At 59.5% G+C, this 45278-nt stretch carries 33 protein-coding genes and 12 pseudogenes; 18 read left to right on the top strand and 27 right to left on the bottom strand.

Going from position 1 to position 45278, the window contains the following annotated elements:
* Positions 1-49: 49 nt before the first annotated feature.
* The 8 genes and pseudogenes from AB3X99_RS39545 to AB3X99_RS39510 all read right to left on the bottom strand — a co-directional run bounded on the left by AB3X99_RS39545 (position 50) and on the right by AB3X99_RS39510 (position 5845).
* The gene (locus AB3X99_RS39545) at positions 50-634 is read right to left on the bottom strand and encodes a tyrosine-type recombinase/integrase (protein ID WP_368661894.1); all 585 of its coding nucleotides are present in this window, start codon (positions 632-634) and stop codon (positions 50-52) included.
* An 80-nt stretch (positions 635-714) separates the two neighbouring features.
* Positions 715-1380, bottom strand: coding sequence for a tyrosine-type recombinase/integrase (locus AB3X99_RS39540; RefSeq protein ID WP_368661898.1), 666 nt, complete (start codon positions 1378-1380; stop codon positions 715-717).
* A 390-nt stretch (positions 1381-1770) separates the two neighbouring features.
* On the bottom strand, positions 1771-2124 hold the full coding sequence (locus AB3X99_RS39535) for an ATP-binding protein (protein ID WP_305120855.1): 354 nt from the start codon (positions 2122-2124) through the stop codon (positions 1771-1773).
* A gap of 16 nt (positions 2125-2140) precedes the next feature.
* On the bottom strand, positions 2141-2302 hold the full coding sequence (locus AB3X99_RS39530; RefSeq protein WP_368661897.1) for a hypothetical protein: 162 nt from the start codon (positions 2300-2302) through the stop codon (positions 2141-2143).
* Positions 2303-2482: 180 nt separating this feature from the next.
* Positions 2483-2752 (bottom strand): annotated as a pseudogene (locus AB3X99_RS39525) (IS21 family transposase); the annotation flags it as partial.
* 130 nt (positions 2753-2882) lie between these two features.
* On the bottom strand, positions 2883-3977 hold the full coding sequence (locus tag AB3X99_RS39520) for a cysteine protease StiP domain-containing protein (RefSeq protein ID WP_368661893.1): 1095 nt from the start codon (positions 3975-3977) through the stop codon (positions 2883-2885).
* The gene (locus AB3X99_RS39515; protein ID WP_368661892.1) at positions 3970-4728 is read right to left on the bottom strand and encodes a trehalose phosphatase; all 759 of its coding nucleotides are present in this window, start codon (positions 4726-4728) and stop codon (positions 3970-3972) included. The genes AB3X99_RS39520 and AB3X99_RS39515 overlap by 8 nt, the downstream gene beginning before the upstream one ends.
* Positions 4718-5845: a phosphoribosyltransferase domain-containing protein gene (locus tag AB3X99_RS39510; protein ID WP_069269012.1), complete on the bottom strand. Its 1128-nt coding sequence runs from the start codon at positions 5843-5845 to the stop codon at positions 4718-4720. Before AB3X99_RS39510 ends, AB3X99_RS39515 begins: the two co-directional genes overlap by 11 nt.
* 121 nt (positions 5846-5966) lie before the next feature.
* Here AB3X99_RS39510 and AB3X99_RS39505 point away from each other — a divergent pair, with 121 nt between their 5' ends.
* Complete coding sequence (locus AB3X99_RS39505) at positions 5967-6218, top strand: hypothetical protein (RefSeq protein WP_368661899.1); 252 nt, start codon at positions 5967-5969, stop codon at positions 6216-6218.
* Here AB3X99_RS39505 and AB3X99_RS39500 read toward each other — a convergent pair.
* The 3 genes and pseudogenes from AB3X99_RS39500 to AB3X99_RS39490 form a co-directional block, all read right to left on the bottom strand.
* Positions 6176-6375, bottom strand: a pseudogene (locus AB3X99_RS39500) (DDE-type integrase/transposase/recombinase); the annotation flags it as partial. The gene AB3X99_RS39505 and the pseudogene AB3X99_RS39500 sit on opposite strands and share 43 nt — an antisense overlap.
* Positions 6376-6780: 405 nt before the next feature.
* The gene (locus AB3X99_RS39495) at positions 6781-7716 is read right to left on the bottom strand and encodes a hypothetical protein (RefSeq protein WP_368661891.1); all 936 of its coding nucleotides are present in this window, start codon (positions 7714-7716) and stop codon (positions 6781-6783) included.
* A 397-nt stretch (positions 7717-8113) separates the two neighbouring features.
* Positions 8114-8395, bottom strand: a complete 282-nt coding sequence (locus AB3X99_RS39490; RefSeq protein ID WP_342922286.1) for a hypothetical protein — start codon at positions 8393-8395, stop codon at positions 8114-8116.
* A gap of 266 nt (positions 8396-8661) precedes the next feature.
* On the opposite strand from AB3X99_RS39490, the pseudogene AB3X99_RS39485 reads away from it, so the two are divergent.
* Positions 8662-9113 (top strand): annotated as a pseudogene (locus tag AB3X99_RS39485) (IS110 family transposase); the annotation flags it as partial.
* 671 nt (positions 9114-9784) lie between these two features.
* On the opposite strand, the gene AB3X99_RS39480 reads toward AB3X99_RS39485, so the two are convergent.
* Positions 9785-10156 carry a hypothetical protein gene (locus tag AB3X99_RS39480; protein ID WP_368661890.1) on the bottom strand — a complete coding sequence of 124 codons (372 nt, stop codon included), beginning with the start codon at positions 10154-10156 and terminating at the stop codon, positions 9785-9787.
* Positions 10157-10412: 256 nt separating this feature from the next.
* Here AB3X99_RS39480 and AB3X99_RS39475 point away from each other — a divergent pair.
* Positions 10413-10636 (top strand): annotated as a pseudogene (locus AB3X99_RS39475) (IS3 family transposase); the annotation flags it as partial.
* Between the two features lie 93 nt (positions 10637-10729).
* Here AB3X99_RS39475 and kynU read toward each other — a convergent pair.
* From kynU to AB3X99_RS39455, 4 genes are all read right to left on the bottom strand, one after another.
* On the bottom strand, positions 10730-11980 hold the full coding sequence (kynU, locus tag AB3X99_RS39470; RefSeq protein WP_368661889.1) for a kynureninase: 1251 nt from the start codon (positions 11978-11980) through the stop codon (positions 10730-10732).
* 128 nt (positions 11981-12108) lie between these two features.
* Positions 12109-13668 carry a methyl-accepting chemotaxis protein gene (locus AB3X99_RS39465; RefSeq protein ID WP_368661888.1) on the bottom strand — a complete coding sequence of 520 codons (1560 nt, stop codon included), beginning with the start codon at positions 13666-13668 and terminating at the stop codon, positions 12109-12111.
* 95 nt (positions 13669-13763) lie between these two features.
* Complete coding sequence (locus AB3X99_RS39460; protein ID WP_368661887.1) at positions 13764-14918, bottom strand: porin; 1155 nt, start codon at positions 14916-14918, stop codon at positions 13764-13766.
* A gap of 144 nt (positions 14919-15062) precedes the next feature.
* Positions 15063-16085 carry a LysR family transcriptional regulator gene (locus AB3X99_RS39455; RefSeq protein ID WP_368661886.1) on the bottom strand — a complete coding sequence of 341 codons (1023 nt, stop codon included), beginning with the start codon at positions 16083-16085 and terminating at the stop codon, positions 15063-15065.
* A 20-nt stretch (positions 16086-16105) separates the two neighbouring features.
* On the opposite strand from AB3X99_RS39455, the gene AB3X99_RS39450 reads away from it, so the two are divergent.
* The 10 genes and pseudogenes from AB3X99_RS39450 (at position 16106) to AB3X99_RS39405 (ending at position 24816) form a co-directional block, all read left to right on the top strand.
* Positions 16106-17518, top strand: coding sequence for a M20 family metallopeptidase (locus AB3X99_RS39450; protein ID WP_368661885.1), 1413 nt, complete (start codon positions 16106-16108; stop codon positions 17516-17518).
* 48 nt (positions 17519-17566) lie between these two features.
* The gene (locus AB3X99_RS39445; RefSeq protein ID WP_342922293.1) at positions 17567-18853 is read left to right on the top strand and encodes an MFS transporter; all 1287 of its coding nucleotides are present in this window, start codon (positions 17567-17569) and stop codon (positions 18851-18853) included.
* A gap of 19 nt (positions 18854-18872) precedes the next feature.
* A complete protein-coding gene (locus AB3X99_RS39440; protein WP_368661884.1) occupies positions 18873-20018 on the top strand; it encodes an aminotransferase class V-fold PLP-dependent enzyme in 1146 nt (381 codons plus the stop codon).
* 140 nt (positions 20019-20158) lie between these two features.
* Positions 20159-21271: a cupin domain-containing protein gene (locus tag AB3X99_RS39435; protein ID WP_368661883.1), complete on the top strand. Its 1113-nt coding sequence runs from the start codon at positions 20159-20161 to the stop codon at positions 21269-21271.
* Between the two features lie 376 nt (positions 21272-21647).
* Positions 21648-22160 (top strand): annotated as a pseudogene (locus AB3X99_RS39430) (anthranilate 1,2-dioxygenase large subunit); the annotation flags it as partial.
* A 7-nt stretch (positions 22161-22167) separates the two neighbouring features.
* Positions 22168-22663, top strand: a pseudogene (gene antB / locus AB3X99_RS39425) (anthranilate 1,2-dioxygenase small subunit); the annotation flags it as partial.
* A gap of 18 nt (positions 22664-22681) precedes the next feature.
* Positions 22682-23269 (top strand): 2Fe-2S iron-sulfur cluster-binding protein, encoded by a 588-nt coding sequence (locus AB3X99_RS39420; RefSeq protein WP_368661896.1) that lies wholly within the window; start codon positions 22682-22684, stop codon positions 23267-23269.
* On the top strand, positions 23223-23372 hold the full coding sequence (locus AB3X99_RS39415; RefSeq protein WP_368661882.1) for a hypothetical protein: 150 nt from the start codon (positions 23223-23225) through the stop codon (positions 23370-23372). The genes AB3X99_RS39420 and AB3X99_RS39415 overlap by 47 nt, the downstream gene beginning before the upstream one ends.
* 30 nt (positions 23373-23402) lie before the next feature.
* The gene (locus AB3X99_RS39410; protein ID WP_368661881.1) at positions 23403-23696 is read left to right on the top strand and encodes a hypothetical protein; all 294 of its coding nucleotides are present in this window, start codon (positions 23403-23405) and stop codon (positions 23694-23696) included.
* A 121-nt stretch (positions 23697-23817) separates the two neighbouring features.
* Complete coding sequence (locus tag AB3X99_RS39405; protein WP_342950019.1) at positions 23818-24816, top strand: AraC family transcriptional regulator; 999 nt, start codon at positions 23818-23820, stop codon at positions 24814-24816.
* A gap of 481 nt (positions 24817-25297) precedes the next feature.
* Here AB3X99_RS39405 and AB3X99_RS39400 read toward each other — a convergent pair.
* The 4 genes and pseudogenes from AB3X99_RS39400 to AB3X99_RS39385 form a co-directional block, all read right to left on the bottom strand.
* Positions 25298-26320 (bottom strand): annotated as a pseudogene (locus AB3X99_RS39400) (IS110 family transposase).
* A gap of 290 nt (positions 26321-26610) precedes the next feature.
* On the bottom strand, positions 26611-27774 hold the full coding sequence (locus AB3X99_RS39395; RefSeq protein ID WP_368661880.1) for a M20 aminoacylase family protein: 1164 nt from the start codon (positions 27772-27774) through the stop codon (positions 26611-26613).
* A gap of 34 nt (positions 27775-27808) precedes the next feature.
* Positions 27809-29038, bottom strand: a complete 1230-nt coding sequence (locus tag AB3X99_RS39390; RefSeq protein ID WP_368661879.1) for a diaminopropionate ammonia-lyase — start codon at positions 29036-29038, stop codon at positions 27809-27811.
* Between the two features lie 197 nt (positions 29039-29235).
* Complete coding sequence (locus AB3X99_RS39385; RefSeq protein WP_342950017.1) at positions 29236-30372, bottom strand: branched-chain amino acid ABC transporter substrate-binding protein; 1137 nt, start codon at positions 30370-30372, stop codon at positions 29236-29238.
* Between the two features lie 159 nt (positions 30373-30531).
* Between AB3X99_RS39385 and AB3X99_RS39380 the strand changes: the two genes are divergently transcribed.
* Entirely contained in the window at positions 30532-31020 is a 489-nt protein-coding gene (locus tag AB3X99_RS39380) for an Lrp/AsnC family transcriptional regulator (RefSeq protein ID WP_368661878.1), read from the top strand.
* A 642-nt stretch (positions 31021-31662) separates the two neighbouring features.
* Here the strand turns inward: AB3X99_RS39380 and AB3X99_RS39375 are convergent.
* The 3 genes and pseudogenes from AB3X99_RS39375 to AB3X99_RS39365 form a co-directional block, all read right to left on the bottom strand.
* Positions 31663-32182 (bottom strand): annotated as a pseudogene (locus tag AB3X99_RS39375) (IS6 family transposase); the annotation flags it as partial.
* A gap of 764 nt (positions 32183-32946) precedes the next feature.
* On the bottom strand, positions 32947-38388 hold the full coding sequence (locus AB3X99_RS39370) for an AAA family ATPase (RefSeq protein ID WP_368661895.1): 5442 nt from the start codon (positions 38386-38388) through the stop codon (positions 32947-32949).
* Between the two features lie 725 nt (positions 38389-39113).
* Positions 39114-40203, bottom strand: a pseudogene (locus AB3X99_RS39365) (IS5 family transposase).
* Between the two features lie 192 nt (positions 40204-40395).
* On the opposite strand from AB3X99_RS39365, the pseudogene AB3X99_RS39360 reads away from it, so the two are divergent.
* Positions 40396-40554: pseudogene (locus AB3X99_RS39360) on the top strand (IS630 family transposase); the annotation flags it as partial.
* 10 nt (positions 40555-40564) lie between these two features.
* Here the strand turns inward: AB3X99_RS39360 and AB3X99_RS39355 are convergent.
* Positions 40565-41275: pseudogene (locus tag AB3X99_RS39355) on the bottom strand (nucleoside transporter C-terminal domain-containing protein); the annotation flags it as partial.
* 12 nt (positions 41276-41287) lie between these two features.
* Positions 41288-41739: pseudogene (locus tag AB3X99_RS39350) on the bottom strand (IS6 family transposase); the annotation flags it as partial.
* A 351-nt stretch (positions 41740-42090) separates the two neighbouring features.
* Here AB3X99_RS39350 and AB3X99_RS39345 point away from each other — a divergent pair.
* The 3 genes from AB3X99_RS39345 (at position 42091) to AB3X99_RS39335 (ending at position 44125) form a co-directional block, all read left to right on the top strand.
* Complete coding sequence (locus AB3X99_RS39345; RefSeq protein WP_368661877.1) at positions 42091-42519, top strand: hypothetical protein; 429 nt, start codon at positions 42091-42093, stop codon at positions 42517-42519.
* A gap of 132 nt (positions 42520-42651) precedes the next feature.
* Positions 42652-42990, top strand: coding sequence for an integration host factor subunit alpha (locus tag AB3X99_RS39340; protein WP_069269036.1), 339 nt, complete (start codon positions 42652-42654; stop codon positions 42988-42990).
* 856 nt (positions 42991-43846) lie between these two features.
* Positions 43847-44125: a hypothetical protein gene (locus tag AB3X99_RS39335; protein ID WP_368661876.1), complete on the top strand. Its 279-nt coding sequence runs from the start codon at positions 43847-43849 to the stop codon at positions 44123-44125.
* A 287-nt stretch (positions 44126-44412) separates the two neighbouring features.
* Here AB3X99_RS39335 and AB3X99_RS39330 read toward each other — a convergent pair whose 3' ends face one another.
* Entirely contained in the window at positions 44413-44751 is a 339-nt protein-coding gene (locus AB3X99_RS39330; protein WP_083245687.1) for a type II toxin-antitoxin system RelE/ParE family toxin, read from the bottom strand.
* Positions 44751-45035 carry a type II toxin-antitoxin system Phd/YefM family antitoxin gene (locus AB3X99_RS39325; protein ID WP_342925222.1) on the bottom strand — a complete coding sequence of 95 codons (285 nt, stop codon included), beginning with the start codon at positions 45033-45035 and terminating at the stop codon, positions 44751-44753. The genes AB3X99_RS39330 and AB3X99_RS39325 overlap by 1 nt, the downstream gene beginning before the upstream one ends.
* Positions 45036-45278 lie beyond the last annotated feature (243 nt).

Raw genomic sequence — 45278 nt, 5'->3', positions numbered from 1 at the left:
TTGGCATGGACTTCCCCTCCTGTTGGCGTTGATGTAGTTCGACACTCCATCATGGCACTTCGATGCCGACTCGCGGCTTCCGCCGCAGCCTCGGGACGGGGAAGTCCCTTTCATTCGGATAGGTCCGACGCGGACCTTGTTTCCCTTGCCTTCGTCTTACCTGGCACGGCCGCTGCATGCGCAGGTCGCATAAACGAAGGTCGAGTACCTCCTGCACCCTTGCGCCGGTATTGAACATCAGTGAAAACAACGCGTAGTCACGCCGACCGGCGGCGGTCGTTCGATCGACCGCATTCAGCAGCGCCTCAACCTCGTCCTGCTCGAGATATTCGATCGGCGCTGACCGCGCCCCGCGTTTGAATGGAATGCTGAGGATTGCCTGCGCCACCGCCAGATGTTCAAGACGTTCAGTTGCCAAGAACCGCGCGAATGTATGAATCGCGGCAAGCCGGGCATTACGCGTGGCAATGCCGTTGTGCCGGTCTCGCTCGAGAGGTGTCAGGAACTGTCCGACCGATTCGGCGGTGATCGCCGCAAGATCCAGACGTTCAATGCCGCAGTGTCGCTTCGCACTAAGAAATCGCATCAGAAGCACCAGCGTGTCGCGATAGCTATGGATCGTGTGCCGGCTCATCCCTCGCAACGTAGGTAGATAATCCTGGAAGAATCGGACAAGACTCCGTCCGAGCTCACCGGAGCAAGGACGCCGTTTCATCATTGCTCTCCCTGAACAAGATAGCCAAATCGTTTCGCGAACCTATCGCTCGCCAGCTCTCGGAGTTCCGGAATCCAGTGCAAATGGTAGGCAGTCGATACGATTGATACATGACCCATGTAGAGTGCGAGCTTTGGCAGGTTGGACTGGACGTCCGCCCCGTGACGATACCATCGCATCAGGGCTTCAATTGCAAGGGAATGCATAAAGTCGCGAATACGGGGAACCCGCCCGTCGGCATCCCGGAAGCCTGCTTCTTGCAGTAATCCCGTGATACCTTCATGCAATCCCGTTCCAGGGTAGCCCCGCAGACCATGGTGCATATTGCACAGTAACGGTGACGACGGCGTAGTGTCGAGAGGGGTAGCGAGGCGGCGCGTGAGGTAGCGGCGCAGTTCTAGCCGGGCACCGCACGAAAGCGGAACCCATCTCGATTTGTGAAACTTTGATTCGCGTATGTGCAGGACTCCAGCGTGCGCGTCTACATCGGCCAACGTTAGCCGTAGCAACTCCCTTCGCCTCAGCCCGGCGGTGCACAGCAGCACAAGCGCCAGGCGGAGGACATACGGCCTTAGTGGCGATGTCGCCGTGGCCTGACGCGTGTCTGCAAGTTCGAGTACGCTGAAGAGTCTGGCGGCGAAGATGCTTGCTGGTCTGGTCGACAAAGCGCTCAAGGCGGCGCTTCGAACAGGCGCTCGACAGGACGCCGGTAACCGTCCTCAGGTGGTGCTCGACTGTATCAGGAGCGAGTCCGCGCAGATCAATGAGATGGGATCGGTATTGCGAAATGAGCGAGTCGAACTGGCTCGGTTTAGCCACCGGAACGAAGAGACCTCGATCGCATAAAAAGCGTTCTGCCGCTCGCTGCGTGGCGAGGTATAAGGTGTCGTGCGACCACGGTGCGAACCAGCGGGACAGCGCAGTCGAAGTAATCGGTAGGCTGGTGCCAGCCGCTACATGGTTATAGACAAGAACCTCACGGAAACGGCGTACGTGGTGCCGTGCGCAAATGCGCGTATAGCCGGGCTCGACGACCCACGCCGAAAATTTGCGGACTAGCGGTCCTTGCGGGCCGGCAGCATAAAGCGGCCAATCGCGGGGAAAGAGAAATTCCAGCATGTGAATCTCCCATTCAAGTGAACGGAGGAATCACAATAGCTCGTTCCAGTTATGTGTAGTTCCGCCGCCTCAAAATCCCATCGGCCGAGGGTCCAGGCAGTTGACTCTACATAACGAGGTCCTGCACATAGGTCGAGGATGATCAAATCGGAGCGATCGAGCTTGGCCAGCGCGGAAGGTAACTGCAGGCTTTGGCGCGCGGCCTGCAGCTTCTGAACGAGCTCGCTGGTACGCGTGAACATCACGCGGTAGCCGACGTCGATCAATGCGTGACCGATAGCCGATCCCACGTGGCTTTTTCCGATCCTAGGGGGGGCGAACAAGAGAACCGTGGCGCCTTTCCAGCCATGACTCTCCGGTGGCCAGCGCTGTAACATGCACTTTTGAGAACATCGGCACGGCGCCGAAGTCGAAGGCGGCGAGCGTCTTGGTCGGGTCCAGATGCGACTCGGTACGGTGCCGCTCGATGCGTCGCTTAGCGCGTTCGGCCAGCTCGTGCTCTAGCAGTGCGCCGAGCAGGCGTGCGGCCGGCTAGGCTTCCTTATCCGAGCGCTCAGCAAACTCGGGCCACAACCTGCCGATCGTTGGCAAACGCACCTCGTTGAGCATCAGGGCCAGGCGGCCACCATCATGCGCGGGCGCGTTCACGCTGGCCACCTTTTCGAGCAGTTCGTGATAGACGGCAACGGGCGGCATCTGAACCTCGACATCGGGACATTGCGCCTCACGGGGTGCGTATCGGTCACGCAGCGCCTTGAGATCGGGAAGCTCGCCGGTTTCCAGCATCGCATCAAGCTGCCCGGCCAGTACGGCCTGCGCGCCATGCAGGCCCGCGAGCTCAAGCAGGCCGACCATCGTCTTACATGCGTCGCGTTGTGACAGGCGGGCATCGAGTTGCTCCCAGTTTCTGCGGTAAGCCGCGCGTCTTCCAGGCACACCACAGGTGAGCGCAATTCTGAGATCTTGGTGCCGAAATCCACGTCCAGGATGTCACCGCGGGTCGGCATGTACAGAGTCGCCCAGACGGCGAACGGAGAAATGGTGCCCATCAGATCGGACACCGTATGATTGTCGCGGCACGATACGGACCCAGGTCCGCGCCAGCTTCCTCTACGGCCACGCCCGCGCGGTCAGTGAGATGAATTAACAACTGCACGTCGCTGTCGTTGCGATCACGTACCAGAACGTGATCAGGCACACGACGCAGAACCGCTCGGGTTGCCTCAGCGATACCCGGCTTCACGCGATTCAAGTTGGAGATGTCAAAGCGAGTTGCCAGCGAGGACACCGCGTCATCAGCGGACGCTTGGAGTTCCAATCGCTGTTCGTTGGTCCATGGAGTTGCGGGATGAACCTCGCCCAGCGCCCCGCGTTCGGCCTCGATCTTATTGATGAACTCTCGGGTTACATCATGCTTAGGCAGGTGGTCGTATGTCACGCAACCATGAAGCCCGCCTTGAGTCGGCCAGATGGTGCGGGATACTAGGCCGGACACGGTCGCGCCGAGGATGCCAGACGGAATTACCCAGTCCTCTGCAGAGCCAGCTAGCCAAGCGCGGCCGCAGGGGTCTGCCAGAACAACGAGGCGAGGATCTTCTGGGAAGCGCTTGTCGTCGTCCAAGGTGCGCTTGAGCTCACCGGAGATTGCGCCTTTTCCGGTCCAACCATCCACGAAGACGATCTTTTCGGGACCGTGCAGCTGGATGACGGCTTCCAGAGCCACCGTGTCGATACCGCGATCGCGAATGATGCTGACGCCGTAGTGGTGAGCATCGCGGCCCATTTCGACGAGTGCCCGGCGCAGCAGGACGCCGAGGGGTACGCCTGCGCGAACAAATGAAACCAGGGCGATGCTCGGCCCGGTGTAAGCGGCACTCAATGCCAAGGCCAGGGACTGAACATTGGAAGCCATACGAGCGCCGTTCTGCGCCAGGACATGGGTGTGGAAACGCTTGTGCACGTCGGTAGGAGCCTGCTCCAAGCTTATCATCTCGGAGTAATGTTTCTGATTCGTCTGGATCAGAAGTTCCTTTTCGTCAACGTTAGTGACGCTCAGCGGCACGCGCTGCAAAAGGAAATGCACATCTTCAGGGGCGTAGCTGCCGCTGCCGACGGTGCTCAGTGTGGCGAGAAGATTAGTCATTGATGAGCCCCTTCACTACGGTCGCCAGTTGACTGTGCGCCGGCGTCGACCACATATGACAGTGGTCCATGAACCCCAGGTCGGAGATGCTGTCACCGAAGCCTAGGACTGGCCGCTCGCCGTGGATCTCACGGTCGCGACGCAACCATTCTTGAACGGCGAAGCGCTTTTCCAAACCCTCAGGCAGGAAGGCGAGGTTGTTGCCGTTAACATGGGTGTGCATGCATTCCAACATGCGTCGAGATTGAACTTCGGTCAGCAACTCGGTGAGCACCGAGTCGTTGGACTCGTTGTGCTTGGTCACGACGTAGTGGCGCAGACCTTTCTCTCCAACTACCCAACTGCGCACGGAGTAGCCCAGTTCTTTGCCGATTTGCAGGGTGGCTTCGCTCAGTGGCGACAGCCGGTCTTGAAAGGTCCGGAGCGACGCGGCCATCTGTCCGTGCCAGGTCTGGTCAGGCGATCCGTCAGGGCGGAGTATCACTCCACCGTGGGAGCAAATTGCGCCTTCGGTGAAAGGAAGCTTGACGCGGTTGTAGGCCTCCACGCTGCGTGCGGTAACCGGAACGACATCGGCTGAGGCCAGCAGCCAGTTGATGAAGAAGTTCTGGACCGGGTTCATGTACCCGTTGGGCTGCCCATGCACGTCCAGAGTGGCGATGATTCGTGGTGTGGCCTCCTCCATCTTGCCTGCGGTCTGGATCAGGGTGTCGTCGAGATCGACGAATATCAGCGGACGGTTACTGCTCATCGAAAATTATCTCCGCATTCAGGACATCAACCAGTTCTGCAGGGAGCGCTTGCGCCGGGGTTTCCGTGCAGATAAGAACTCGGTCGAACTGACCGGGCTTCACGTTGTAGAGGAAGTTCGGAATACCGAGGCCATAGTTGTCAGGAAACGACAGCACGTGCTCGATCGCGTGGCCCAGGGCCACAGGGGATCTCGTGGTGGAGCTGAAGTAGACGTCTGCCCCGGCTCGCTCCGCACGCTCCGCCAGCAGGAAGGGACGCCAGACGAACTCACCGGTACCAACTATGACTACGTTCTCGCCGGGCCGGATTTGAATGTCCGGTGCGAGCGTGTCCTCCACGCGGCGAACGCCCAAGCGCCCCCAGTCATTGCGGGGTGAGAGAGGCCATTCGCCTATAGAAACGGCACCGACGCCTGGCATATCCGGCAGGGGCGCGGACTGATCTTCGTGGAACTGATACGACCCGCTCAACAAGGATACGGCGGTGGTCGACTCTCCGATGGCCTTACTCACAGCACCCGCAGACCAGTCCGTCAGGACGCACGTGACCACTCGCTCGATCTTCTTCAGGCCGGCTTCGATTAGTGCGCGGTGCAGGTTGAGAAAGGTCTTGCCGGTAGAAGCCTCATCGTCCACCAGGACTAAGGATCGGGCCTGAAGCATCAAATCACGAACCTCGGGATCGACCGGCAGGTGGATTAAGTGGGTGCTGGCATGACTGTGCTCTTCCTCGAATCGAGCAAAGAGGTCGGTACCCAAAGGATGACGGGTACTGGTGAGGTACACGCTATCGGAACGCGTTGCACTATAAGCACGGTACACGCCGGCACCGAGGCCAACTGCGGTTTCGGCCACGCCGATTACCAGCACTGGGCCGGGCAGGTTCGCTGGGATCTCGCTGACGAGGCTCTCGAAACTGGCAGCCATGATCGATGGGCGCGCCGGTATGTAGCGTCCCAGAACTTTGGATACAAAGAGAAATGCCCGCTTTGGATTCCGGCGCTCCGCGAAACCGAACAGGTTAGCCGCAGGCAAGGTGGCGGCGTCGACTTTGACCTCGAGCAGTCCCCGCTTCAGTTTAGCGCGTAGGAACGTGGGTACTACATTGCTATCCATGAACTGCTTCCTAGTTTGATGCGAGGTCGTCGAGGACCTAACTGGCTGTTGAAAATTGCCCCGTTGTGACAACCGCGGCACTGTTTAAAATGATGGTATGCAATTCGTCGCTGAGTTGTAGATGGAGCGTCCGGATTGCACCACAGGCGAGTGCGCCAGCCAGCGCATTTTCGCGCGGTGGCGGCGCCTGGGCGACTCATTGCGCTGTCCTTGCGGCACCGCCGTCACTATTCCGGCCACTTGGCTCATGTTGCTAGCAGCATTGTCAGTTGAAGGATTTTTTCGCGATAATGGCAACGGTCATAGCAAAGCGCAATATCACGGGATTGCTTATTTCGCCAGCGAATACAGTTGCTCAACGGCAGATGATTGAGTGCCGCGAATGCATTTCATCTGCCAATGCATGACTTCAATGCCAACCATAAGATGCGTGCACAGCGAAAATCTTTGAATCCCAGCATAGGACGAGTGCGGCGCTTCATGGCACGGTAGTCCTGCTCTACAACATTGTTCAGGCATTTGTTCTGGCGGTCTGCTCGAGGTGGCGCAGACTCAGCCGATAGGCAACGTACCAGCGCAGGCATAGAAGGATTACGTCAAGTGGATAATGCAGGCGCTTGAGCACCTTCGCCACTGCGGGATTCAGGTTCTGCCTCATTGGTCAGATCGTCCGTCTTTGGGACTCGTATCCTCACCTCCGTGTGAGATGGACTTCCGGAAATGACTGATGCAATTTTCGCGCCGGACGGACGGTCATATTGACACAACACAATTCCGAACTGCCTGTTGCAAATGTCCAACATTTGTCGCGGATCGGACAATTTCGGAGATATTGCAACGCAATTCAACGGGATAAGGTAAGGTGACCAATGAACGCTTGATTGCATGGGTGCATTGTTGCTTAGTTTCGGTTCAGCACGGGGCTGCTCTCCTCATCATCCGCCAGGAAATCGCCGAATAGGCCGGGACCTGCGAGGTAAGCAACTCGCGAAGACCCTTCTCGACAGCTGATGGAGTCGATTGGTATTTGCTATCCAAATTATGGCGGTACCATAATGGACAAGACAACGAGCCATTCCTGACTGGCGTTGCGCACGCAACAGCCATGGTTCTGCGAAATCCCCTTGGACCTTGTTCGGCACCAACGTTTCTCTGGGGCGGCTAACCGCCAGGGCAGGCGTGAGTTCCATCACTGCGTCCTTGAACCCGATGGGTGTCTGGTGCGGTTCGCAACCAGCTTGAGAAAACGGGTGCGATATCCGGCCCTGCAGGCAAGGCGATAGCATAACGGAACCAAATTCGCAGGATTGCAATGACGATGAAAAACCGATCGTCATTGCTCGCAGCGGCAGGAAATCGTTCAGGTTGTATGGAATTGAGCGTTTTTTTCTACCTTTGTTTCTTACTCTTTGGGGCGGTGCGGCGGTCGGGTGTCGGTACCCCTCGAGGTACCGAAGCAGACGATCGACAGCTTCCTGCTCGCCCTCGATTGCAGCGCGTTCGTCATCAGTGAGAGGAGTTTCCTGCAACATCCGGATCATGCCCGTCTTCGAAGAGAGCAAGTCGGCTTGGGACGATTTCTTCGGAACGTAGAAGTCGCAACGCACACACGCCATGCGGTGTGGACATTGATCGAAGAACTCATATGAGTACAGCCCGTGACCAAGGTCATAGTACTTCCACGGCTGGTCCGTGTGCCGATCGTCGATCGCCTGCCGGTCAATGAGCACCTCCATCATTCGAAGGTTGCGCTGGAAGTACTGTGCTTCAGAATGAGCTCTGGCCAGCTTTGTGGGCGTGATTGCGACGTAATGCTGGGTCGTTGCTGGCGACCGATGACCAAGCCACGCTTGCAGTTCGAACAGGGACATTGGTTCCCGCGCGTTAAAGAGCTGGCTCGCGATGGTCGAGCGTGCCCCTGTGGCTGCTGATCTGTCCGCGAGCATCCACGCAAGGAATGCCTGCCCTCCGGCAAAGCAAGGGGATGAGATGTCGGTTCAGGTACTGGCGTGGTATCGCCCTTGCACGATACGAGAAGAGGAAGTCAACCTGCTCTCCGGTTTTGACGTCGAGCGCAGCCGGTTGTACGGGACGTACTCGCTCCCACGCCAATATTGCTTCTCCGACGACCGAGTCAATCGGTTTGGTAAATGCAGTTCCGGTCTTGTGAACCGGAACGTCGAGCATCCGGCATTGGTGTACCTGGTTGCCCTATCGATGTTTCTTCACGTACACAGCCAACTCTTAGCCGTACGATCTCCTCACTACTTAGTGCGGCGAAGAGAGTGCGCCATTCGAATGCAAAGGGTATAAGCAAGCCCAAAGCGACAGAAATAGACAGCTTTCCGCTGAAGTCGCGAGGTTCCTGACAAATGGAGCGATGTCGGCCGTGCGCTTTCTGTTGAGATAGAAGTCGAGCATCTGCTCGACCTGGAGATGAAGACGCAGGATGCACCCAATATCATCTTCCGTTTCTGCCGCAAGAATCAGGGGATCTGCGTCGAGAAGAGTGCCTAAATCTAGATTGACGGTTGTTGGTGTGTTGTTCATTGTTGTTCTCAAAGAGGGGGCGGAAGCCCCGGCGACACTTCCGTAGCGGGCGCAGTCGCCGTGTCAGGCCCGGCGAGTGTCAGTTATCGGCATCGTCGTCCGAATGCATGGCAACATCATCTTCTTCCGGCTCGGGCTGGGCCGGTTCTCCGGCGTGTCGTCGAGCAGGTACATGACCCGAATTAGCAAGGACTTTCCCGATCTCGTGGCATAGCGATATGCCAGGATGGTTGGTGCTGGACAACCCATCTGAGAAGGGGAAAGTCATGGACAAGATTACTCGTATCGGCGTGGATCTGGCCAAGAACCTGATCCAGGTGCACGGCGTGGACAGCATGGAACGCGTGGTGGTCAGGAAAGCCATCTCACGGCAGAAGTTTCTCGAATGGTTTGCCAACCTTGCGCCATGTCTGGTCCCAATGGAAGCGTGCAGCGCAGCCCACTACTGGGGGCGCAAGCTGCGCGACTTGGTCACGAGGTTCGCCTGATTGCGCCGCAATTCGCTGCGCCATACTGCAAGGGCGGCAAGCACGTGAAGAACGACAGGCTGGATGCCGAGGCCATCTGTGAGGCCGCGGGGCGACCGCATATGCGCTTCGTGGCCGTCAAAACGGCAGACCAGCAAAACGTGCTGTTGCTGCACCGGATGCGAAACGGTTTCGTCGAGGAGCGTACCGCGCTCGTCAACCGGTTGCGCGGTGAACTCGTCGAGTTCGGCGTGTTCCTGCCGCAAGGCATCAATGCATTTCGTGCCCGCTTCGTCGAGGCACTGGAGGACGGGGCCGCTGAACTGAACGATGTCGCGCGCACTGCGCTGGCACGAGGCCGGGAGCACCTGCAGGCCCTCGACCAGCAAATCGCCTGGTGCGACGCGCAGGTCGCCACGCACGTGAAGCAAGACAGCAGCGCGCAGCGCGCCATGGCGATCATCCGCTGCCAGGCCCGTCCAAGCGGGATCTGCGTGTCCGCCGGCAGATCGACCGCCTTGTTCGGGTAGCGCTCGCGCAGCAAGGCGAGCGCATCCATGACGGGATGGGCGGTCTGCGCCTGGAAAGGCAGGTCCAGCAGCTGTGCAAGCAGTGCATGCGCCACGTGCCGCTTCGAGACGAGCTGTGCCCGCATCAGGCGGGTCCGACTGGGCGCATCCTGTTTGAGGACTGTGTCCGCCAATTCGCACAATTGCCTGGCAAGCACATCGCGTGTCAGGTCCCTGTTGCCTGCGAGCGCCTTGACTGCCGTGGCAAATTCGCGCAGCTGCGCCTTCAGATCCGGGCGCGAGGCGGCGCCCCGATCGTTGGCTATCCTGATCGCCTTGCGGACCCAGTCGCCGAGCATCGACAGGAGCTGGTCGGTTGCCGAGCACAACGCGTAGCGCATGAAGCAGGCGGCCTAGAGCCGCCGTATGGCCGGCTGGATGCGGTGGCTCACCGAGGGTTTGCGGTCCGCGCAGCGCCGCGCATAATGCCGGACGATAGCTTCGTTGCATGTGTCGGGGCACTGCACCCGTACACCGAGCTCGACCAGATAGTCGAGCTTGAGCAAGAGTTCGCTCATCTGTCGCGTCGAATTGCGCAGCGGCACCGGCCACAGCCATTTCTGCAGGCTCGATGCCTCGCCATGGGGCTTCGGCAGCAGCTTGCCCCAACGATCCAGTGTGGCTTCGACGTCCTGGATGGCCTGCACGATCAGTTCCCGCAAGGTGCGATCGCGCGGCAACAGGATGGACCGCATCCCGAGATAGGTCTGCCGCCAGTGTTCCATCGCCGTCCGCTCCGCAGCCGAAAGGGGAACCGCTCAGCGTATGCCAACAATATCGCCTTGGCAGTTGGGGGCGAGGCACTGCGGGCCTCCGGGGAAGACAAACAGCAAGCTCTTGATTTCACGGAGACTTAATAAAGGGCTAGACCGCAAAGCCTTGTCAGGTCTGGAGCCCGCTAACCCGGTAAACGGCATCAAAATCACGGGGCCCCCAGTATGCAAGCGAGAACGACCGTGCGTGGTTGAAAAAAGACTTCACGTGGTATGCAGCATGAGCAAGGGAAATTGTTGGGACAATAAATGGAGCGTGTGTGGTAGCGCTAGTACGCCAATCACGATGAGGCTCGGCGCGATATCAACCAGTACATCATCGCTTTCTACAATCCAGTGCGCTTGCACTCCACGCTGGGTTATCTGTCGCCCGCCGCCTGCGAGGCGAAACCGACAGCGAAAGAAGCTATCTGCCTGTCCGAAATTTATTGACCCATGCATCAAGACAGCGGACGTGCCGCCACTCACACCGCGACTTAACAATGCAACTCTTACGGGGCATCATCTCGACGACGTAGCCGTCCCTCAGGTCACGGCGCCGCGCGTGGCGAATTCAGGCGCACGCCAGGTTTCTTCGGTAAGCACTTGGCGCAGATGCTCAACGGCATCCCACACATCCACGTGGCGCGTATACAGCGGTGTAAAACCGAAGCGCAACACATGCGGCTCCCGATAGTCGCCGATCACGCCGCGCGCGATCAACGCCTGCATCACCTCGTAGCCGTGCGGATGCTCGAAGCTCGCGTGCGACCCGCGTTGCGCATGCGCGCGAGGCGTGACGAGCGTGAGCGGAAATTCCTTGCAACGCGTCTCGATCAGTTCGATGAAAAGGTCGGTCAGCGCAAGCGACTTTTGGCGGATCGCCAGCATGTCGGTTTGCAGGAATACATCGAGTCCACATTCGACCAGCGCCATCGAAACCATCGGCTGCGTGCCGCACAAAAAGCGGCCGATGCCGTCGTCGGCGATATATGTCGGGTTCATCACAAACGGCGCACGATGCCCCCACCAGCCTGACAGCGGCTGCTCGAACTCACTCTGATGACGATGCGGCACCCACGCGAACGCAGGCGAACCGGGACCGCCGTTCAGATACTTGTATGTGCAGCCGACCGCGCAATCCGCGCCGACACCATTCAGATCGACGGGCACGGCGCCCGCCGAGTGCGCGAGATCCCACAGCACTAGCGCGCCCCTGTCGTGAACCAGCTTCGTCAGTGCGGCCATGTCGTGCATGTAGCCAGTGCGGTAGTTGACGTGAGTGATCATCGCGACGGCGACGTCGTCGGTGATCGCCGCGGACAGCTCGGACGGATCGTCGACGAGGCGAAGTTCATAGCCGCGATCCAACTGCTTGATCAGCCCTTGCGCGATATACAGATCAGTCGGGAAATTCGAGCGTTCCGACACGATCACGCGGCGCTTCGGGTCGCGCTTGTCCTGCATCCGCAGAACTGCCGACAACGTCTTGAATAAGTTGATCGAAATCGTATCGGTGACGACGACTTCGTTGTGCGCTGCACCGATTAGTGTCGCAAGCTTGTCGCCCAGTCGCCGCGGCAGCGAAAACCAGCCAGCCGCGTTCCAGCTGCGGATTAGCCCTTCGCCCCATTCGGCGCCGATGACGGTCTGCGCCCGCTGTGCAGCCGCGACGGGCGGCACGCCGAGCGAGTTGCCGTCCAGATAGATGACGTTCGGAGAGAGCGCGAACTGGTCGCGCAAGAGTGCGAGGGGGTCGGCCGCATCGAGTGCGAGTGCTTCTTCACGTTGATTCATGATAGTCCGCTCTTGTCATTCGAAAGAGGGCGCGTTCGTGCGGAACGCGGTGATGCGGTTGCATTGGTTTCAATGCCTGCGTACCGCAGGTTTGTTGCACAAATGACGCCGGAAAAACACCATCCCCGTTACCTCGCAATCTTGAATACCGACACGGCGTCCTGCAGCCTGGTGGCCTGCTCATCGAGGGAAAATGCCGCCGCAGTGGACTGCTCCACCAGCGCAGCATTTTGCTGGGTAACCTCGTCCATCTGCAGGACCGCCTGATTCACCTGCTCGATGCCTCGGCTTTGCTGCTCCGACGCGATAGCGATTTCACCGACGATGCCTGAGACCTGCTTGATCGCCTGCTTAACATCATCCATCGTCACACCGACCGCGCTTGCCTGCTTCGCCGCGTGGTCAATCGCTTGGACCGATGAATCGATCAACTCCTTTATTTCCTTCGCGGCTGCAGCCGAACGCTGTGCAAGGCCGCGCACTGCACTCGCAACGACGGCGAAGCCCCGACCTTGATCACCGGCGCGCGCCGCCTCCACTGCAGCATTCAGCGCAAGAATATTGGTCTGGAAGGCAATCCCTTCTATAACAGCCGTAATTTCCGAAATCTGCATCGAGCTGCTGTTCATCTTTCCAATCGCACGGACCATATCCTGCACAGCATCGTTGCTCTCGTCGGCTATGACGGCTGCCTTCATTGCGAGATGATTGGCTTGCGACGCGTTGTCAGCATTCTGTCTGACTGTCTCCGTCAGCTGCGTCATGCTGGCAGCCGTTTCTTCGAGCGACGCCGCTTGAGCCTCGGTACGTGCAGATAGATCAGCATTACCACTAGCAATCTCTCGCGACGTTACCGTTACTGCATCGGTGGTCGCGTGGATGCCAGTGATGAATTTCGCTAGCTGGCTGTTCATCTTCCGCAATGATTGCATCAAACGTCCGACCTCATCCCGGCCGTAACTTTCGATACGTGAGGTCAGGTCTCCGCACGCGACGGTCTCCGCCACGGAGACTGACTTACGCAGGGGAAGGACAATGGTCCTCGTGATCAAGAATGCGGTGAGAGAGCCCGTCGCAAGCGCTAGTCCAATCAACCCAATTGTGACTTCTACGGCCAGCCGGTAGTCCTCTGCTGCAGTGGTTCGAGCAATTTGGCTTCCGTTGCTGGTGAGTTGGACTTCCGCCTCGATCAATTTGGCGACAGCGGTGAACGCATCGGCAGCCCCCCCCGTCGCGAGCGAGCGGGCCGAGGCAAAACTTCCCTCACCCTGTTCGGAAAGCGAAAGCAGTCTGTTATCCATTTCCAGATAGGATTTCCACGCCTTCCGGGTTTGCTGGTTGAGCTGATCCTCTTTCGCTGACGAGATGAGTCGCCCATATGCTTCGATTTTCGCGTCGAGTGTGCGAAGCGCAAAGTCCCTCATGATGCGCTGGGATGCTTTTTGCACGGGATCCGTTTCAAGCACACTTCGTAGCGTTGACTTGCGAACGTTGTTTGCCCATGTACGAATGTCCCCAAGCACAGCGACTTTCGGCAGCCAGCTATCGGCAAACTGAACTGCCCCGTTGTGCACCCGAGCTGTCTGGAACAGGGCGACGGAGCCTGTCACGCAAAGAAGGATTAGCACGAGCGCAAAGCCAGCGCCAAGTCGGACGCCAATTCGGACGTTAGCAAGAAGGTTTCGCATAACGGGATCTGTCTGAGCGAAAATGCAAAAGCGCTGGAGTCCACGACCGATGGTGCCATTCCCGGTCGATTCCTCCAGCTTCTGCGGAAGACATCCTAGAACTTGTGCCGGATTCCCGTTACCGCCACGAACTGATTACCCGTTGAGGAGGCTGAGAAACCCGTGATGTTCGCGACCGCCGATTTGTCAGTAGAGTCCGTTCCCGTCGCATGCTGGTAAATCGCGGAAATATAGACGTCGGTCCGCTTCGACAGGAAATAATCGACACCTGCGTCGACCTGGTGATAGGCCGCGTGATTGACGCCGTAGCCCTTCGTATAGTCGTAGGAGATACCCAGATTCAGCGCGGGGGTCACGAGATACTTGAAGCTGACCTCAGCATTGTGGAACGCGGCGTTGCCATGATAGTGTAGCGAATTCAGGGCACTTAGTGCGCCAAGACCCCGGAACTGGGTGTTGGTGTACATGGCACCAAGCGTGGCCTGTCCTAGCTGATATGCTGCGCCCGCTGCAATGATCTGCTGCGTGCGCGCTGACGCATAGCCCGAATAGACGGTACTGGCAGTCATGTTCGACGCTGTCGTGCTGGACGTCGAATTGTTGCCGAAGAACGAGAAGTTCGGGTCTCGCACATTCAGGTATGCTGCGCCGAAGGAAAGCGGACCGTTGTCGTAACCTGCGCCGAGGGACCAGATCTGGTTGGTGCCAAGGTGGCCGGCAACGCCACCCAAGCTGTACAGTCCGCCGAATTTCAGGCCTGCGTAGTCGACGCTCCTGAACTTGATTGCGTTGTTCACCCGATTGGTGTTCTGGAGGTTGTCAAGATCACCGGGGTGCGCGCCATAGCCCGTTGCCCACTGTGCAGCGGATTCAAAGCGCGCCGTGTAATCCACTACCGCATCGTACTGGCGGCCCAGTGTGACGGAGCCGAAGCGATCCGATGCCAGTCCGACGTAGGCCTGGCGACCGAACAGGTCTCCGCCTTGCAGCAGTTTTCCGTTGGTCACGCTAAAGCCGTTCTCGACGGTGAACAGCGTCTTGAGTCCATTGCCGAGGTCTTCGACGCCACGCAGCCCCCATCGGCTGCCTTGCATGTTGCCGCTCGCCAGCGTGTAGAGCTTTTGACCGCCGGAATTATTATTGAAAGCGAAGCCCGCATCGACAATGCCATACAGCGATACGCTGCTTTGTGCGTAGGCGTGACCAAATAAGGACATTATTGCCGCGCCGGCAAGCAGACTCTTTCTCACAGTGATCTCCAGGTGAATTTGAACAGACGGAATAGACGCTTCGCGTGTGACCCGCGATGTCAGCGTTGGCGCACTCTACCGCCTCTGTTCTCCTGGCGTATTCGAAATCAAACAAACTCGCTTTGCGCCTTTCGCAAAGCTTTGCTATGCCGTGGGGGGATGCCGATCGTTTGTCCGCTGCAGGTCTGCGACCAGATGATCGAGACAGAGGGTGGCGAGCCCGGTCAATGGGCGCGTCGATGACGTTTTGACCTGCAGGCGACGCTGTTGCAGCAGTGCATTGGCGAACGGGATTGCGACCAGACCGTCGGAATCCATGCGGTTCGCGACCGAGACAAAGCCAGTCAGCATGATGGCGTTCGGAATCACCTGGGTAAACCGGTACAGTGACGCGACGTAGCGGCTCGTGATCGGTGTCACGACCTCAAATCCTTCAACGTTGCAGGCGATGTCAAACAACTGGCGAACCGTCGTACCGGTGTCCTGCAACAAAACCGGGTAGAGGTGGAGGTCTGGCAATGTAAGCGATTTTTGACCCGCAAGCGGGTGGTCTCTCGACATCAGCGCCATGACGGGCGCGGGAAGCGTAAGACGAGCAACCACATCCGGTTCGGGCTTCAGGCTGAACGAAAGCGCGATCGACGCATCCCCATCGACCAGCATGCGGCTTGCGTTATCAGACGATGTGACCTCGATCACGACCACGGCCTCTGGGTACAGCTTGTAGAACGCTGCGAGCGAGTTCGGCAGGAAATCGAGGGCAAAGCCTTCGGTGCATGCAATCTTGATCTTGCGCTGTCGCCGCCTCTGGTCGCCTTGAATCGCGCTCATCACGGCCTCGGCATCCGTAAGGCTATTTTGCGCATAGCGCAACAGCATTCGGCCAGCGTCAGACAGCACCATGCCACGCGCGTGTCGTTCGAAAAGCGGCGCGCCGACGTCGCCTTCGAGCTTCGCGATATGGCGGCTCAACGCTGATACAGTTGCGCCGAGCTTTTCGGTGGCAGCCGTCAGCGATCCACTCTGTGCCACGACTGAGAAGTAATACAGCGACGAATCCAGCAGGTTGCGCATTTCGGACCTGGCATACAGGGTTGCGATTTCCGCAAATATACGTTGATTGATTGCGAATACAAAAGATTGTTTACCCGGGTACTCTGGGGACATCGATTCTTTGATTCCAGAACATGAGCCGCTCAGAAGCCATCTCGCACGTCTCCCGTCACTTCGAAAGCGGAGCGTTCCAAGCGGTATTGCGCCGTCGCGTCGGCCTTCGCACGGAGAGCCAGAACCCGGATGCACAGGCTGCGCTGACTGGCTATTTGTCCGACGAGATCGCTCCCGCGCTAGGCGCTATGGGATTCACGTGCGACATCGTGGAAAACCCTGAAGCAGGCATGCCGCCGATGCTGATCGGCGAGCGCGTGGAAGCGGTCGGACTGCCCACGGTGCTGATCTACGGTCACGGCGACGTAGTCAACGGCGACGCAGCCAACTGGACAGACGCGCGTTCCCCGTGGGAGCTGTGCACAGACGGGGACAGCTGGTACGGCCGCGGCACGGCAGACAACAAGGGGCAACATTCGATCAATCTGGCGGCTCTTGCGTCGGTACTTGCCACGCGCGGCAGGCTTGGCTTCAACGCGAAGGTGATCATCGAAATGGGGGAAGAAGTCGGGTCGCCGGGACTCGACGCGGTATGCGCGCGGTATGCGGACCGGCTGGCTGCCGATCTGCTCATCGCCTCCGACGGACCGCGACAACGCGCTGCTGCACCGACGATGTTTCTTGGGTCGCGAGGCGCATTGCATTTCCGGCTGCGCGTGTCGAATGCATTTGGCGCGCGTCACTCGGGCAACTGGGGCGGCGTGCTGGCTAATCCCGCGACCGTGCTGGCGAATGCGCTTGCGAGCCTTGTTGATGGCAGTGGCCGGATTCGCGTCAACGGCCTGTTGCCGCCGCCGATTCCGCCGCGCGTGCGCGAGCTCGTCGCGAGTCTCGAAGTGGGTGCCGACGAAGGCGATCCGCCGTTGTCACAGGGGTGGGGCGAACCCGGTCTTAGTGATGCGGAGCGGGTGTACGCATGGAACACGCTGGAAGTGCTGGCGATGCAGGCAGGCAACGTCGGCCGGCCAGTCAGCGCGATTCCGGGCAGCGCGGAAGCGGTGTGCCAGTTGCGCTTCGTGGTCGGCACGGATTGGTTGAACGCGCGCGAATTGCTGATCGCGCATTTGCGCCGCGAAGGTTTCGAGAACGTCGACGTGACGATCGAAGCGTCGGGCAGCGCGACGCGGCTCGATCCTGATCATCCGTGGTCGAAGTGGGCGGAAGCCTCGATTGCAGCAACCTCTGGCAAGCCGGTGACCATCCTGCCGAATCTCGGCGGCACGATCCCTAACGAGTGCTTCGCGACGACGCTGGGTCTCGCGACTGTCTGGATCCCGCACTCTTATCCGAACTGCCGCCAGCACGCTCCCGATGAACATCTGCTGGGGAGTGTTGCGCACGAGTCGCTGCAAATCATGGCCGGCCTGTTCTGGGATATGGGGGAATCGGGGCACACGGTTCGCGAGACGCTCCGGGCTTCGACGAAGCGCTAATGGCAGTAGTCCCACTCTCAAGCAGTCTTTCTTCCGGGTCTCAAGATCATGCAATCTGTTGCTACTGAAGGACGTGCTGTGCGCCAGGACAACCGGCCACTGAAGCGCCTTATCGTCGCGAGCAGCGTCGGCAACGCGCTCGAATGGTTTGACTTCGCAGCGTATGGCTTCTTCGCCGTCACGCTGTCGAAGCTCTTTTTCCCCGCGCATGACGAAACGGTGTCGCTGCTGCTGACCTTCGGCACGTTCGGGCTTTCGTATATTTTCCGTCCGCTCGGCGCGCTGGTTCTCGGACGCTATGCGGACCGGCACGGCCGCAAGGCGGGACTGCTCGCATCGCTTTGGCTCACCACGCTCGGCACGCTGATCTGTGCGCTGATTCCGACCTACGCAAGCATCGGCCTGGGCGCGCCCATTGGCCTCATGCTGGCGCGCGTGCTGATCTCCTTTTCGACAGGCGGCGAGTTCGGCAGCGGCACCGCGCTGATGATCGAACAGAAGTCCACACGAAAGTCTTTCCTTGGAAGTTGGCAGTTTTCGAGCCAGGGTATGGCCACAGTGCTTGCTTCGTTCGCGGGCCTCGCACTCAGCAGCCAGCTTTCGACGGATCAGATCGAAGCGTGGGGATGGCGCGTTCCATTTGCTTTCGGCCTTTTGGTAGCGCCCGTCGGTCTCTATATTCGCCGTCACATTGACGACACGCTGCAGCCTTCAGCGGCGAAACATGCAGCGCCCATTCGAGATCTGCTCGTGAGTCACAAGGGGCGCGTCCTGCTTGCGGCAGGCATCATGGCGGTGTCCACGGCGGCCAGTTATCTGATGATTCTCTTTATGCCGACGTATGCCGTGAAGCAGTTGCATCTGCCAGCGTCGACGGGTTTTGCGGCGACGGTGCTGACGGGCGCGATCCTGATGGTGTTAACGCCGTTCATGGGGCATCTCGCCGACAAATATGGACGCAGCCGGATGATGACGGTCTCCGCGCTTCTCACGCTGCTGACCATCTATCCCTGCTTCCGATGGCTACTGGCGGCGCCCTCTCTGTCAGTGCTGATGTCGATAATGATGCTGGCGGGCGTGTTGAAGGCAATCTACTTCGGTCCGCTCGCAGCGGTGCTGTCGTCGCTCTTTCCCGCCTCGCTGCGCAGCACGGGACTCGGCTTCAGCTATAACATCGGCGTCATGGTGTTTGGAGGATTCACGCCGTGGCTCGTGACGGCCATGATCGGCTGGACGCATGATCCCGTATCGCCGAGCATCTATCTGATGGGCTGCGCCGTGCTCAGCCTCGTATGCATCGGCATCTATCATCGGTTCATCGTCAAACACATCTAGTTCGAAGCGAAGCGCTGACATGACTTTATTTTCTACCGCGCAGGACAGTGACTTCAGTGGCTGGATGATGTACCACTCGGTTGGTGTATTCCCCGGCCAACGGGAGGCCGTGACGGCGGCGCTCGCACGCTTCACATCCGACTGGTATGCACCCGACGAACGACGCTGGAGCGTCGGGCTCGGTGCGCGTGACGCGCTGCTGTCGAACTGGGCGACGCTGATCGGCGCAGACGCCGCGCACGTATTCGGCGCGCAAAATGTCACCGACGTCTTCGCACGTTTCATCGACGGTCTCGACGATGCGGCCTTGCGCGCACGCACGGTGCTGATTGCCGCCGACTGTTTTCCGAGCCTGCACTTCCTGTTGAACGGTGTTGCGGCACGGCGCGGCTTCACGTTGAAAACGGTGCCGGTGCGCGCCGGTGAAGCCTACGTTCGCGACGAGGACTTCGTCGCGGCGTGGGATGCGCATGTTGGGCTTGCGCTGATCACGTGGGTATCGTCGCTGACGTCCAAACGCGTCGATCTGGCCGCGCTCGCTGCGCACGCGCGAACCACGGGCAGCCTTGTCGCGGTCGACATCACGCAGGGCGCGGGCATCCTGCCGTTCAATCTGCGTGAGATACCGTTCGATTTCGTCTGCGGCTCCACGCTCAAATGGCTGTGCGGCGCGCCGGGATCGGGTCTTGGGTATGTCGCGCCGCATCTGCTGACGTCCGCCGTCACACCTTGCGTGCGCGGCTGGTTCAGTCAGGCCGACCCGTTCAACTGGAACCTCGATGCGTTTTCGTATGCGCCCGACGCACGCCGGTTCGACACGGGCACACCGTCGCTGCTGCCGTTCGTCGCATCGAAGCCGGGCTTCGACTGGCTGCTTGCGCAGCCGCCGGGCAAGCTGCGCGCGCAGAACCTGTCGTTGTGCCATCAACTTGTCGAAATCACCGACGGTCTCGGCTACGCGCTGTTGTCGCCACGCGACGATGCATCTCGCGGTGGCAGTGTCATGGTGCGGACGCCCGCACATCTGGATCCTCAGGAGGTCGTGGCGAAGCTCGCTTCGCAGCATATCCTGGTCGACTCGCGCGGCCGCACGTTGCGTCTGTCGCCCGGTGCGTGCACGACGGTGGCGGGCATCGAACGTCTCGCTGCGCGGCTGCCGCGATGAAAGCGAAAGCGCCGCATGTAGTGCGGTCAAATGCGCCGCGCGCAGAAGGCGTGTCGTGCGTCCTGACGGGGCCGCCCCGGATGCCAGTTGCTGCACCGCTGCATTTGTGAAACCCCGCTCTTCAGCTCAGGATCATGATCATGACCAGTCCATCGTTTCTTCCCGCTCCGCTGACCGGTATTCGCGGCTTTCTCGTCCCGATGTCGTGTACCGATCTGGCCGCGACGACGCAGTTCTTTATCGAACATCTCGGCTTCCGCATCGATGCCATTTTTCCCGCTGACAGTCCTCGCACGGCGATCCTGTCGGGCTGCAATATCAGGTTGCGCCTCAGTGTAGACCTCGTCGGCGGGGTGACGAAGCTCGACGTGCTGTGCGACGACGAGTTTCAACTCGGCGACGATACGCGAACACTGACCGCGCCGAACGGCGTCGAGGTCAGGCTCGTCCCGGCCGAGCCTCGCATGAAGCAGCCTGTCAACAGACAGGAACTCGTGTTGTCTCGTGCGCAGGATGGGGCACCGTGGACCGTCGGTCGTGCGGGCCTGCGTTACCGCGACCTGCTGCCAAACCGGCACGGAGGTGCGTTTATCGCATCACATATTCGGATCCTCGGTGGCGGCCCCGTTCCCGATTACGTGCACTTCCACAAGATCCGTTTTCAGACGATTTTCTGCCGCAAGGGCTGGGTTCGGGTCGTCTACGAGGGGCAAGGCGATCCGTTCATTCTGGAAGCGGGCGATTGCGTGCTTCAGCCGCCGGAGATCCGGCACCGCGTGCTGGAAAGTTCGGCCGGGGCAGAGGTGATCGAAATCGGTAGTCCGGCCGAACATATCACGATGGCCGACCACGATATGGCGCTTCCTTCGGCTGTCTATGATCCCGCCCACGATTTCAACGGTCAGCGCTTTGTTCGGCATGTCGCAAAGAACGGCACGTGGAGTCCGTGGAAATCGCCGGGTTTCGTCGTAACGGACACGGGTATCGGTGCGGCAACGAACGGCCTCGCGGGCGTGCGCGTGGTGCGCCCGCAAGGCGAGGGCAAGGTCGTTTCGCGCATGCACGATACGGAGTTCTGCTTTTTCTTCGTGCTCGCAGGAACTCTCGATGTCGTGCAAGGCGACGACCAATGGCATCTTCGAGCAGACGACAGCATTGCGATCCCCGGCATGCTTCCCTATGCGTTTAAGCACTGCAGCGCCGATTTGGAACTGCTCGAAGTGACCTTGCCAGCCGACTTCTCACTCGCGTGAGCAGTCGCTCGTGTTCGAGCACGAGATCGTCGCCGTAGTTTGAGCGCGTGATTCCCGTTGCGCTCGATGTGACCGGGGGGGAGGGTGTGGCTACGCTGCGCGTTCCGCCTCGGGTCTCGCGTTGCCTGTCAACAATGTGCGCGCATGAACCGCCTGCGGTCGTTTATCGCGGTGCAGAATACTGACGATGTGCGGGCCGAAATGGAAGTCAATTACTTCGGCGTTGCGACACCAAACGCTTTCACTGCGCCGCACGCGTTCATGCCTGACATGCTCGCCGCGACGGTGTCCCCTTCGCGCACCTTGGCGTTATTGCGGAGCGTGCTCGATACGAGCGGCCGACCGTCTCTGGCATCCGGACGGCGAGGAAGATGCCACCGTCATGCCGCGCCTCGTCGAGGTATACGGCCAGCAGAAAGCCGAGTGGATGATGCATCGGCTGCGCAACCTGAACGTCTATCCGAGCCTCGTTTTCATGGATCAGATCAGCTCTCAGTTGCGCATCGTGCGTCCAGTCGCCTGGAACAAGACGGAAGTCATCAGCCAGTGCATTGGCATAAAAGGCGAATCGGATCAGGATCGCGAAAACCGCATTCGTCAGTTCGAAGATTTTTTCAATGTCTCGGGAATGGGCGCGCCGGACGATCTCGTGGAATTCCGTGAGCAGCAGCGGGGCTTCCAGGCGCGCCTCGAGCGCCGGAGCGACATCTCGCGCGGCTACCACAAGTGGGTGTCAGGTGAAACGGCGAATACGCGCTTGCTCGGCATTGCGCCTGTGCTCTGCGGCACGGAGCTGACGCAGGAGGGGCTTTACGTCAATCAGCATGGCGCCTGGCAGGCGTTTCTCATGAGGGGCCTCGCACAACAATCGAACGTCGGGAAGGAAGCCATGAATCATGGCCGTCACGCAAACGCTACAGCAATCGGTCGAGCAATTTCTGTATCGCGAGGCCGAGCTTTGCGATGCGCAGAGTTGGGACGAGTACCTCGAGCTCTTCGACGAAAACAGCACATTTCACGTGCCTCAATGGGACTCCGAGCACGTGTACACGACCGACCCGAGGCGCAGCATGTCGCTGATCTACTACGCGAACCGAACGGGGCTCGAGGACCGTGTGTTTCGGCTGCGCACTGGCAAGTCTGCGGCCTCCACGCCGCTGCCACGTACACCTGCATCAGATCACCAACGTGCGTATCGCCGAATGTGAGCACGGGGAACTGGAAGTGAAGGCCAACTGGGCGACCTTTTACGCGCGGCACGGCGTGGCTGAACACTTCTTCGGGCGCGCTACCTACCAGCTGCAGCCTGCGGGCGGTAGCTGGAAGATCGCACGCAAGCACGTGCTGCTGCTGAACGACACGATCAACGCCGTGCTCGACTTCTATCATCTGCAGGCGGGAGTGCGCACAATGATCCATAAGGTCGCGTTCAGTTTTGCCGACGGCAAAACGGTGTTCTTCGACGTCCGTTCAGGCGAAATCCTCCTCGACGCCGCCCTCCGCAGCGGCGTGAACATTCCACTCGACTGCCGCGAAGGTGTGTGCGGGACCTGCCAGGGACGCTGCGAGTCGGGCAGCTACACGCAGGATTATGTCGGTGAAGAAGCACTGTCTCCGGACGATCTTGCCGTGCGTAAGATCTTGTCCTGTCAGACGCGCGTGCAGTCCGACGCCTCGTTCTACTTCGACTTCGATTCGAGCCTATGCGGCGCGGGGGGGAAGCGGGTGCTCACGGGCCAGGTTTCCGGCATCAGGCAGGTATCCGAAACGACGGCGATCCTGGATCTGGACGCAGGCGCTCACGCTGGACGCCTTGATTTTCTGCCGGGGCAGTACGCCCGCCTGAAGGTGCCGGGCACGGACGTGTGGCGTTCATATTCGTTCGCCAGCCGGCCCGCCCGCCGACGACAACCAGTTGCAGTTCCTCATTCGTCTGCTGCCCGACGGAGCGATGAGCAACTACATGCGCGAACGCTGCAGGCCAGGGCAGACGATTGATCTCGAGGCACCGCTCGGCACGTTCTATCTTCGGCAGGTGGGGGCGGCCGCTCGTGATGGTGGCGGGCGGAACTGGCCTGTCCGCATTTCTCGGGATGCTTGATGATCTCGCTCACAAGGGGGCGACCAGAAGGTGCATCTCTACTATGGTGTGACGAACGCGCGCGACCTGTGCGAACTCGATCGTTTGGGCTCTTACGCACAACGCATCGCAAACTTCGCGTGCGACATCGTGGTGACGAAACCTTCTGACGGGTGGCAGGGAAGGACTGGCCTCATTCCGGAGCATTTCGACCGCGGGATGATCGAATCAAACCCCTTCGACATGTACGTGTGCGGTCCGCCTCCGATGGTGGACGCTATCAGGGCATGGCTTGCGCGCGAAGGCGTAGGCGACCACCGACTCTACTACCAAATTCGCGGATAGCAACGGCGCGCAGCAGGTCCCTTGAGGTGGCGGCGCAGCACCCATTCAGGGTCTTTTTGTATTCTTTTCCGCGCCCGGGGGGGGTTACTATCGAGTGACCATCAGCCCTCAGTGACACGCCATGTACGCGCCTGCTCTCAACGACAGCCAAGGTATTGACGCGCTGCGTCACGACCTCGAAGGCGCGCAGGAATGGATGGCGTCGATCTGCGGACCGCATCGGTTGCAGGTACGGAGCCCGAAGAAACTGCAGTTCCACCATTCGGGCACGGTGTTGCGGTCGATGGCGAGCTCGTTGGGGTACGTGGAATACGGCACCGATGTCACCGTTTCCATACATAACGAGGCGCCGCTCAACTGCTATAGCCTGAGTCTGCCGCTTACCGGGCAGCAGGAACTGGCCGCGCATGGTCGTTTGTGGCTATCGGACCGGGACAACGGCCTCGTGTTGTCGCCGCATGAGAGGCAGGACCTTACGATCATGGGAAACTGCCGGAAGATCATCGTTGCGATCCCGAGCCAGGCCCTGCGTCAGGTGCTTGAAGATCTTCTGCGACGGCCGGTTGGTGTCCCGTTGACGTTCGAGCCGCAGATGAATGCCGCCGACGGCGATCAGGCAGCCTGGTGGCGCATGGTCAAGTTTCTGCTGAACGAGATGGGCCACGCCGCGCCGTTGCTCAATCATGAGCAGATGGTCGGAAATCTCGAGGAAGCGTTGATCAAGGGGCTGTTGCTCTGTCAGTCGCACAACTACTCGCAGGCGCTCGCGGGGGCCATGGGCCCCTCATGTCCGCACTATCTATTGCGAGCGAAGCAGTTCATCCACGACAACGCCCGTGAGGACATTGCGCTCGAAGACATCGAGCGCGCGGCCGGTGTGTCGCGCTACAAGCTGTTTGGTGGCTTTCGGCAACACTTCGGGCATGCGCCCATGGCATATCTGAAGTGGCATCGGCTCGAAGCAGTGCGGCGTGAGATTCTTTCCGACTGCTCCGAGCGTAACGTTTCTTCCATTGCGATGAGCTGGGGGTTTTCGCATCTCGGACGCTTTTCCAACGACTACAAGGCGCGTTTCGGCGAAACACCGTCGCAAACACTCAAGCGGGTGACAAGACGCTAAGTGAATATTAATTGCGTGTAGATTGCCAACTGTGATGACTGAGAGACAGTAGAGACGTCGCTCCGAGGTATACAGCGCCGTGGACCGCTCTGGCGTCATCCAGTACTGCTGGCTCGAGGAATTCGAAAATCATCATTGCGATTAATGAGGACGAGGACAAGGACGAGGAAGCGTCAATTTTTTGGTAGCAGTCGTCGGCCTTTTCGTGCATGTGTGGACCCGCCGCCTTTTGCAAGCTTCTTTTTCGTGATGCCGAAACGGTCTGCATGCATGTATCCGGCTTGCCAGATGGGCGGTTGCCGAAGCACGCCCGCAGCCTTGATGAGATCCGCGCAGCCCGTCCTTAGCAACATCGCGGCTTGCCACGAGTGGCAGCCGGCACGAAAAACAGGCTTCAGGATGCTGGTTCAACCTATTTCGTCATCGCTTTGAGAAGCTTCGCAAACCTGGGTGGGGGCTCCTTACCGGCGGCTTTGGGAGGTTATGTTGCCGCGCTTCTCGTCATATAGGTCACTTCGCTACTGAGCAGCGCCTGGATGATCCGCGCATTCCTGTTGGCCAGGGCGACCTCTGCGCAGTTATGGCCCGCGTCGAGCCATCAGCTCTTGAAGCCAGATGCTCTGAGGATCAATTTTTTTGGGGTGCATAGCGCGGAACTGGCCGAGCACCATGAATGAGCAAGGTCCGCAGGTATGTGTCGCCGCGTCGGCTGTTGCCGTGCAGGCGAGGCTTGCCGCCAGACGAATACTGTCGAGGCATGAGGCCGAGCCAGGCGGGCAGATGCCGGCCGTCGCGAAACTGCCTGGCATCCCCGACCGCGGCGACAACGGCCGTCGCGGTAGCGGGCCAATACCAGGGATCTTGGCGATCTTCCTGCAGAGCGCGGATTTCTTCATGAACGTCTGGGTGGATGCCTCGATGAGATGAACACGTTCCTGGCGCGCATGTGCTGCAGAAGTTCGGTGAGCAGCGTCTGGCAAAAGGAAGTCAGTTCGTCTGCGCTCGTACGTAGGAGTTCCGGTATCGCGCGCCTGAAGGCTTCCGGTGAGCGCGAAATGGCCAGCCCGCGCTCGCCGAGCAGGCCACGTATCTGGTTGATCAGCGCAGTACGGTGACGCAGCAGGATTGCGCGCATGCGGTGCGCCGCCTGGATGTCCTGTTGCTCAACCGATTTGATCGTCACGAAGCGCATGGTGGGCCGGCTGGCAGCCTCGACGATCGCCTCCGCATCGTTGCGGTCGCTCTTGTTCGTCTTGACGAACGGTGCGACATATTGCGGGCTGATCAGCCTGACTTCGATACCGATCGACTGGAAACACCTCCCCCAGTGGTGGGCCGTGCTGCATGCTTCCATGACGACCAACTTCGGGTTCAAGGCGCGTACGGCTTCGAAGAACGAGCTGCGCGAGACCTTCGACCGATGCACAACACGACGGCGACGATCAGCGCCATGGAGCTGGAAGATCTGTTTCGCTAGATCAATGCCGAGAACGTCGATTTCCATGGTGAACCTCCGCACGTCTGGGTGAGTGCGTTAGTGTCTCCCGGTGGGAGGCGCCGGGTCCATCGCGGTAAAATTTGGCGGTTCCTCCTAGGCGCCTTTAGCGGCACAACTCAGCCGGCGATCCAGACGATTATCGGCGGCCCTGGCGGCGACCTGCGGTGACCGCCTGCGAATGGCGCTATTCCCCTCGAAGCGAGAGGCGCTTGACGACTGCGGATTCGGCCCTTCGAGACACGTCCCAACGTGTGGCCGCTAACATGTGTTTAGCGGCCACCGCGCGTGGCGAGCTGTCAGCGTGCCGGCAATTGCCGTCGCGCAATCTCAGCAAAGTATCGCGATCCGACTGACAGTATGTCGTCGTTGAAATCGTAGGTAGCGTTGTGCAGAGGAACGCCGCCGTTTTGGGGCTCCGTTCCGTTGCCGATGAAGATGAAATTTCCCGGTACAACCTGCAGAAACGCACCGAAGTCCTCCGAGATCATCATAGGCTGAACGTTGGCGTCCACATTCTCCGCGCCCACGACATGCGAAGCGGCTGAAACCGCTACATCAACAAGCTCTGGTGTATTCACGGTCGGGACGAACTCATGCGTGTACTGGAAGTCGCACTCGGCTCTGTGTGTACGGCAGATGCCCTCACTGACTTCCCTCATCCGGATCATCAGCAGCTTCTGCACTTCTGGGGCGTAGCTGCGCGTGTCGCCTTTGATGATGACATTCGAAGGAATGACGTTTCTAAGACCGTCCGTAACTATCTCAGTACACGAGATGACTGCGGACAGGCTTGGGTCCAAATTGCGCGAAATAATCGTCTGGAGACCGAGCACAATTTGCGAGGCAATGACAATGGGGTCGACGCCCATATGAGGCCGTGCTGCGTGCGTGCCTCTTGCCTTGATGTGAATGACGAAGTTGTCTTCGCTGGCCATAATGCCGTTCGGACGTGTTGCGAAGCTGCCTGCGGGCATCCCGGGCATGTTGTGCGCGCCGAAAATGGCGTCGACAGGAAACCGTTCGAACAACCCTTCTTGCATCATCGCTTTCGCGCCACGTCCGTGTTCTTCGGCGGGCTGGAAAATGAAGCGAACCATGCCGTCAAAGTCTTTTCGCTCCGCGAGAAGTTGCGCTGCGCCGAGAATCATCGCCATGTGTCCGTCGTGACCGCATGCGTGCATTTTCCCCGGAATACACGATGCGTAAGGTCTGCCGGGCGCATTCTCGGTGATGTTTAGCGCATCCATTTCGGCGCGAAGGCCGATAACCCGTTTCCCGTTGCCAATCTTCAAGTTGGCGACCATCCCGGTTCCGCCAATGTTGCGATGAACCTCGAGGCCGAGTGTCTTCAGAACACTGGCAACGTAGTCCGATGTCTGTACTTCTTCGAAGCCTGTTTCGGGATTCTTGTGGAACTGATGTCGCCAGTTCTTCAGGCGCTCTTGTAGGGACATTTCCATGGTGCGGTCCTCGATTTGAGGCGGTGATTGGATGTCAGTGCTCGAGCGATTTTTGCCACTCGCTCTGGCGCGCAAGAACGGCTTCCGCCGACTCGCCAACGAGGTCTCGATACACTGCGGGCGCCGTGGCACCCTCGGTATTGATGGCCAGCACGTGTGAGTCGGGTCCAAGTCCTACCTGCTGGGCAAGGGACGGGTTTTGCATGAGCACGCTTAGGCCCGCGAATCCCGCGGCACCGGACTCTCCAACCACTAAAGGAGCGTCACGGTCGCTGCCAGCGGCAAGTGAACGCATTGCTGCCACCGCGTCATCGTCACTGATGGTCATGAAATGGTCGACGCACCGATCGAGAATTTTCCAGGCCAAGGGGGATGTCTCTCCGCAGGCGAGGCCGGCCATGACCGAATCAACGGAGCCAGTCGCTTTCGTGGCGTAGCCTGCGATGGCGCTTTGATAAAGACAGTCTGCCTGCTGAGGCTCGACGACAACGAATCGGGGACGCCGCGCTTCGGCGTGCTCCCAGAGATAACTCGCGACGCCTGCTGCGAGACCACCGACGCCTCCTTGCAGGAATACGTGGGTGATTGGTTGCGAAAGGGTGGAACTGCCGAGCTGCCGTATTGTTTCAGCGGCAATCACGCCATATCCCTGCATCACATCCCGAGGAATCGCTTCGTAGCCTTCGTAGGACGTGTCTGAGACAACGTGCCAACCATTTTGGGCCGCCAGTGCTGCCGCATGCTCAACCGATTCATCGTAGCTACCCGCGATGCGAATAATCTTCGCGCCGTACAAAGCGATGGCCTGCTCCCGTTCTACGCTGACGTTGGCGTGAAGGACGATGACACACCGACAACCGATGTCGCGTGCGGCGGCTGCCAATGACTTTCCGTGATTACCATCGGTGGCGCTGATAACAGTCAGGTTCGAAAACATCCCGGCATATTGCCCGCGAAGAAGGCCGGCCGGATTCAGGCTATGAGTGTGCCAGTGCCGAAGAATCAACCGCACGAGTGCGATGGGCGCGCCTAACGCTTTGAAGCTGCCAAGCGGCGAGCGGAAGCCTTCGTCCTTCAGGCTGATACGTGCGACGCCCAATGCTGCCGCGGCGTCCGGGAGGTCCCAGAGCGGCGTCGCTGAACGAGAGATCTGGTCCCAATCGGCTAGCCAGGCGCCGCTTTCGTCTGCTGCCCGAATGTTCAGAATGCTTTTGAGTTCATCTGGGTACGGCCCTTTGGACGCGCGGGAATTTGCAGTCAACATTGAGAAGAGCTCCAGGGAGGCATCCGATGTGCCGTATTTCTATTGCCAAAGTCCAAGTGCTGGCTCGGAGGAACAGCAGGAATAATATTGCAATGCTTTGTTTATTTGGGATCTAAAATTCGGCACAAATCGAGAAAATTTCTCGCATGGGGTGCTGCAGGCATTATGGCACCGCCGCACCCAACTGCGCGTTCGGGTTAGCGGACTACCGACTTGTCGTTCCAGACGTTGTTGTCAAACTGCCGTACCGTGATTGCACCGTTGCGGATGTCACCTGCTTCATCGAACTGAATGGGGCCCGTCACCCCGTCAACCTTCACCGACCGCAATTGCGCCAGGTAAACTTTCGGGTCGGTAGAGTTGGCTGCTTGCATAGCGGCTGCCATGGTCATGACTGCGTCGTATGCATAGGGAGCGTAAAGCTGAACCGGCGTCTTGAACCTTTGTTCGAACCGTTTGAAGAATGCCGGGCCTTGTGGCATCTGAGAAGGCGGTACGCCGGCGAGTGTGCAATACATATCGTTGGTCATTGATGAGCCGCCGAGGGCAATGAACTGCGGCGTGCACGCTTCGTCGCCGGCAATGAACTTGACCTTCATTCCGAGTCGACGCATTTGTTGTATAAAGGCGGCCGCCTGCGTGTCGCCACCCGTGAAAGCAACGGCATCAGGTCTGCGATTTTTGATCGTCGTGAGAACCGCCATCCAGTTGGTTGTCTTGTCGGTCCCGAATTCGCGGTCGACGACGGTACCGCCGGCGGACTGCACCGCCTTCTCAATCTGGTCAGCGAGGCCCTGGCCGTACGCTGTACGGTCGTCCACGATTGCAACCCTGGGAGCTTTCAGGTCTCGTACCAGATAAGTTCCGATGACCGAGCCTTGGCGGACATCGTTTGCGACCATTCGAAACACCGACTTGAGTCCTTGCTGGGTCAGCAATGGATTAGTAGCCGATTCGGTAATCATCGGAATTCCAGCGCCTGCGTAAATCCTCGAAGCGGGAATCGATGTGCCGGAGTTGGCATGCCCCACGACGCCGGCAACACGGTCGTCTACTAGCTTCTGCGCGACCGTCACTGCGGTCTTCGGGTCGGCGGCGTCATCTTGCGAATCTAGCTCGAAGGTGATCGAGTGGCCGGCGATTTTCAGCTTCCTGGTATTCAAGTCCTCGATTGCAAGCCGCACTCCGTTCTCGTCATCCTTTCCGATGTGTGCGAGCTCGCCAGTCAGAGGCGAAACTTGGCCAATTTTGACGGTAACGTCCGCGTCGGCCGCCGATGCAGATGCGCCAATTGAGACCGCCATCAACGTGTTGAAAAGTTGTCTGGTTTTCATGATCTTCGGTGGGAATACGAAACGGGGTGGGAGGGTGCCGAAGTCCCCAGCCGTCAGCTGCTCTAGCAGCGGTGACCGAAAGCACTTGACATGAACAGTTTATTGCGAGTAAACCGTTAGTATTTATTCTTTTGCGCCCACGTTTCGAGAAAAATTCTCATGTCGAATCTTCGAGATGTCGAGCTAGACGCTTTCGATTTGCGGATCCTCGCAATCGTGCAACGGAACAATCAGCTGCCCCATCGTGAGATCGGGCATGAAGTGAACCTGTCCGTCCCGTCCGTGGCGCGAAGGCTCCAGAAGCTTAGAAGTGCTGGCGTTATTGCTGCGGACCGCAGCTTACTGAATCCCGATGCGCTCGGTTCCCGGGTCACGATAATCACTCACGTTTCCGCGGAGAGTGAGGCGATAGAGTTGCTCGATGCGATGAAGGCACGGTTCGATGCCTGCGAGCAAGTCCAGCAGTGCTATTACGTGACCGGCGACGTCGACTTCATCCTGATTTTCTGCACGCGGGACATGGCGGAGTACACGGCCCTAACGCGGGCGCTGTTCTTCGCGGAGGGCAACGTTCGAAGCTTCCGTACCTTTGTCGCGATGGAGCGGGTCAAAATAACGCTCGATGTGCCACTCGGTCGGGCGCAGTAGGCCTGTCTCCCGGTTGCTCAACCACCCGCCCAGAAGTGCACATCTCTTCTTCAAGGTACGCTATCTACGCAACGAATAGGCCCGTCAACACGAACTGCACGAGCTTCGGCAATACGACCAACCACTTGGCACACTGAGTTGGCCGATACCCTTAGTCTTGCGTCCGTAGACGGTGTGACGGTGCTTCTGCTCCCGCGTGTACGCGATGTTCAACGCGCTATCCATGCAACCAGATTTCCAAACGCGCTTACGCAGGCGGCCGACGAAGTTTGAAAAAAGATTGATTGAAGAATTAAGTACCTCTCGCTCGGTACGTGCCGCTCAACTACACGCGAGGCGTCAACATATCCCTGTGCCATAGGCAGGACTACCTGTTACGTGAGCTACCGGTACGTGGCCTCGTTGAGTGCTCTCGCAAGCATGCGGATGTCTGCGGAATTGTCCGGCTCATTGTTGTCCGACTCATTGGCCGCCAGGCCCCCGAAAGAGCGTCGTGCGGAGCCCATGAAGAACTCCTCCAGATCGCGGTCCATGGCTCATACCTCGCAATTCACCACGTGAAAAGAGCACGTTGACACGCCGGACGAAGTTCGACAGGAGGCATGCGGCGGTAGGCGCCAAGGCTCTGTCGCGATAAGTTCGGACAACGTTGTTCAGGTATTTGATCTGGCGGATCTTGATGGGCGCTTCCCGTTCGGCGTTGATGGCGTGCAGGGCATCCAGATTGGCGCCGCTCTTATCCATAGTGATCGTCTCCGGCTCGCCGTTCTGGTCGATGGCTTTCTCGAAATAGCGACGGGCGGCAGCCTTGTCACGATGGGCTCGAAGCAGGAAATCCACCGTCTTTCCGGCCTTGTCCCCAGCGCGATAAAGGTATTTCCACTGGCCACGCACCTTGGCGTACGTCTCGTCCACCCGCCAGCTCTTGCCGACCGGGCGCTTGCAGCGGCGGAACGCCTTTTCAAGTACCGGCAGAAGCTTGATGGCACCGCCGGTGCACGGTCGAATGATCGACCGCGATCCCGCGCTCGGCCCTCATCTCCTGAAGATTGCGCAAGCTCAGCGGGTAGGCCACGTACCAACGCACGCACACCAACATTATCTCGAGCGGATAGTGCAACCGCTGCAGCACTTTGGCTACCGCCGGACTCAGGGCTTTCATTGTCGTTCACAGCATTCGGTAAGGTCCCGCAGCATACCAGCCTCTGCTATTGCAATAGAACCGAAAGGAATAACAAATGTCCGGCGTGGCAGAAAGGATAGCCGATGCGGGACTAAAGGCGAACGTGGTCTGTCGGCTACTCTGACGAGGGTCCCGGTCGCACAAACCCCTCATTGCCAATGGCGGGACGGGAACACATGACGAAGAGATGCGAGGTGGCCTTTCGCTTTCGACAACAGCCCAACGGGGACAGGCGGGATCTCTGGCCGTTCTATCTCACACGCAGACAACGCCAGTGGCTTGCATCGGTGCGTGAGCAGTGGGAGAAAACTGCGTCGTCCAGATTGCAAACCGCGAAGCGCGAATTATCGCCGAAAATTGCGAGCTTGCGTTTTGCAGTGCATACTTCGTGGAAAGCAAAGCAATTTCGCGAAAACCAGGCCTTGCCTCCCTCCACCGTACCGAGCGGGCGCCTTGATTGTCCACAGGTTCGCTGCGACCGGGGGCAGCGCGCGGGTACGCGATTGCAGCAGGATCGTCTGCGCGGCCGGATTCGGGTTCGACTAATCGGTTGCGGCCGACACTTCGATCAAGACGACTTTGCCGTTGGCCTGATACCGGCGATGTCCGAGACGGGCGACTCGCGCGCCCGGGCACGACGGCGTGCGTGCGGGGGGAGTGCCCGTGCGACCGTGTAGACATGGCCGCTCCGGGTTGTCGGTCGTGGAAGGGTGCATGTCGAATACGCGTCCACGATGCCACGGCTATGTCGATGAGGCCGGATGGTCCGGAAGTTTCACCTTGATTGTCGTGCCGGCTCCCGGCGAACTGATAACGTTGATCTGACCGCCCAGCATCAGAACGCGTTCTTCCATGCCCGCGAGTCCGAATGAACCCTTTTTGGCCGGCTGAACATCGAATCCTCGACCGTCGTCGCGCACTTCGAGCAGGCAGCAGTCCCCTGTCCGCTCCAGCATGATGACCACATGGGGCGCCGCTGCGTGGCGGGCGACATTGGTCAGCGCTTCCTGAACGAGGCGGAACAGCACGACAGCGCAGGGCTCGCTCACGACGATATTCTCGTCGGGCAAGTGCAGGCGGCATACCGTGCGACCGTTTCGGTTGAACTCGGCCGCAAGCCACTCGAGCCCCGCTGCAATGCCGGTGTCGAGTGCCGCAGGGCGCAGCGCCGCGATGACGCCCCTGACGACCTGCATGGTTTTGTCCACCAGCGCAATCAGCGCCTGCGTCTGCTCGACCAGTTCCGGGCGATCGTTGCCCAGTCGCATACGTAATGCCGACGCCTGCAGGCGAAGCGCGGTGAGGTGCTGTCCAAGTTCGTCGTGCATTTCACGCGCGATGTGCTTGCGCTCTTCCTCGCGAGCCATTTCGCGATGTGACGTGAGTTCCCGCAGCATCTCATAGGACTCGCGCAGGCGGCGCTCCGCCTCCTTGAGCACCGTCAGATCGATCACGAACGCGACGCCTTCCTTCCCACTGCCGTCGAATGCCGCGCGGCCGACCAGGACGGGCACACGACTGCCATCCTTCCTGAAGTATTCTTTTTCGGTCGGCTGAATGTCTCCCTGGTGCCCGATCTGCGCGAGAGCCCGTTCGCTGCTTTCGCGCCACTCCACTGGGGTCAGGTCTCGCCAGGGCAGACGACCTGAAACAAGATCCTCGCGGTCATATCCCACCATGCGCAGGAATGCCTCATTGGCCTCAAGGATGTCGCCCTCTGCGTTCCACACAATGATGCCGATGATATTGGCGTCGACGAGTCGCCGGATCCGGGCCTCGCGCTCCTTCAGGTCGCGGTACAGTCGGGTATTCTCGATCGAGGTTGCCGCTTGCGACGCGAGCAGCCGCAGCACGCCAATTCGCGCTGGCGAGAAGGCACGGGTGACTAGGTTGTTTTCGAGGTACAGGGCGCCGATAAGCCTGGCCTGATTCGTCAGGGGCAGACACACAATTGAGCGGGCTCGATGCTGGAGGATGTAGGCATCTGCAGCGAACGCGGACGAGCGTGTGGCATCGTCGAGAATGACGCTCTGGCCCGTTCGCAACACATGATAGAGGACCGACTCGGGTATCACGTTGGGGCTCGCGGGGTCATCGCGTAGTTGCACGCGGAGTGTGTCCCCCGCGATTTTGGCTTCCGCGACTATCCTTTGTCCGCCCGCGTCTGGAAGAATCAGCAATCCTCGCTCGGCGCCCGCCTGTTCGATCGCAGTGCGCATGACCATATCGATTAGCTTGTCCAGGACGATCTCTCCGGAAACGGCCTGCGACACCTTGATGACAGTAGCAAGGTCGAGGTGTTCAACGGGGGTGCCGATCGTGCTGCCCGGGCCGGGCGCTCGCTCTTCGTCCCCGAGAAGCGGATACAGCGCTTCAAGTTGGCGTACCTTGCCTTCGGCACCCCAGCGTTGGTAGCCCCGGCGTGCGTCCTGCAAATACACGCGGGCAATCCTGTCGAAGCCTCGCGCCGCGTAGAAGCCTGACGCGAGTTCATTGGCAAGTGCTTCGTTGTGTACGAAGCCATGTGTACGCGCCGAGCGCATGGCCTCTTCGTAGAGACGCATTGCTTCGACATCGCAGCCGTTCAGGCGAGCCAACTCGGCGCCCACCAGCGCCGCACGGGTTGCAAAATTCTCCGGACAGTTCTCTGCCCAGATCTCCAACTGCCGGTGATGTGCGGCGATCGCGTCGTGGTGCTGCTGTCGCTCCGCGGCCGGGGCACGGTCACAATGTGCGGCCCGTGCCAGTGCACCGAAGAAATGGTATTCGCTTTCCTCCAGGTGCGATGACGAACTCCACAGTAGCTGCTGCGCAATCAACGCCGCGTTGATGGCGGCCACATGGTGGCCTGCAAGGAATCGTCCCTGCAGTTTCCGGATCCAGTACCAGCACGCGGCCGTTGCGAGCGCGGGGTTTCCGGACAAATGCTGTTCCATACGAAGTTCGTTAAATTCGTCGTCGAAGTGACCGAATTTCAGCGTCGAGCCCCGGAGCATCCGGATCAGCGCGAGTTGCGTAGTGATGTTATCTACGACAAGACCGAAACGCGCCTTGCTGGCGAACGCGAGGCCCTGTTCGGCTTCGCGCTCGACCTCGACCAATGGTGCACCGGCGAAAAGCAGGTCTGATACGATATGGCAGCACGTATAGGCGCCAGACGGGACGTCCCCGATCCGGCTCGCTGCTTCGAATGCGCGGCGCAGCACCTCGCTACTAACGCACACATGTTTTGTCCAGCGCACGACATAGAGGGCGAAGCAGAGATATGTCACCGCCTCGAAGCGTTTGAGCCCACGGCGCTCGACCAGATCGAAGCCAAGCTGGCCGAACTGGATTCCAGCGTGGTAATCGCCAAAGCGTGGTCCAGCAATCCGCGGGAACATGACATACGCAAAACACGACGCATCGCAGTTGCCATGCTCCAGGCTAAGGCTGATCAGCTTGCATATGGCCAGGGAAGCCAGGTTCGCGTCAAAGAACCAGGCCGGCCTCTGGAGCTTGCTCAGCACGTTGGCGGTCGCGAGAGACGGCAGGTCCTTCATCAGAGGCAGATCGATGAGCGTCCCGATCGTCCTGCCGCCGAGCCGTGACCGGATGCTTTCGTACTCCTGTTGTACGTCGCTCTCTTCCGGATGCGCTAACCAGTCGATACCAACGCGCCGGAGATGCTCGAGACAGACGTCGACTGCGTGACCACTTTGGTCGAGGGTCAGATAGACATCCATTTGCAGACACGTGACCTGCGCCTGTTCGACCGTGGTCCTGGCACGGCTTGATAGCACGGCTAGTCGCTCTTGCGCGACCGATAACCGGCCGGTGAGGAATTCGCATTCGGCAAGGTTCAACTGCAGCGCAAAGACCAGATCGCGCCTGCGTTCCCAACAATCGTCCCGCATGAGGTCCGCACCGGCGCTCAGATAGGTGAGCGCCGATGCATAGGCTGTTGACGCTTTTGCCCGCTGGCCGGCGCTCAGGTTGAACCCGGCCAGCTGCTCACGCTCTTGCCGGGAGGTCACCAGCGCTGCGCCACGGTTCAGTTGTGTAACGATCTCGAAGATCGCCGCTTCACGTTTGTCAGCGGGCGTTAGCGCCGCGAGCAGGCGTCCGATACGCAGGTGGGCGCCGGCGCGCGAGTGCTCCGGGATCAATGAATACGCCGCTTCCTGTACGCGGTCGTGTGCGAACCGGTAGGCAAGTTCCAGTTGCTCGACCAGCCCTTGATCGACCGCTGGCTGCAGTAGCGCCCGGACCGCCTGCCTGGAGACCCCCAAAACCTTCGGTAACATCGCGACGGGGGCGGCGTTGCCAAGGCAGGCGAGCTGTTGCAACGCGCGCTGCGTTTCGATGGGCAAGCGCGCGAGCTTCGCGACCATCAGGTCCACTACGTTGTCGGTATATCCCTTGCTGTGAATGCTGGGCAGATCCCAGCGCCAGCAGGTCGCGTCATGGTCGAAGGTGACCAGATCGACATCAGCAAGCGTGTGCACGAACTGGATCACAAAAAACGGATTGCCGGCCGTTTTCTCATGCACGAGCGCGGCAAGCGGTGCGGCGCGTTCACGCTCGCAGCAAAGTGTTTCGGCAATCAGTTGCTCCACGTGCTCGCGGGCGAGCGGCTCAAGGGCAATTTCGTCAAGCCTTGCGCCTGTGGTCCTGACGGTTTGAAGTTTGCGCATTAGTGGATGCTCAGCATCAACTTCATTTGCGCGGTAGGCGCCGATCAGCATCAGGTATCGCTGGTCTGGGCGGATGAGGAGATCTTCCAGCAGGTCCAGCGTCGCGGCGTCGAGCCATTGCAGGTCATCGAGAAACAGGGCCAGCGGATGTTCACGTTGGGCGAAGACACCGATGAAGCGCCGGAAAACGAGCTTGAAGCGGCGTCGCTCCTCGTGAGGTTCGAGTTCCGGGACGGGTGGCGGATCGCCGATGATGAGCTTCAGTTCCGGGATCAGTTCGGTCATAAGGCGCGCATTCGGCCCTAGTGCCCCGATCAACGTGTCGCGCCAGATGGCCAGTTCCCTGTCGTGCTTGCCAAGGAGCGGTCGCACCAGCCCCTGAAAGGCTTGCACCAGTGTCGAGTAGGGTATGTCGCATTTGTACTGGTCGAACTTGCCCGACGCGAACAGCCCCCGCGGCGGTACAAGCGCCCTGTGCAATTGGTTGACGACTGCGGACTTGCCGATGCCGGAATAGCCGGACACCAGCACCAGCCCAGGCGTGCCGCTCGTGACGACGCGCTCGAACGCAGCGACCATGGCCTCTATCGCGCGCTCACGCCCGTAAAGCTTCTCGGGGATGCGAAGCTTGTCGGATGTATCACGTTCACCCAGCACGAAGGCATCGATGTGGTGCTGGCGCTGCCAATCGGACAGGCACCGCCGCAGATCATGCTCGACACCGGCCGCAGTCTGATAGCGTTCCTCGGGAGTCTTGGCGAGCAGCTTCATGACAAGTTCCGAGACGACAGCCGGCACACTTGCTACCCGCGCGCCGGGCGGTACCGGGTTGCGTGCAACATGGCAATGTACCCACTCCATCGGATCGGCCGCGGTGAACGGCAGGGTCCCTGTGAGCATCTGATAGAGCGTGACTCCGAATGCGTAGAGGTCGCTGCGCGAATCGATCGAGCGGTTCATCCGCCCAGTCTGCTCAGGCGCCATATAGGCGAGGGTACCGACGATCGTTTCCGGCGGTTCCGGCGATTGCCGTTCATACGTGCGTCGAGAGGCGCTTCCAAAGCCAGTGAGCCGCACGTGGCCGTCGACGCAGTCCACCAGAATATGCGCAGGTTTGATGTCCTTATGCACGAGGCCGTGCTGATGGACTTTACCCAGCGCCGCTGCAATGCCCACAGCGAGGGACAACACATGTCCCACCTCGCCAGGTCCGCCGATTTGCCGCTCGAGCAGTTCGCCAAGCGGATCCTCGAGCACTAGTACCATCCGTGCGTCATCGCGCACCAGCTTCAAAGGGCGCGCTGCCCACTGACTGTTGAGTACGTCCTTCAGCGCGAACTCGTGAGCGAGGCGTTCGAGAAGGGCGGTTGGGGGATGTTCGTCGGCGGGACGTACCACCAGCACACTGCCGGTGCTGCCGGTGGGCTGGACCCGGTAGAGCGTGAACTCGCCATCCTCGCGCAGTATGCTGGCGCTGCGATTTACGTCGGTACCGTGTAGGGAGTCCATCTGACGTAGTTTATCGTCGCGCTCGTGCCCGTCAATCAAGAGAGGCAACTCATTCGTCTGCTCATACAGCGGCGGACGTGCCCTTCAAGCACACTACACGGCAACATCTGTGGAGTCAGCAACGCGTGTAGAGCCAGGCGTTCTTCTCTAGAACCGCCTCAATCGGCCGTGCTGGAGCCGAATCAGTACTTTCATTTATTGGCTGGCTAGCCCATGTGGCGCGGCCTTGGTCGACACAGCCGTCCCTTCCAACGGCGGAACCTGAAGGGGCTCGATGAGGGCTATCGACTACGTCGCCGCCGGCCCCGGTATCAAGTCGTTCACGTCTACGGCGTCGACCGGCTTCTGATTGAGAAAGACCAGTACCCGGCGGCGCGTAGCACGGTAACGCACCGAGGCGCGTCAGCCCCGGCGACGTCGACGGACTACGTTGTTACATGTGGACTCGGATCAAGAGGGCAGCGGCGCGGCACGAGTACAAGGTGGACGATTCGGCCTCGCTAGGTTTGTCGACCTTGATCCGAAAATGTTGGCAAAATCGGCGGCCAGAACGGGCTTTCTTCTTTAGCAGGCTGTTGAAAAGCGCCCCGTCATGACGACCGAAGCCATGTTCAGGAGGCTTGCGCGTGTGATTTCCCGCTGAATTACCGGTTCGCCGCGCAATCTGCGCGGGGCATGCGCACGCATGCAACCCTTGTGGCGCGCAATCTTCGCGCCGTGTCGGCTCATCGCGTCGCTCCTTGCGGCACCACCCCTGGCATTCGGGCCATGCGGGTCAGATTGCTCGCAACCATCGTCAGCATGAAGTGCTGGTCGACGCGCTTGATGCCGCGATAGACCGTCTGCCGGATCCGTCCGATGGTCTTGCCCCAGCCGAAATGCTCTTCGATTCGTTTGCGGATGATCTGGCTAATCCGGTAGCCCGCATGCCGCGAAGTGCGACCGTCGATTGCGCTGCCGCTCCAACGCTCATCGTTGCGCGCGACATGCGGTGTCACGTTGCGAGCGCGGCAATCGTTCACGAATTCGCGGGTGTCATACGCCTTGTCGGCACCAACTGTCTTCGCATGAGCGCCTGGCACGCAATCGAGCAATTGCAACGCGCTGGCCCGCTCGGCGAAACCATCTGCGTGACTGACCACGGCGCCGACCACCAGCCCCGAGCGATTCTCCATCAGGATGTGCCCGTGGTAGCACAGGATGGCAGGGCTCTTGTGGCTCTTCTTGAACAATCGCGCCTCCGGATCAGTAGTCGACTCGTGCGTGGCATTCCTACGTCGCCCGCCTTTCCAGTCAGTGTTGGCGTTGCGGCCACCGCCGGCCGGCGGACCATCGTCCGGGCCGTCCTTGCTGCGGAAGCTCTTGTGACTGGCCCACGCCTGAATCAGCGTGCCGTCCACCGAGAAATGGTCTCTCGACAGCAAGCCCTGCTTGTCCGCCAGGCTCATGACTTCGGTGAAGAACGCTTCCACGACTTCATGCTCCAGCAGCCGGTCGCGGTTCTTCGAGAACACCGAGTGGTCCCACACGGCGTCCTCAATCGCTAGCCCGACAAACCAGCGGAACAGCAGGTTGTAGCGCATCTGCTCCATCAGCATGCGCTCGCTGCGCACCGAGTAGAACACCTGCAACAGCAGCGCCCGCATCAGCTTCTCAGGCGCAATCGAGACACGGCCGGTGTCCGCATAGATGACGCTGAACAGCCCGTTGAGTCGTTTCAACGCATCATTCACCAGCAACCGGATCGGTCGCAATGGGTGATCTGCCGGGACGAAGTCCTCCAGCTTGACCCTGCATCTCATCCATTCCGCGCATCGCATCCGCTACCAAAGATTATGAACACGATATCCATAACGCTCGTCCCTTTACACGGGATCCAAATTCAACAGCCTGTTAGGGAAGCTATAAACTGATCCACCTGTCTCGAGCGCTCCATCACTTTGTCGCGTGAGGCCGCCACGACTGACGAACCCAAGGCCTACGACGTGATCGCGCGACTCACTAGTCATCCAGCGCGACACGATTGCGTGAGGCATCTTCACCACGGTAAAGGCTCTGGAGCGCAAGCTGATGCGCTGTATCCGCGAGCACAACAAGAATCCCAAGCCGATTAAATGGAAGTACGACGATCCATCGCGGCGAATTCGACCAGTGCCATTTCAATGACGCAGTTGACTAGCGAGACGAAAAGGCCAGCAATGGTCGCGCTCATCAGGTTCGACAAAGTGACCGCAGTCAGCGCCCGCAGACCATATCGGCCGACGCGTCCGCGGATGTCCGGGTTGATCGCGCCGAAGCTACCAGTCAAGATTGCGATCGAGGAAAAATTGGCGAACCCGCACAATGCGAATGAGACAATCGCCAATGTTTTGGGCGTCAAGATTTGCAGCCCGCTTGCGGCAACCTGAGCTGTAGTTTGCAGGTACGGTGCCAAACCTGTATAAGCAACATACTCGTTCAAGATCAATTTCACGCCAATGAAGTTTCCGGCGATCGATGCGTCGTGTCAAGGTACGCCGATCACCCACGCAAGTGGTGAGAAGAGTAGCCCAAGCAGCGACTGCAAGGTTACATCGTGGAACCCGATGAAGGTTGCGATGCCTGAGACCATGTTATTGAGCAGGGCAATGAGACCAATGAAAGTGATCAGCATCGCCGCCACGTGCATTGCGATCTTCACGCCAACAGAACCGCCCGCGGCAACTGCATCGATGACGTTGGCAGCTAGCTTCTCATTGAACTCCAGTGAGTCGACTTCATTGTGATTCATCTCGGTAACCGGGCAGATTATCTTCCCGAAAAGGATACCGCCCGGTCCCGTCATGAAAGACGCCGCGATCAGAGGCTCTGTCACGATCAGGTTGGCGGGACGAGAAAGCCCCGATATAATGAGGATTACTTACATGGCCAGCGAATAAAATTGCTCGGCAGTAGTCAACTGGATCCCAGCGGCTTTCATCTGCCCCTTCCTGATCATATGCATCACTCGATGCCCGACAGGATGATGCGGGCGCAACGAAAATCCTTGAAGCCCATCATGGGTTTGACAATCCGTTTGATGGAGCGATGGTTCTGTTCGACAACGTTGTTCAGGTATTTGACCTTGCGGATCTTGATGGGCGCTTCCCGTTCGGCGTTGATGGCGTGCAGGGCATCCAGATTGGCGCCGCTCTTATCCATAGTGATCGTCTCCGACTCGCCGTTCTGGTCGATGGCTTTCTCGAAATAGCGACGGGCGGCAGCCTTGTCACGATGGGCTCGAAGCAGGAAATCCACCGTCTTTCCGGCCTTGTCCCCAGCGCGATAAAGGTGTTTCCACTGGCCACGCACCTTGGCGTACGTCTCGTCCACCGCCAGCTCTTGCCGGGGCGGCCAGTGGAAATGTTTGCACTGGGCCGCATGAAAAAACTGCTGCCCCACACAGTTTGTTCTGGCTGAACTACATATCAATTATTTTGATGTTAATTGTCTTGTGTCTCTCCTCCCAGGAGGCGAAACTTTTATCTCGCGCGGGCAGTGTGCGGTAACCAAGTGGGCTCGCCAATGGTTGAAAGATTGATTCAGAGTAGTGGGCGGCACCTCTTAAATCAGTAGGATCAGGTATGGTCGTTGAGCCACTAGCTGCTCGGGAATGGTTCGGCACCTTGCTGATGTTAGGCGGTGCATCACATCGCGTTTCCAATATCTCCTTCGTAAATTTATATGGCAGAGCTCGCAAAAATTACCGATGACACCCTTGGTGCTGTGCAAATTTGGGGGTTCCATGGAGAATGCAATGTAAGGGACGTCGCGGCGGCTCTTGAGGAGATCGCTGCGGGGCTAAAGGGCGACGGGCATACAATTCACGTGATGTCGGGCACCCACGGCTGTTGCGTGGGGCGAGTCGGTGCTGTCGCAATGCGCGAGCAAAGGTTTTCGGAACAAGATCGGGCTCTTGCCCACCCCATGACGGCAGACAACAAGGCCATTGTTGTGGCTGTCCACGACTTCAATACGAACAAGTTGCCGGCTCCCGACTATGTGTCCGCAGCGATGGCCAAGCTCAACAAGGACATCCGCGCGATCGTGGCAGAGACGCCCGGGATTCCTACATTCCTGCTCGCCTATTGCTGCAGTGCAGGCACGAAGTAGCAGCGATGGGTTCCGCGGGGTTTTGTCTTCAAGTCGCCCCGGGCATGCAGCCAATCCACTGCTCGCTCAGCCCGAGCCGGAGCGAATGAGCCGTCCGGCGCGGCCGGGCCAACTCAAGTCCGAAGCAAGTCGATGAAGCGCGACTGGCCCGTCATGCGGACGGCCGACGCGGCGCGCACTCGCACGTTCAGGAAAGCTGATCTGATCGCGGCGCTGTGTGATCGTGCGGGGCTAAGCCGGGAGGAGGCGACTGAAATGATCGAGGCGTTTTTCGAGACCCTACGCGCCACGCTGGCTGCCGGCGAAACGGTCAAGCTTGCCGGGTTCGGGGTCTTTGCGTTGCGTGACAAGCCACCGCGCCCCGGACGCAATCCGCAGACCGGCGTCGCTGCGCCCATTGCGGCACGCCGCATCGTAAAGTTTCGCGCCAGCGCGCAGCTGCAGGCGCGCGTGGAGCGGGATGACGCATGAAGAATGAAAGATCCCCCCCCAGGTCGCGCTGATTCGGGCAGCCCGTGCTGAGGCGAACAGTTGTGTGGGTGATCGCGTTCATTGACGGTGCAACGACCCGGTGGTGGGGCAGCATCAATGACTGGCAGCCGGACGAAACCCGTCTGAGCTCGGCGCCACGCTTGAGCGCTACCTTGGGCTCGTGGAAGCGTACCGGGCAGGCCGGGTGCCACAGCGCACGCACTCATGGTGTACCGCGACGGCACGTTCGCTTCGGTGATGCTGGGCGTCAGCACGCCTGAGGCCATCGGGTCTTACCCAGCAAGGCAGCGGAGGTGGCGCGCACGCGCAACGCCGCCCTTGGCTGAAGGCATGACCCGGCAGGGGCACTGAAGACTGATCGCCACTGCTTCGGCGCGTGAAACTCCCCCCAGAAATGCGAACGTATTGCACCGCCCCTGTCAGGACAGGCAAGTACATCCCGGCCGGTTTTCGGCCACAGGACAGGAACGTGACGTTTTCAAGTGGAGGCGCACGAAGGGAAGATGGAGAGCCCTCATAAAAACGGGGGAGAAGTCGGTGGGAAAACAGGCAAGGCACCCTGACGGCGGCGCGAGACAGCCTTTGAGGGACGGGGCTCAGTCAACCAGTCCCGTTGTTTTGATCGCCCAGCGGATGGAATTGGCCCGCAATCCGGCGACGGGCAAGGAGATCAACGAGGCGACAGGAATCATCCGGGTGAAGACGCCCCTCTGCAGGGTAGCAATGCCCGCGTCGGCTATTCAGCACGTTTCGTTTTTCCGCACCGTGCCCCGGTTCACGGTTCCATTCTTGACGGGAGAGGTCAACGCTCAGTCCACACGAATTTGCAACCCTGATGCTGGTTCGCCACGCAGCGGATCAGCTCGACATGAACCGCGCCGAACTGGACGCGCTCCTCGAACGGCAACTGGCGATGCTGGAACACGGCTCCGTGGGCAGGCGTCGCGCGCACCTGACGGAAAGGGGGCGGCCAGTCCTCGACGTGCTGCATCCGGACAGCGTTGAGCGGCGAAATCGCGCACCCGGGGCTAACGCAGGCGGCGATGCCAGGGACGGAGTTCCCAAGCCAGTGTTCGCCGCGACGGATTCCGCAATGCCGCAAGACGGAGGCTGAATACTGGTGTCCCGAATGACGACTACCGCGACGGCAGTCGCGCATATCAGGTGCAAGAAAAGGCAACGAAAATAGGGCGCTGGGCTGCACCGCGGCAAAGAGGATAACTAAGGATAACGACGGCCATTAGGAATCCCGCGTCCGCCCGGGCATTACTGCGCTACAACCCCGGCTCGCTGGCCGGGCTCCCGCATTCCGATACGGTCACAATAATCTACAGGAAGGCAGGAGGACGAAGATGTCGTCATTGCCGTCACCGGCGGATAATTGCTGCGTCATCCTGACGCTCACATGAGTCGAAGGACGATCCTCTGGAGCAGGGCCGGCAGGTCGCGTCGTGTATCGACCACGAGGTGAATGAAAACCGTGTCGTCCCGCACCTGGTAGATGATCCGGTTCCTGCCGCATAGGGCCTGCCGGAAACGCTCATCGACGAAGCCTTCGAGTTCGGCAGGAATATGGCCACTGTTGGGATACTGGCGAATCTGCGTGATGGTTTCCTGAATCTGCGCCGATGTCTGACGCCAGGTCTCCCATCCGAAGGTTCGGACAATGTAACTTCTCAGCTCGTCGATGCCGATCCGCGCGGTCGGCAGGACGCGGTACTTCAGCGGCGAGGCCGGCATCAGCGAAGTTTTTCCTGGCGGTCGAGTTCGTTGAGCTCCCCGAAGAATTCGTCGCCGTCGACATGGTCGTCGCGCTCGATATGCTTCTGGCCGATGGCCAGGAGCTTCAGCAGCGCGATGGTCTGCTGGGTCGCGTCGTAGGTTCGCACGTCCTGGACCACGAGTTTTGCTTCACCGTTCTGCGTGATGATGAGCGGCTCTCCCGAGTCGGTGAGGTCCTTGACGATCTGGGCGGCTTCGCTTTTGAGGTAGCTGATCGGCTTGACGTGATCGGCGAGGTGCATGGGGCGCTCCGTTGGGTCTAATAGGACTAAATATAGACCGTTATCGGTCACATCGCAACCGGTTACGAGGCTGGCAGCCGGCGTATTTAACATAATTAACATTATCGCAGTTTTATTTTGTACGGGCTAAGTTGTAGTGTCCGCTTTTAGCCAAGTTCAGATGTCCGCTTTTTGGACGATCGTAAGCTAACAGATCGCTGGGAATCCAGTGTTTGGGAGCTTTAATGGCGGCAACAGAACGGA

The organism is Paraburkholderia sp. BR10882, from assembly GCF_040948855.1.
In the GTDB taxonomy this organism is placed as follows: domain Bacteria; phylum Pseudomonadota; class Gammaproteobacteria; order Burkholderiales; family Burkholderiaceae; genus Paraburkholderia; species Paraburkholderia nodosa_A.
Note: the sequence above shows the minus strand (reverse complement) of the source record. Positions and strands in the feature narration are given on the sequence as shown.

Bases quoted from the DNA above. Each gene is read 5' to 3' on its own strand.
- AB3X99_RS39435 (WP_368661883.1), top strand. From the start codon at position 20,159: ATGACCAGTCCATCGTTTCTTCCCGCTCCGCTGACCGGTATTCGCGGC.
- kynU (WP_368661889.1), bottom strand. From the start codon at position 11,980: ATGAATCAACGTGAAGAAGCACTCGCACTCGATGCGGCCGACCCCCTC.
- AB3X99_RS39545 (WP_368661894.1), bottom strand. From the start codon at position 634: ATGAGCCGGCACACGATCCATAGCTATCGCGACACGCTGGTGCTTCTG.
- AB3X99_RS39505 (WP_368661899.1), top strand. From the start codon at position 5,967: ATGGAGCGTCCGGATTGCACCACAGGCGAGTGCGCCAGCCAGCGCATT.
- AB3X99_RS39490 (WP_342922286.1), bottom strand. From the start codon at position 8,395: ATGAACAACACACCAACAACCGTCAATCTAGATTTAGGCACTCTTCTC.
- AB3X99_RS39395 (WP_368661880.1), bottom strand. From the start codon at position 27,774: ATGGAAATGTCCCTACAAGAGCGCCTGAAGAACTGGCGACATCAGTTC.
- AB3X99_RS39495 (WP_368661891.1), bottom strand. From the start codon at position 7,716: ATGTCCCTGTTCGAACTGCAAGCGTGGCTTGGTCATCGGTCGCCAGCA.
- AB3X99_RS39450 (WP_368661885.1), top strand. From the start codon at position 16,106: ATGAGCCGCTCAGAAGCCATCTCGCACGTCTCCCGTCACTTCGAAAGC.
- AB3X99_RS39445 (WP_342922293.1), top strand. From the start codon at position 17,567: ATGCAATCTGTTGCTACTGAAGGACGTGCTGTGCGCCAGGACAACCGG.
- AB3X99_RS39465 (WP_368661888.1), bottom strand. From the start codon at position 13,668: ATGCGAAACCTTCTTGCTAACGTCCGAATTGGCGTCCGACTTGGCGCT.
- AB3X99_RS39390 (WP_368661879.1), bottom strand. From the start codon at position 29,038: ATGTTGACTGCAAATTCCCGCGCGTCCAAAGGGCCGTACCCAGATGAA.
- AB3X99_RS39440 (WP_368661884.1), top strand. From the start codon at position 18,873: ATGACTTTATTTTCTACCGCGCAGGACAGTGACTTCAGTGGCTGGATG.
- AB3X99_RS39385 (WP_342950017.1), bottom strand. From the start codon at position 30,372: ATGAAAACCAGACAACTTTTCAACACGTTGATGGCGGTCTCAATTGGC.
- AB3X99_RS39330 (WP_083245687.1), bottom strand. From the start codon at position 44,751: ATGCCGGCCTCGCCGCTGAAGTACCGCGTCCTGCCGACCGCGCGGATC.
- AB3X99_RS39405 (WP_342950019.1), top strand. From the start codon at position 23,818: ATGTACGCGCCTGCTCTCAACGACAGCCAAGGTATTGACGCGCTGCGT.
- AB3X99_RS39480 (WP_368661890.1), bottom strand. From the start codon at position 10,156: ATGGAACACTGGCGGCAGACCTATCTCGGGATGCGGTCCATCCTGTTG.
- AB3X99_RS39340 (WP_069269036.1), top strand. From the start codon at position 42,652: ATGAAGCGCGACTGGCCCGTCATGCGGACGGCCGACGCGGCGCGCACT.
- AB3X99_RS39420 (WP_368661896.1), top strand. From the start codon at position 22,682: ATGATCCATAAGGTCGCGTTCAGTTTTGCCGACGGCAAAACGGTGTTC.
- AB3X99_RS39515 (WP_368661892.1), bottom strand. From the start codon at position 4,728: ATGAGCAGTAACCGTCCGCTGATATTCGTCGATCTCGACGACACCCTG.
- AB3X99_RS39520 (WP_368661893.1), bottom strand. From the start codon at position 3,977: ATGACTAATCTTCTCGCCACACTGAGCACCGTCGGCAGCGGCAGCTAC.
- AB3X99_RS39415 (WP_368661882.1), top strand. From the start codon at position 23,223: ATGAGCAACTACATGCGCGAACGCTGCAGGCCAGGGCAGACGATTGAT.
- AB3X99_RS39345 (WP_368661877.1), top strand. From the start codon at position 42,091: ATGGCAGAGCTCGCAAAAATTACCGATGACACCCTTGGTGCTGTGCAA.
- AB3X99_RS39370 (WP_368661895.1), bottom strand. From the start codon at position 38,388: ATGGACTCCCTACACGGTACCGACGTAAATCGCAGCGCCAGCATACTG.
- AB3X99_RS39380 (WP_368661878.1), top strand. From the start codon at position 30,532: ATGTCGAATCTTCGAGATGTCGAGCTAGACGCTTTCGATTTGCGGATC.
- AB3X99_RS39455 (WP_368661886.1), bottom strand. From the start codon at position 16,085: ATGTCCCCAGAGTACCCGGGTAAACAATCTTTTGTATTCGCAATCAAT.
- AB3X99_RS39335 (WP_368661876.1), top strand. From the start codon at position 43,847: ATGCTGGTTCGCCACGCAGCGGATCAGCTCGACATGAACCGCGCCGAA.
- AB3X99_RS39325 (WP_342925222.1), bottom strand. From the start codon at position 45,035: ATGCACCTCGCCGATCACGTCAAGCCGATCAGCTACCTCAAAAGCGAA.
- AB3X99_RS39510 (WP_069269012.1), bottom strand. From the start codon at position 5,845: ATGGATAGCAATGTAGTACCCACGTTCCTACGCGCTAAACTGAAGCGG.